The following is a 51,007-nucleotide window of genomic DNA, read 5'->3' as shown; positions in this document are numbered from 1 at the left end:
TATGAAAAAGTTTTTGAGTGATTTGAAATGGACTAGTGGTAATTGATTGTTGAAAATAATTGGGAAATAAGGGTTTAGTGGAGTTTATGGTTATTAGGATTTATAAGTAAAGTTTATAATATAAATAATTATAAAAAAATCAAAATCCTATTTAAAGTTGTTTTAAATAGCTTTATTTTTAGTATTACAATTAGAAAAATAATTTAATTTTAAAGAATTTGAATTTGAAATTTAAATTTTAAATCTAGCAATATCTAAGATTTATTTTAAACTCCTGTTTTAAATTCTTTAAGTACAAACAATAATAGCACCTCGTTTTAACAAGATTTTATTATCATTTTTCAACTCTTTTAAAACCCTTGAAATACTTTCTCTTGAGCTACCTACTACTCTTGCTAATTCTTCGTGAGTAATTTTTAATTCATTATTACTTGCATTATCTTTTATATATTTTAAAACACGATTTGAAAGCGGCATAAAAGCAAAATCTTCTAAAAATTGCATAATTTCGCTAAGTCTTTTAGAAATAATGTCTAATTTTAGCTGTTTAAATTCTAAATATTTTTCGCTTAATTCTTCTAAATCTTTGCTAGGAATTACCCAAACATTAGTGTTTTTTACAAACTCAATATTAACATCAAAACTAATATTATTTAGCACGCAAGAAGCTGATAATAAGCAATATTCATCATTTGATAAATTAAAAATATCAATCTTTCTAATGCCATTATCAATAAATATCTTAATACTTCCATCAATTATAAATATAAGCCCTTGACAATCCCATAAATCATCACCTTTTTTATAAGTCTTAAAAAGACCTGTTTCTAAACATTTTTTAATTAGCTCATTATTTGTAAATATAGAATTTAAAAAATCTTCAATCTTTTTCATTGTAACTTTATCACATACATAATTTTTAAAAACTCTTATACTTTATCAAAAAAAGGAATATTATGAGTTTAGATAGAAGAAATTTTTTAAAAATCGCAGGAATTGCTAGTGTAAGCAAGGTTTTTGCAAATGCTAATCAAGAAAAAATGGCAAAACTAATTGATTTAAGCCTTTGCGATGGCTGTGCTAATTTAGCAACACCTTTATGCGTAAGTGCTTGTAAAGTAAAAAATAAAGATGTTTTTCCTAAACCAATTAGCGAAATACCAAATTATTATCCACAAAAATTTTATGAAGATTATCAAGACAAAAAAGATGAGATTAATAGGCTAAATCCTTATAATTTCATCTATGTTGAAAAATTAAACATAGATAATAAAAATATAAATATCCCAAGACATTGTATGCATTGTGATGACCCAACTTGCCTTAAAATATGTCCTTTTGGAGCAATTAGCAAAGATAATTCAGCGGTTAAAATCAATCCTAATGTTTGTTTTGGTGGAGCAAAATGTAAAGATGTTTGCCCTTGGCACATACCACAACGACAAGCAGGAGTTGGAGTTTATCTTAAAATAGCACCTAAATTAGCAGGTGGTGGAGTTATGTATAAATGCGATTTATGTGCTGATATTAGCATTCCTGCTTGTGTGAGTGCTTGTCCTAAAAACGCAATGATATATGCAAATAAGGAAAAAATAAAATTACTAGCCCTAAAAAAGGCACAAGAATATAAAGATTTAGCCAAAGATGATGGCACATATATTTACGGAGATAAACAAAACGGCGGAACTGCGACTTTTTATGTATCACCGATTTCGTTTGAAAAAATTCAAGAAGCAATAAGCAAAAAACACGCAAACAACACTCAAGGAATAGCACATATAAAAGTAGATATAAATAACAAAATAACCAATAATGACAAAATTATTAAAAGTGTTTTATTAAGCCCGATTGCAGGTGTTTTAGCAGGTGTTTTACTAAGGAAAAAAAATGAAAATTAAAAGACAAAGTATATTTAATCAAATAACTCATTTAGGAATAATGATTAGTGTTTTTGCGTTGATTTTTAGTGGTATTTTACAAATGCCTGTCGCAAAAAGATATATGATTTATAAATTACCTTTAATGTCTTGGAGTGTGGATTATTATATTAGTTTAATGGTTCATTATATTTTTAGTATTAGCTTGATATTTTTTGTATTTTTACATATTACATATTATATTTTACGCAAAGATTTTTCAATGCTTCCAAAAAAAGGTGATATTAAAAAAAGCATAAAATTAATCTATGCAATAATTTTTAACAAAGAAGAAGAACCTTGCGAAAAATACCTACCAGAACAACGCCTTGCATATTTAGGACTTGTAATTATTATGGTTATTTTGATTATTACAGGGCTTATTAAAACTTATAAAAATTTAGCAGGAATTTCAATTAGTGAAAACTCTATATTTTTAGCAGCATTACTACATAATATTGGAATGTTTTTAATGATTTTTTGGATATTTATACATTTATTTGCCTTTGTTTTTAAGACTAATAGAGCACTTTTAGGTGCTATGTTTGGTGGAAAAATTGATGCTAAATATGTATTAAAAAGACATAAATTATGGCATGAAGGCGTAAAAGCCGCTAAAAAGGTCTTAAATATGTTATGAGCTTTACTAGAACTAAATTATAAATTTGATTATTTGTTTAGTTGAAATTGATACCGATGAAATATACTTAAGAAAATAAATTTTAATAATATAAAAATAAGAAAAATTAGTAAAAACAAAGGACAAATTTAAGCAACTTTGCAAGTATTAAACAAAGCCAAAAATTATTACTAACTTTACTAAAAAAGGCATAAATCATACAATCAAATAAAAATATTATATTTATTTTGTAATACCAAAATATAGTTTTAAGAACTACTAATATTTTAAGATTAAATTAAATATTTTCAGTTAGATAACAGGTATAAAAAAGTTTGTCTATTGTATTATTTCGTAGTTATTACTATTATTAAATCTTTAAAAGAAAACTTTAAACAAACATTGATAAATTAAAGCTTGTGATGATTTATAAGAATTTAAATTTGCTTAAAATATAGTCTATTATTGTTTTACTTTTAGCTTTGATTTTACTCAAATCTTCAACCAAGAAAAACTTAGAAAATATAAATATATTCAAATAACGCTCAATAATAGAAAAAATAGCGATAGATATTGAAAAAATCGCAAATAATATAAAGATAAAAAATACAAAATTTTCATTAGCTAAATTCTTATTTGAAGTGGCAAAAATTATTGTAATAATAGCGCTAATAAAACCAAAAATAATACTCAAAGCATTGCTAAAAGAAAAGCCATTAATCTTGCTTTTTAAAATATAAAAAGCATTGCAATTAGGACATTTTAGACTAATAAATCCTAAATCTTTTTTATAAGTTAATTTTGAGATTTTACAAGAACAAATATCACACTTTTTATTGATAATTTCCACTTTAATTTCCTTGTAACAAAATGTTTTATTTTATATCAGATAATACTTGTGATTTTATCACTAATTTAAATTCTTTTAGCAATTCAACTTTTAAGCTATGTTCTATTATTTTACATAAAAATTTATAAATATTTTAAGAAATGGCAAAGCGCCATTTCTTGCTACAAACCATATCCGTTTGAGACTTTTTTCTTAATTTTCTCTTCTTTTTTAATTCTACAAATATCTCCTTTTTTTATATTACCGCTTGATATATTTGCATAACTTTGTTTTTCGTTGTTTCTAATAATCTCTACAACTCCTGAAAAATCTTCTGTATAGCTCTTCTCTTTTGTTCTGCTATCAATAATTACCTTGCCTTTTGCAAAACAATCTAAGGTAGTTCCAATGGATATTTTTTGAGTAAAAATAGCAAGATTATTGCTAATATTTTCTACCACTGGCGGATAAATACCTGAATGAAAATTCTCAACCAACTCTTTTGCAATTTTATTTATAAAATTATCAATTTCTACATTATTTAACTCTTTAAATTCATATTGTATTGTGCTTGTATTTGAATATTTTATCTCTTGAGTAGCCATTAAAATAACTTGATAATTTATAGTTGCACTAAGGTTTGATTTGCCTATGCTATTTGTATAGCTTGAATGCTTACCAAGAATATATTTAAATGATGCTACATCAAACAAAAATACATAATCAGCCCCTAAAGTATGGCCTAATCTTAATGCTTCATCTTTACTAGCATTATTTTTAATAAATCTTGCTTCATTTTCGGTTATGTTTTGATTATCTCTATCTAATAAATTAAATTTTCTAGCCTTATAAATCTCATTTTGTATGGCTGTTTTTAATATATTTAAAAACACCAACTCTTCATAACCAATACTCATCATATTTAATTCACTAATTCTAGGAACTACAATCAAATTATGCTTATTTGTATTTTGACCTGGGATTTTATAGTATTTGCTAGAGCTAATTTTTTTAATCTGAACTACTACCTTATAACCATCAGCAGTCTGCATTTTGCTAATTACATCAAATGAATTAAATCTACCTTGTGTTGCACGAGATATCTTTTTATTATAAGTTTCTTGATAATTTATATCGCCGTTATTATTACTTGCTTGAACTTTATTTTGATGTGTACTTTTTATATAAGCACCATTTAATTTCCCAATGGCTTCTGCAAGAGCATTATCAACTGCTTGTTCATACGTTAGACCATATCCTTCACCAGTAGCAGTTTTTACGCTAGTTTTAGTAGCAACAGCAGCATTTAGGCTTATTACTAAGCCTAAAATCATAATTAATAACTTTTTCATACAAGCTCCTAAAAATCATCTGTTACTTGATTGCTATAAATTAGCATTGATTTTTGCACTTTAACAGGTTTTACATCTTTGCTTGTTGCAGTTTTTTGACCAGTTTTTACTGCACTAATTTGTTCATTCTTTTTATCAATTTGTTTAATATTACTTAAAGAATAAGAAACCATAGAACCAACAACTCCAACATCGCCTAAATCTTGATACCATTGTTCTATTGTCTTCATTCCTTTAGTATTTACTTTACTATGAGTTTTTACTATTTTAGAAAAAGAACTTGATATAGTATTTTCAACACTACCTTCTTCATATACTCCATCATTAATAGCGCCTTCAATTATAGTAAACATAGCATTTTGAATAGTTTTCATTTCGGCAGTATAATTTTTTTGTAAATCTACATAAGAACCTAAAAATTGTGCTAAATTATCTTGAGCTACCATTTCTGATTTTTCTGTATTTGTTTCTTGTAATTGATATTTTAAAGCAGGTTTTTGCTTGTATGATTTTAAAGAAAATGATAATAATGCGGGTCTACAATTCTCATCCCAATAAAACATTGTTCCTACCCTGCCTAATCTTTCTTCATCGCTCATAGCTTTTATAATATCTGTTACTTTTTTGCAAATTGCTTTATTTTCTGGTTCTGGAATTTCAATACCCTTAGTAAGGCTATTATAAAGCTGAATTGACCTATCAGATACATAAGCAATCACCCCAAGTCTTGAATTACCATCTTTATCTGTATCAATTACGCTCATATAAGTTACCAAACCTTGTACTATACCCGAACCACTTTGACTTATATTAGAAGCAAATGTATCTGAAAATATTGCACTTTTTGCTATTGCTTTTGCTTGTTCTTTTTGGGCTTGTGAGTAATCTTGCATATCTAAATTGGGGTCTATTATAGTTTTTATTCTATTTAAAACACCATCCACAATTTCTTCATAGCTTTGTTCTCTTTTCATAGCTTTTAATTCAGCTTTAGCTTCATTTTCAAGCTCATTTTTTAGCTTTTGTGTATCTTCTGTCTTATCAGTTATAGCCAAAATAGCGCTACTTATATGCCTTAAACCATTCTCAGCTATTGCTTTACTTTTAATTTCTAGCATAGCCTTTTGAAAAGCTGTATCTACATAACTATAAAAATTTGCCCCACTCTTATTTTGTGCTAAAGGGACAATTTTTGCCCCTACAAATAAAATCTCATCTTTGTTTTGTAATTCATTTTTTATACAAGCTATATATTTATCAAACTTACCTTTTTCACCTTCACAAACTTTTATTGGACTTTCACTTGCAAATGTTATTTGACTCATTAATAATGTAGCTATAAAACTCAAAAGTGTTTTCTTTAACATTTTTACCCCTTAAAATTTCTTATTAATGATTTCTCTGCCTTTCCACTCTACCACGCCTGTTGCTAATCTATTAATAGATACATCTAGATAATACGCAACTTCACCTGTTTCTAAATTAGTTTGTTGAGTGATAACACCCCTTAAAGAATGAGTAGGACCTACTAAATGTCCTGATTGAACAATTTTATCTTGGTCAAAATCTTCATTTCCTTCAAGAGATTTAGCTATCGCATAAGAATTACTCGTGCTACCATCACCCGATACACTATCAATATAATTTGCTAATTGATAATCATTGATAGCATTTACTAATTCTTCTTTTATAATTTTAGGGCTAAAGTTTTGTCTTGTATTGTTTTTAATTCTTTCTACCATTAAATTGCACGGGTAATCTCCGCAATTTAAAAACTTATCACTTCTAACTTTTGCGTAATACATTTGTTTTACAAGTTTATCGGTTGTTAAAGAAAAATCATTTGAGCCAATTTTTGAATGCTTACTATCATATAAAGCACCTTTAGGTATTTCACTAATTCCGGTAATCAATACTTTATAATTTACAGAATCATCGGTTGGAGCTAAATATAATAAATTTTTTGTATCATGATTTGATACTTCTAAATAATCAGTAGTTAATCTTTCGCTAAACGCATCTGTTGTCATACCATTTGTATCTTCCCAAGTAATTTTTACCTTATAAGCCTTTTGGCTTTTAGTTTGACTTGTTAGTTTTAAATTCACAACTTCACGATTACCTTTTTTACTCTTTACTAACTCACAACCTAAATATTTTAAGTCTTTAGCATTTGCATAAGTTACATTAGGGCATTTATCTAATGCTCCTATAGTATTATTTGTATTTGCAGGAGAATTTTGATTACTTACACAAGCACTAAATAATAATCCAGCTAATAAAATTGAATATTTTTTCATTATTAATTCTCCCCTACATTTACTTGTGTTACTTTTTTACCTTCAATTACTTTTATATAATTTGTGCCTATTTTTGGAGATTTAACATAAATTAAGTAGTTTTTATCTTTATCTAAATTAGATTTTGAAAATATTTCATTTCCTTTATTATCTGTGATTTTAATATCTCCTGTATTATCAAGTATTGTTAATTGATAATCTTTTGGAAGTCCCACAACGCGTCTTAAATCACTATGATTAACAGCTTCAGTGGCTTTATTTGCTGCAAATCCTAATAATGGACTTTTATTAGCTGCACTAGCATTTAAAGAAGTTTTAACAGTTGCATCAAAAATAGCTTTTATCATTGTAACAGTTAAATTACTATTGTAATCTTTAGTAATTATTTTATCCATATCGGCTAATTGTTTTGTATTTTCTTTATTTTTATTGTTACTTACTTCTAAATACTCATAAGATGATTTGCTATCAGTTAATTTTGGAAATACCCCACGAGCATCGGTAAGCCCACCAATAGCTTTGATAATATCATCATCTAATTTTGTATTAATATTTAAAGCCGCATAAGTAACTGCTAATTTAACAGCATTATCTTTTAAATGGTTTAAGTCAGCTGGAATAGGAAAACTGATTTCATAATCTTCTAAACCTTTTGATTCCCCGTTTTCATATACTACAAATACATTATTTGTATCAGATTTGTTATCACCATAAATTTTATCAAAAACACTTGCTAATACTTTATTATCAACATTTTTCTCTTTGATTTTTAATAATTTATTTCTAACTTCATCAACTTCTTCGCCACCTTCTAAAATTCCACCTACAAATTCCATAAATTCAACATAAGTATTAATAAATCCTTGCTCTGCTTGAAGAATTTTGCAATCATCATCTATAAAACTATCTTCTGATTTTTTATCGTTTTTGCAATTCATACCCATTAATTCACTTGTATTGTCCTTAATAGCACTATTTGCTAAATTTTGAATAATTTTAAATAAAAAACTATCTTCGCCGCCCATATCTTTTGCTGCTTTTACGATTTCTTTTTTATATTTTTCTTCAATTTTTTCTTGTTCATCACCAGCTAATCTAAACAATCTATTAGCTGATTCAAAAATAGGATTATTACTACCTTCTACTGCTTCTTTATCAAATAAAACACTTGTTGATAATAATTGGTCTATTCCTTGATAAGTTCTTAAAATTGGTAATTCATAAAATAAACCTTTATAATCACCCAAGCTAGAATTGCCAAAACTATTTACTGCAACATCAAAAGATTTAAAAGAATTTGTATAATCACCACAATATAATAATTTAATACCTTCTGCACTTCCGTTATATATAGGGTCTTTTGTAACTTCGTTGTATTTGCAAACGCTATCTTTGTTTGCTTGAATATTGTATAGATTGCTAAGTTTTGAATCTAAATCGCCTTGTCCTCCTGTAGAAAAAGAGCAAGCACTAAATGTTAATACCCCCCCCCAACAACACCGATGTAAGTAGTGAAATTTTAATTTTCATTGTTTCTCCTTGAGTTAAAATTAGGTTATTATTATATAAAAAATAAAAAAAATATCAATATAAAATATAATATTTTGTGGTTATTGGTTAAAAATAATAAAAAATATTATCAAACTAATATTTATAAAACTTTATTAATTTTATTTTTAACTTATAATTAATATAAAAATATTTTGTTTAATATATTTAATTATGAAAAATAATTCAAATAATTATATTAAAAATAAAAATGTGTATTCTAAACCACAACTCATTTTAATTCTCCTTTTAATTTATTTAAATAATTTGTATAAACATCATTAGAGCAATCACTTATATAATTGTCTAAACTAAGATAATAATTATCAACAAACATCCTAGCAAAAGAATCATAAATTCTATCAAAATCAGGATGCTCTGGGATTTTTAGCTCTCTAAAAGACATATATGATTTTGCATAGTTACAAGGCACAAAATAACCATAAATATCATAATTTATTAATTTATCTTTGCTAAGTCTAGTTGGTAATTTTGAAGCTTCTTCTTCAAAGCGTTTTTCATATTTTTTATAATCTTCATATATTTGCACTTCTTTATCAACTATCAATTTTACACTTTTAAAAAACTTACCATCTATCGTATAGTTTTGCTTTTTAATTGTGCTTAATAATAAGGTATTTGGTTTTTTAAGTTCTGTTACTTCGTGTTTTGGACTTTGCTGTAAATTAAAATGACTTATGAATAATATTCCGTGAAAAGCAATCATTAAAAATGAGAAAAAATAAAAGATAACTTTAATAAATTTTTGATTTTGTTTCATTATTAACTTATAAAACCACCAAATTAATAGTGAAAATATAATTGGTAGCAATAGTTGTAAAACTACAAATCCCCCACCGATATCTCTATCAATAAGCCCAACTCTTATAACCAAATAAAAAAATAAAATATATAAAGCTATTATAAATCTAGGATAAAGGTTCATTCCTATAAAAAATGTAAGGGCAAAAAGCGTAGGATAGGTAATAAAAAATGGCACATAATCTATAGGAATTAAAATACTAATAATTCCACTAGCTAAACCATGTAAATTATCTAAAAAATATGTTAGATATATTAAAAACTCATTCATATCTTACCTTTAAAATAAAGTTAATTTAGTAATAATACATTCTTTATTACACTAAATCAAACCAAAAATCTTAAGCAAAACAATAACTAATCTAATAACAAAATAAACACAAGCTAACTGCAAACCAAATATAACAACTTTCATAAAAGGATTGTAGTATTTGTTAAAAAATCTAAAAGCTTTATCATAGTATTTATAAAAAAATCTAAAAATATTAAAACCGCGCACGCCGTATTTTTTATATATTGACAATTGTTTTAGAAGTAGTTCTGTTTCTTTTACATGTTCTTTGAAAAATTCCTTCTCGCGTCTAAAAGCATCAAGCAAATCCTCATAATACCATGCACAATCATGATAAAACTTCTTTGGTATATCATTTATCATAGTTATATTTTCATTTTTCATAATCTCTTTACAAGTAGCATGAACAAAACTATGACTAGGATTATCGCTTACTATCACACGCACTGCACCTGATGTCTCTCGTGCAAAACGCTTTAAAAGAGTCTCATACATAATTTCAAATTCCACATAAGCTTTGTATTCTTTTGTATAATGTAATTCTTTGTTTAAGCGAGAGCTAAATATATTATAAATATCAACACACTTAAACATATCGCTTTTTAAGGTTTTTAACAAGCTTTGCTCGTCTATATCAAAAACCCTTATAAAAGCGTTTTTCAAGCTTGTATTTGTATCAATATCCAAAAACTTTAAAGCAATAGTTTTATCAATACTTCTTGTATCTTTTATATCATTTACCCCTTCGCAAAAAACGGTGTATTTATTAAAAACTCCAAGATATCTTAAATCTAAATGCTTTGCTATATAATCAAAATATCCTGTATCATCAGCAATATCCAAAATCTCGTTTGCCTCATTTAATGATAGTTTTGTTTGTTCTAACTTTTGTTTAGTTATCTCATCTAAAACATATACTTTTCCTCCGTAGCCTTTACAAGCTAACAAAGCATCTTTTACTACGCTAAAGATTTCATCTTTGCTAAGTGGTGATTTATCTTTAATGTCTAAAACTCTACATATATAATCATACCCTATTACATTAAAGCCTTCTTTGTTATCTTTAATAGTAGAATCAAGCACTTTTATATCTAAAATCTCATAGATATAATCATACATCTCGTTTCCAATCATCTCGTGCAAATTATAATCTATCACAAGCTCTATAAAGGTATTTTGATACCACATAATATACACAGCCTTGCTAAGATAAGCATGATCAAACTCTGGGTCTTCATAATGATAGCATTCAAGCAAAAAACACTCTTTATCACTATCAAATAAAAACTTTTTTCTTTCTGGAATAGTTTTATACCTTCTATTGTAAATGTTAAAGATTTTAGATAATTTATATTTTTCATCAAGTTCTTTTGTGATTACTACATTTTCAAAAGCCATTTTTACCCCACTTTTTATAATATTTTAAAATAATACTATTTTTATATTTTAAAATCATTGTATTTTTTAAATACCTTTAAATTAAAATATAAAATATGAAAAATATCAATAAAAAATATCTAAAGCATTTATTTAAATTCTACTAATTTTAAAGAATTTAAAACAAGATTTGAAAGCTAAAAAATGTAGTTAAAAATTATAGCTATTTAAAATATTCATATTTATTTAAATATTGTAATTAGAAAATGTATTGTGATATTAATAATAAATAAGGGGATTATATCCCCTTACAATTAGTCGTTTTTATGAATTTGTAATTTTGCTCTTGAATAAAGTCCCGTTCCAACAGGTATCATTCTACCTAAAACAACGTTTTCTTTTAAGTCTTCTAAATAATCTACTTTACCAGTTACACTAGCTTCAGTTAATACCTTAGTAGTTTCTTGGAACGAAGCAGCCGAGATAATACTATCACTGCTAACTGACGCACGAGTAACACCCGTTAAGCGTGGTTCTGCAATAGCTGGACTTCCACCAAATTTCATAACAGCTTCGTTTTCTTCAGCAAATCTACGCTTACTTACTACATCGCCTACTATAAACTTAGTATCTCCACTATCTATAATGGTTACTTGTCTTAACATTTGTGAAATAATAATTTCTATATGTTTATCACTAATTGCAACGCCTTGTCCGCTATAAACTTGCTGAATTTCGCTAATTAAATAATGGTGTAATGCTTTCTCGCCTAATATTCTTAAAATATCATTACTTGTAATTGTTCCATCAGTTAAACGCTCACCTGCATGAACCATCTCACCATCTCTTACTTGGATTTGGCTATGGCGGTCAATTGTATGCTCAACTAAATTGCCATCAGCACCTTCTATAGTAATAACTTGACGCATACGGCTAGCTTGACCTAGTCTTACAATTCCATCAATCTCAGCTAATGTAGCAGGGTTTTTAACCTTTCTTACTTCAAATAATTCAGTAACTCTTGGAAGACCACCCGTAATATCCTTAGACTTAGTTGCTGCCTTTGGAGTTTTAGCTAGAATTTGAGCTACTTTTACCTTTTCATTATTATTTACATAAATAACGGTTTTTGATTCTAGTTGATATCTGATTGTGCTTCCATCATCTTTTGTAATCACAATAGCAGGTTTCATACTAGCAGGTAAATATTCATTAACTACTAAAGAGCTATTTCCTGTTAATTCATCAGTTTGCTCTTCAACACTAAAGCCTGGTTCAATATCTACAAAGCTTACAACACCATCACTCTCAGCTATTATAGGGTTATTATATGGGTCCCATTGAGCTATTATATGGCTTTCATTACTTGCATCTGTAACTATTAAATCATTAGCGTTTTTAATTATTTCATTACTTCCAAATTCTATTTTAGATTTTCTTGGAACATAATGGCGAATAGCTTCTCTATCATTTCCATCTGAAATAATTACAAATAAACCTTTTTCATTAACTATATGACCTTTTTTAAGCTCAATTTTTTCTAAACCATCGCTTTTTTGAATGTAATAGTTTAATTTACCAACCGCATTTGCTCTAATATCTTGAGCTACTGGTGCTCCATCTTCTATTAATAATTCTGATGCGTAAGGAATACGTCTTGGAATGTTATAGTCTTCTTTAATAACTTCAACTATACTTTCATTTTCAACAACTTTATCACCTTCTTTATAAGGTAAATAAAGCTTTCCTAATAAGTTTCCGCTAACACCAGCTAATTCGTTGATTTTTGCAACATCGTGTTTTCTTAAAATATATTTTTGCTCTTTTTTACCTGATTTTACAACTATAGTTATATCATCGTGCGCATTAATATATGAAATACTTCCATCAAATGGAGCTTTAATCTTAGGCTCAACTAAAAGGATATTTGCATTTCTACGATTTGCGATAATTTGTTTGCCTTCATTATTTTTATAAGTTTGAACATTATAAAATCTTATGAAACCTTCTTTTTTAACTTCTACTTGTCTATCTTGCATATCAGTTGTAGCAGTTCCCCCGCTGTGGAAAGTTCTAAGTGTTAGCTGAGTTCCTGGCTCACCGATTGATTGAGCTGAAATAATACCAACAGCTTCACCAGTTTTAACTAACTTACTTTCAGCAAGGCTAATTCCGTAGCACTTAGCACAAATTCCTTTTTTAGCTTTACAAGTAATTGGAGTTCTAATTGTAACTGATTTGATATTGCTTTGAACAATACTTTTTGCTTTTACTTCATCAATTAATGTGCCTTCATTAAATAATACTTCATTGCTAATTGGATCAATAACATCATCAGCTAAAACCCTACCTATAATTCTATCGTGTAAGTTTTCAACTACAACACCATCAGCAGTAATTTCACTAACTTCTATACCTTCGTGAGTTCCACAATCATTCATAGTAATTTTCACATTTTGAGCAACATCAATTAGCTTTCTTGTTAAGTGTCCTGCACTTGCAGTCTTTAACGCAGTATCGGCAAGACCTTTTCTAGCTCCGTGAGTTGAGATAAAGTATTCAAGAACATTTAGCCCTTCTCTAAAGTTTGAAGTAATTGGTGTTTCAATAATAGAACCATCAGGTTTAGCCATAAGACCACGCATAGCTGCTAACTGAGAAATTTGAGCCGTTGAACCCCTAGCACCTGAATCAGCCATCATATAAATTGAGTTAAATCCTGCTTTATCGTTTTTCATTAAATTAATCATATTTTTTGATAATTCATTATTAGTATTTTTCCAAATATCAATAATTTTATTGTAACGCTCACTAGCAGTGATTAGACCTTGGTTAAATGAGTTTTGGATTTCTCTTACTTTTGCTTTTGCATTTTCTATATTATCACTCTTTTCATCAGGAACAATAATATCAGCAATAGAAATTGAAATACCAGCTTTTGTAGCGTATTCAAAACCTAAATTCTTAAGATTATCAAGGAAACTTGCACTAATTTCTAAGCCACCATTTTTATAAACATAATCAACTAATGCTCCGATATCCTTTTTCTTTAAAACCTTATTCCATAACTCTTCAGGAACAAAATCAGGTAAAATTGATTTGATAATTAAACGACCCGCGGTAGTTTTAATACTCTTACCATTTACAACTGATTTAATTGTAGCATGAATATCAAGTGAGCCTGTTTGCATAGCCATTAATACTTCATCAACACCAGTGCAAATCTTATTAGCACCTTTTGCATCTGTTTTTTCAAGCGATAGATAATAAATACCTAAAACCATATCTTGTGATGGAACTGTTATAGCTTTACCACTTGCAGGTAATAAAATATTCATTGAGCTTAGCATTAATATCTTACATTCTGCTATTGCTTCTTGGCTAAGTGGAACATGCACAGCCATTTGGTCGCCGTCAAAGTCAGCGTTAAATGCAGCACAAACTAAAGGGTGTAACTGAATAGCTTTACCTTCAACTAGCACCGGATGGAAAGCTTGAATTGAAAGCTTGTGTAGAGTTGGTGCACGGTTTAGCATTACAGGATGATCTTTTACTACTTCTTCTAAACATTCCCATACTTCGTTAGTCTTTTCGCCTATCATCTTATGAGCTTGTTTAACCGTAGTTGCATAACCTTTTTCTTCAAGTTTAGCTAATAAATGTGGTTTAAATAATTCTAAAGCCATTTGTTTAGGTAAGCCACATTGATCCATTCTAAGTTTTGGACCAACAACAATTACGCTACGACCTGAAAAGTCAACACGCTTTCCAAGTAGGTTTTGTCTAAAGCGTCCTTGCTTACCTTTGATGATTTCAGTAAGTGATTTTAGAGTTCTTTTATTTGCACCTTTAGCTGCTCCTGTTTGTTTTCTAGCGTTATCAAACAATGAATCAACAGCTTCTTGAAGCATTCTTTTTTCGTTTCTAATAATAATTTCAGGTGCATCAAGTTCAATTAATCTTTTTAAACGAGAGTTTCTGTTAATTACACGGCGATATAAATCATTCACATCAGAAACAGCAAATTTTCCACCATCTAAAGACACTAATGGGCGTAAATCAGGTGGTAAAACAGGTAAGCAAGTAATCATCATCCATTCAGGGCGATTTCCTTCTCCACTTTGAGAACTTGCTAAAAAGCTTTCTACAATTTTTAATTTTTTAATAATTGCAGGTTTTTTTGATTTTGGAGCTAGTTCGCAAGCTTCTTTTAATTCTCTTACCATATCTACTAAATCAAGTTCAGCTAATAAATCATGAATTACTTCTCCACCCATTCTAGCTTTAAAGCCAGTATCTTCATATCTTTCATTTAAAGCTTGGAATTGTTCTTCGCTGATTACGCTATATTTTGTAACTTTTTTATTATCATCATAAGTTGCAGTATGCGCATCTCCAACAGCTTCTACAATATATGCTTCATAGTATAAAACACGGCTTAAATCTTTTGTAGAAATATCTAAAAGTGTTGAAATTCTTGCAGGTATTGCATTTGAATACCAAGTATGAGCCACTGGAGTAACTAATTCAATATGACCCATTCTAGTGCGACGAACTTTACTTGTAGTTACTTCAACTCCACATTTTTCACATTTAACGCCTTTAAAACGCATTTTTTTATATTTTCCGCAAAGGCACTCATAATCTCTAATTGGCCCAAAAATCTTAGCACAAAATAAGCCATCTCTTTCAGGCTTAAGTGTGCGATAGTTTATAGTTTCTGGTTTTTTTACTTCACCAAATGACCATGAACGAATAGCCTCAGGGCTAGCTATTTTAAACCCTATGGCATCAAATTGACTTGGTTTTTCTTCTTCGTTAAGTTGGATTTTTTTATATTTCTTATTCATCATCATTATCCTCTTTATAAATCTCAACATCTAAAGCTAAAGATTTTAGCTCGTTTGTAAGAACAAAAAATGTCTCAGGAATTCCTGCTGAAGTTACATTTTCTCCTTTTGCAAGTGCTTTATACGCTGCAAATCTTCCATCAATATCATCAGATTTAATAGTTAGCATTTCTCTTAAGGTATGTGCTGCACCATAAGCTTCTAATGCCCAAACTTCCATCTCTCCAAATCTTTGACCTCCGAATAATGCTTTACCACCAACAGGTTGTTGTGTAACAAGGCTATATGGACCTGTACTTCTTGCGTGAACTTTCTCATCTACTAAGTGGTGAAGTTTAAGCATATACATAACGCCCACATTTACACGCTCTTTCATCTTTTCGCCTGTGCGACCATCGTATAGCTCACTTTTGCCATCCATATCTATTCTAGCCATTTCAAATAGCTTTTTAAATTCTTCTGCAGTTACACCTTCAAATACAGGAGCTCCAAATTTAACGCCCTTACTCCAATCTCTTGCGTGGCGAATAAACTCATCATCACTCATATCTTTAAGATAAACTTTAGCATCCATTAATCTTGAAATATCGCAAATATCAATCATTTTTTGGCGTAATTCTTTAATAAAATCAGCTCTTTTTGCATCAAATATTTCTTGAATTTGTTCTCCTAGTCTAAGTCCTACTAAACCTAAATGGCTTTCTAGAATTTGACCTATATTCATACGGCTTGGAACACCTAGTGGATTTAAAACAATATCAACAGGTCTTCCATCAGGTAAATAAGGCATATCAACTTCAGGAACTATGCAAGAAACTATACCTTTATTTCCGTGACGACCTGCCATTTTATCCCCAACTTTTAACTTACGCTTAGTTGCTATATAAACTTTTACAAGTTTTACTATACCATTTTGTAAAATATCATCTTTTTCTAATATTTCTAATTTTTCATCATGCTCTTGTTTTAAAGCTTTTTTCTCATTTTGGAAATGATTTTTTAAATTCTCATAATAAGCTTGCACATCTTTAGGATAAGCTTTAATAATACTTCCAATAGCAAAACGATTTAAATTAGATAAATCATCTTCTTTTACGATTTCACCTTTTTTATAAGATGTTCCGCCTATAGTTTCAGCTTTTTCTAAAGGAGTTTCTTTTAATAATTTAGCAATCTTTAGATTTTCTTCTCTATCCATCATTAATAATCTATCATGATAGTCTTTTTCTAATACTAAGCGTTCAGCATCTTGAGCTGCTTTTGCACGAGCATCTTTTTCATGACCTTTTTTTGTAAATACTTTTACATCAATTACAACGCCTTCAACACTAGCACCTGCGTATAAAGATTTATTAACTACATGACCTGCTTTTTCTCCGAAAATCGCTCTTAATAATCTCTCTTCAGGAGTTGGTTTTACTTCACCTTTAGGAGAAACTTTACCTACTAAAATCATACCAGGTTTTACATGTGTTCCGATTCTTACAATACCGCTCTCATCTAAATGTGCTATATCTTCATCTTTTACATTCGGAATATCACGAGTAATTTCTTCAACGCCATCTTTTAATTCACGAGCTTCTATTTCTTTTTCATAAACATGAACACTAGTAAATGCGTCTTCACGAATCATTTTTTCGCTCATTACAATAGCATCTTCGTAGTTGTAACCATTCCAAGGCATAAATGCAATTAAAGCATTTTTACCAATAGCAAGCTCTCCTTGATCCATAGAAGGGCCATCTGCAATTACTTGTCCTACTTTTACTATATCGCCTTTTCTTACAATTGGTTTTTGAGAAAATGTTGTATTTTGGTTTGTTCTTAAGTTTTTTTCTAGTTTGTAATGGTCTATATATAAACCATTATCATCTTCGCCTAATATAAATATATTATTACTATCAACTTTTTCTACTTTACCTGAACGCTTAGCTTTGATTGCTTCCCACGCATCTCTTGCTACTACTCTTTCCATACCTGTTCCAACTATTGGAGCAGTAGCAGTAAGCAATGGAACTGCTTGACGCTGCATGTTTGAACCCATTAGTGCACGGTTTGCATCATTGTGTTCTAGGAAAGGAATTAACGAAGCTGCAAGCCCAACGATAGCTCCTGAAGTAAGGTCAATAAGTCCTACATCTTCGCGTTTTGCTAGTATCGTTTCTCCATCTATTCTAGCTTCAATTAAATCATCAACAATATTTCCATTTTCATCTACTTTAGTAGAAGCTGGTGCAATACAAATTCCTTCTTCTTGAGTAGCTGTTAAATACACGATTTCATCGCTTATTTTACCATCTACAACTTTTCTATAAGGAGCTTCAACAAAACCTAAATCATTAACTTTTGCATAAGTTGAAAGCGAGTTAATAAGACCGATATTTTGACCTTCTGGAGTTTCAACAGGACAAATTCTTCCATAATGAGTTGTGTGAACATCACGAGCTTCAAAACTTGCTCTTTCTTTTACTAAACCACCCTCACCTAAAGCCGATAATCTTCTTTTATGTGTAACTTCACTAAGTGGATTTGTTTGATCCATAAATTGTGATAATTGACCGCCCGTAAAGAAATCAAGTAGTGTAGAAGTAATCATTTTTGAATTCACTAAATCACTTGGCATTAATTCTTCAATAGGAGTAGTAATTGAGCTTAATTTATCTTTAATACCTTTTTGAATTTTTGCAAAACCTATGTGTAATTCATTAGTTAATAACTCACCAATAGCTCTAATTCTTCTATTTCCTAAATGGTCTCTATCATCTAAATATCCACGACCTGATTTAATTCTGTAAAGATATTGAATAGTTTTTACTATATCTTCTCTAGTTAAAACGGTTACATATTCAGGAACATCAAGTCCTAATTTGTGGTTCATTTTCATACGACCAACTCTTGTTATATCGTATCTTTCAGGGTTAAATAACATATCTAAAATATAAGTTTTTGCTGCTTCTAAAACAACAGGATCACCTGGTCTTAATACTCTAAATATTTTAGCTATTGCAAATTCTTCTTCATTTTCATAATTTTCTGAACGCTTAAATGATTTAAACATATCTAAATCATTTTGAAGAGTTTTTAACATTGAATCATCAATTCCTGAACCAACATCATTAGCTATTTTAAAATCACTACCATTATGAACTAAAGCAATTAGCTTATCTTCATCAAGCATTGTAAGAGTATCAAATAATAATTCCCCAGTATTTTTATCATATACAGGCTCTGCTAATTGACGATTAGCTAAAATATCAACAGGGTATTCTATTAATTTTAAACCTGATTCTTCAAGCTCTTTAATTTTTCTTTTAGTTAATTTCTTACCTGCTTCATGAACAACTTCACCTTTTTCATTAATCAAATCAAATTCAACTCTATCGCCTATAGCATTAATATCAAATTTTGTATAGAATTTATGTTTTTTTAGTGTTATTGTTTGAATTGGATAAAATAATTGAATAATATCTTCTTTGCTATATCCTAATACTCTTAGTAAAAGTGTTGCTTGGAATTTTCTTCTTTTATTAATTCTTGCATATAAAATATTTTTTGAATCAAATTCAAAATAAATCCAAGCTCCTCTATCAGGTATAATTTGGCTAGAATAAAGTAATTTATTACCTTCTTCGCTTTCTTTAAAAATAACACCTGGACTTCTATGAAGCTGATTTACAACTACTCTTTCAACCCCATTGATAACGAAAGAAACTCTATCTGTCATTAAAGGTATATCACGAATAGTAATATCTTGTTCTTTTATATCTTTAATTCCAATTTTTTCACCAGTTTTTTCATCTCTATCATATAACGTCAAGCGAATTTTTGCACGCAAGTTAGCTGCATACGTAAGACCTCTTTCCATACACTCTCTTACTGTGTATTTAGGCTTTACAAATTCACAAGATACGTAATCTAAACTTAATCTATTTTGAGAATCACTAACAGGAAAAAAAGATTTAAAAACTTTTTCTATACCACTTTCCCTGTCTTCATTACCAATATTTAAAAAATAATCAAAGCTTTTTTGCTGTAATTGTAATAGATTTGGAATCTCAATTTGCTGTGGAACGTTTGAAAAATCCACCCTTAATCTGTTTCCTGAATGTAAGCTATTTAACATATATGTACCTCTTGGTAAGTTTTGAAAGAATAGTTTTGTTGTAAAAACAACACAATACAAAAATAGCCCTAAAAATAGGGCTAAATAAATTATTTAAGTTCAACCTTAGCGCCAGCTTCTTCAAGTTGTTTTTTAGCTTCTTCAGCATCTGCTTTGCTAACACCTTCTTTTAATGTTGATGGAGTACCTTCAACAGCATCTTTAGCTTCTTTTAAGCCTAATCCTGTTAATGCACGTACTACTTTAATAACATTAATTTTGTTAGCACCTGAATCTACTAACACAACGTTAAATTCTGTTTTTTCTTCTTCAGCAGCAGCTGCAGCACCACCTACAGCACCAGCAACCATTACAGGAGCTGCACTAACACCAAATTTTTCTTCAAATTCTTTAACTAATTCAGATAGTTCTAAAACACTTAGATTTGAGATATATTCTAATACATCTTGTTTTGTAATTGCCATTTTTTATCCTTTATAAAATTATTCTTGTTCTTTTTTTTCTTTAAGTGCATTTAAACCGATTGTGAAATTTTGAATCGGCGCATTCCAAACTTGCAATAACATAGCAAGTAACTCTTCACGAGATGGCATTTTAGATAATGCAGTAATTTTATTAGCATCTGCAACTTCACCATCTATGTGACCAAACTTAACTTCAAACGCATTATTTTTTTCAGCAAATTTAGCTGCTACTTTTGTAACTGCTAACGCATCTTCTCCCCAAAGATAAATATTTGTATCTTTAAGTGTTAAACCATTTTTGCCTGATTTTTCTAAAGCAATACTAGCTAAAGTATTTTTAATAACTTCTACTTTAACATTAGCAACTCTTGCAGAATCACGTAATACTTCTAATTGCTTAGTAATAATACCTTTATAATTACAAACAACAACAGCATTGTTTGTTGTAAATTCATCAGAAAGTCTAGCTATTAGTTCTTCTTTTTGGTTTCTTGTCATCGTTTCTCCTTTCCGATTTATGATTTAAGCAGAGAGACAAAAGTCAATTAAGTAATAAACCTCGGCTGTCACAAATCAAATTTTTATTTAAATTCTTTACGCAAAAAAACTAAAATAAAAATTTGAAAAAGAATAGCTATATTTTTAACATAAAAAGTTTAAAAAATAGCTATTCATAGAAAAAATTATTTTAAATCTAATAATTCTTGAGTTTCAAGTTTTAAACCTGGACTCATTGTTAAAGATAGAGTTGCACTCTTAATATATCTACCTTTTGCAGTTGCAGGTTTGTGTTTATTAATTGCTTTTACAAAAGCACTAACGTTATTTAATAATTTTTCTTCAGAAAAACTAACTTTACCTAAACCAGCATGAATATTTCCTTGTTTATCTACACGGAAATTAACTTGTCCTGATTTAGCATTTTTAACAGCTTGAGCTACATCCATAGTAACTGTTCCTGTTTTAGGATTTGGCATTAAACCTTTAGGTCCTAAAATACGGCCAACTTTACCAACTAGCCCCATTAAATTTGGAGTTGCTATTAATACATCAAAATTAATATTACCTTTTTGAATTTCTTCTACTAAATCATCATCACCAACAATATCAGCTCCTGCTGCTTTTGCTTCATCAGCTTTAATATCTTTTGCAATTACAGCTACACGAACCTTTTTGCCAGTTCCTTCTGGTAATACTACTGAACCTCTTACCATTTGATCAGCATGTCTTGGATCAACATTTAATTTCATTGCTATTTCAACAGTTTCATCAAATTTAGCTGATGATAAAGTTTTAATAACTTTAATACCATCATTTAGTGAATATTCTTTTGTTAAATCAACTTTTTTTAATAATTCTTGAATTCTTTTTGCTTTTTTTGCCATATTTTTCTCCGCATTTTTTAAAGTGCTTCCGCCTTAACCCGGCGGTTAGGTTCTTATTAATCTACTACTTCAACACCCATTGATCTAGCAGAACCTGCAATAATCTTAGCAGCTTGCTCACGATCTTTTGTGTTTAAGTCAGCAATTTTTCTATCAACAATTTCAAGTATTTGAGCTTTAGTTAGCTTACCTACTTTATTTTTTAAAGGATTATCAGTTCCTTTTGAAATACCTGCAGCTTTTTTAATTAAATCTGTAGCAGGTGGTTGTTTTGTTATAAATGTAAAACTTTTATCAGCATATACTGTTATAACTACTGGAATATTATATCCCGCCATATCTTTTGTACGCTCATTGAAAGCCTTACAAAATTCCATAATATTAACACCTTGTTGTCCTAAAGCAGGTCCTACTGGTGGTGATGGATTTGCCTTTGTTGCAGCTATTTGTAATTTAATTTCCCCAACAACTTTTTTAGCCATAATGACTCCTTAATTTATTAAATAATTTTTTCTACTTGTGAATATAGTATTTCAACTGGCGTACTTCTTCCAAAAATTGAAACATTAAGTTTTAAAGTACCCCTAACCATATCGTATTCTTCTACAATACCTGTAAAATTCGCAAACGAGCCTTCAGTAATCCTAACACTTTCTCCATTTTCAAAGAAAATTTTAGGTCTTGGAGCTTTTTTATTATTAGCTTTTTCTAAAATCAAATTAACATCCTTCTCACTTAAAGGAGTAGGTTTTTTAGATTCTCCAATAAATCTTCCAACTTTAGGCAATTTTTGAATTTTATGCCATAACTCTATATCTAAATCAATGTTTGCAAAAACATAGCTAGAATATAAACATTTTGCTGTAATTTTCTGTTTTCCATTCTTACCTGTTTCAATAACATCTTCTGTAGGAACTAAAACTTCTTTTAATCTATCAGAAATTCCATTTTCATAACATAATTTCTCAATAGCTCTTTTTACAGCCATTTCGCTACCTGCGTAAGTCTGAATTGCATACCATTTAAAATTCATCTCGCGCCCTTATAAAATACTCTTTAATGAAAAAGACATAATAAAATCAACAAAAGCTAAAAATAAAGAAATAACGGTAACTACAACAACTACCGTAATAAAAGCATTTTTTACTTGTCCTTTAGTTGGAAAAAATACTTTTGCTAACTCAGCTTTTGATAACTTAAAATAATTTATTAATTTTTCCATTTTAAAACCTTTAATTGGCAGGGCAAGAGGGATTCGAACCCCCAACCATCGGATTTGGAATCCGGCGCTCTACCGTTGGAGCTATTGCCCTAAAATTAGCTTTTTAACTTAACTTCTTTATGAACTGTATGTTTTCTTAATCTTGGGCAATACTTTTTAAGTTCTAACTTTTCAGTAGTATTCTTTGAATTTTTAAACGTACTATAATTAATATCGCCTGTTTCTTCGCATTTTAAACCAATTTTAATTCTCATAACATTTCCTTTTAGTTTTTAGAGTAGGTATAAAACCTACTCATTTAAATTACTTAATAATTTTTGATACAACACCTGAACCAACTGTTCTACCACCTTCACGGATAGCAAAACGAGTACCTTCTTCAAGTGCAACTGGTTGAATTAATGATACAGTAATTCTTACGTTATCACCAGGCATAACCATTTCTGTGCCTTCTGCTAACTGAATAGAACCTGTAACGTCAGTTGTTCTTACATAGAACTGTGGTCTATAGTTATTAAAGAATGGAGTATGTCTACCACCTTCTTCTTTAGTTAAGATATAAACTTCAGCTTCAAAGTCTGTATGTGGAGTAATAGTTTTTGGTTTAGCAAGAACCATACCACGAATAACATCTTCTTTTTTTGTTCCGCGTAGTAATACACCTACGTTATCACCAGCTTCACCTTGCTCCATTTCTTTTCTAAACATTTCAACACCAGTAACTGTTGTTGTTTGAGTATCTCTAATACCAACGATTTCGATAGTATCTCCAACTTTAACGATACCTTTTTCAATACGTCCTGTTACAACTGTACCACGACCTGAAATTGAGAATACGTCTTCAATTGGCATTAAGAAATCTTTGTCAGTATCACGAACTGGAGTTGGGATATAGCTATCTACTTGAGCCATTAGCTCTAAAATTTTAGCTGACCATTCGCCATCTTTACCAGCTTTTGCTTCTTCTAAAGCTTGTAAAGCTGAACCAGATACGATTGGAGTGTCATCGCCTGGGAAATCATATGAACTTAATAATTCTCTAATTTCCATTTCAACTAGCTCTAATAATTCAGCATCATCAACCATATCAGCTTTGTTCATAAATACTACGATATATGGAACACCAACTTGGCGTGATAATAGAATGTGCTCTCTAGTTTGTGGCATTGGGCCGTCTGCTGCTGAAACAACAAGAATAGCGCCATCCATTTGTGCAGCACCTGTAATCATGTTTTTAACATAGTCTGCGTGGCCTGGGCAGTCTACGTGAGCGTAGTGACGATTTTCAGTCTCATACTCAATATGAGAAGTAGCAATTGTAATACCTCTTTCTTTTTCTTCTGGAGCATTATCAATATTATCATAATCTTTAAGCTCTGCAAGACCTTTTCTTGATAAAACAGCTGAAATAGCAGCAGTTAAAGTAGTTTTACCGTGGTCAACGTGACCAATTGTTCCGATATTCACGTGTGGTTTATTACGTGAGAATTTTTCCTTTGCCATAATACTTCCTCCGTATTAATAAAATTAATTACTAGTCTAAAATTATTACCTTTTTGAATAAATGGAGCTCATAGTGGGACTTGAACCCACGACCTCTCCCTTACCAAGGGAGTGCTCTACCTCTGAGCCATACGAGCGCTCAGAAAAATTATAACTTTAGACAACAAATACACTAAAACTTAAACTATTTTTGGAAAAACTTGTGAAGCGATAAAAATTACAGCTCCCAGTTCTTGCAAAAAAGTTGGAGCGGGAAACGAGACTCGAACTCGCGACCCTCAGCTTGGAAGGCTGATGCTCTAGCCAACTGAGCTATTCCCGCATCTATAATGGTGGTGAGTCGTGGATTCGAACCACGGAAGGCAAAGCCAGCAGATTTACAGTCTGCCCTCGTTGGCCACTTGAGTAACTCACCTTTATTTATAAAAATAAAGCCTTTTTTGTTCTGGTCAAACACTGCTAAAAATAAAATGGAGCTGGTTAAGGGACTTGAACCCCCGACCTGCTGCTTACAAGGCAGCTGCTCTACCAACTGAGCTAAACCAGCATAAATCAAAAATGAAAGACGGCATTATATGTAAAAATTTTTCATTTGTCAAGAGTAAGTTATAATTTTTTTAAAAAAAGGAGCAATATGAAAATTTTGTTTTCACCAAGTGAAGAAAAAATAAATAGCTTAAATGCTTGTAATATAGATGAATTAAAGATATTTTTTACTAATTTAAATTTAGACAATCTCTCAATAAAATCTCAATTTAGAAAATCATATATAAAGGAATATATAAATCATTTTGATAATTTAGAATTAATTTTTGGTGTTAAAAATACTCAAAATATATTAAATAATTTCTCTAATAAACTATATAAAGCAATAATTTTATACCAAGGAGTTAGTTATAAAGAATTAGATTACAATAGCTTAAATAATGAAGAAAAAACATATATTGATGGTAATGTAATTATATTTTCCAACCTTTTTGGACCTATTCTTGCAAATGATGAGATACCATTTTATAAACTCAAACAAGGGGTGAAATTAAACAAAATCAACCAAGCTAAAGAATATTTAAAAGATACAACAAATAATCTAAATGAAATAATAAAAGAATTTGCAATTGACCTTAGAGCTGATATTTATAAAGACTATTATAAAATTCAAATTCCGCACGCAACTTTTATTTTTATGAAAAATAATAAGCAATTATCTCATAGTTCAAAAGTCTATCGTGGCAGGGTTCTAAGGCTATTAGCACAAAATAATATTACTAATATTAAAGAATTATCTAATATGATTTATACCAATTTTTCTGTAATAAATATAGAAAATATAGAAAATAAAACAATATTTTATATTGATATAAAGGATTAAAATGGGAAGCTTGTATTTACTAGTTATACTAATCGTATTTTTACTGATAGCATTTTTAATTACACAATATTTCAACGCAAGAATAAATCTATTAAAACAAAAAATATCAGTAATTGATGATAAATTAAACGAAGCAATGAAGCTAATAGAAAGAAATAGATTATTAATAGAAGATAATAAAGAAAATATATTAGCTCAAAAAAAAGCTAGAAAGGACGAAGAATGAATTATTTGCACTTATTAAAAACTCGTTTTGCTTGTAAAGAATTTAATAACGAAAAAGTTTCTCAAGCAAAAATTAATACTATTTTAGAAGCTGGAGTTTTAAGCCCTAGCTCATTAGGGCTTGAGCCTTGGACTTTTTATGTTTTACAAAATCCTGAAAACATTGAAAAATTAAAACAATTTTGTAATTCTAAAAGACAATTTGAAACTTGTGCTTTTGCTGTAATTGTAGCTGCAAAAAATAATTTTAACCCAAAGGGTAGCGTAGTTCAAAATGCGCTTAAAAGAAGAGAAGATTTTGATAAAGTTTATGAATTATATTCGCCTTATCTAAAGCGTTTAGAAACTAGAAACGCTCACGAATATGGAGCTTTACAATGCTATATAGCAGCGACAAATATGGTAAATTGCGCTCATACTTTAGGCGTTGATTCTTGCATTATCGGAGGATACGACGAAGCACCGATTAATGAAGAATTTTTACCAAAAGATGAGTTTTGCGCTTTGGTTTTAACTTTTGGTTATAGAGCAAACGGACAACCAAAACATAAAAAAATGAGATTTTCATTTAACGAAAAAGTAAAATTTATATAAGCATTCTATCTTCAAAATAAATTACATTTTATACACTAGCCTTTTTAGGCTAGTAAATCCAAAATTATTTTTTATTATTTGGATTTAATTGAGCACCACGATTTCCATGAACTTTTGCGTGAGCTGGGTTTTGACCTGAAGTGCCTTTATTAGCATTAGCTTGATTTGCTTTATGGTTTGCATTAGCGTTATTCATAATATCTCCTTTCATAAAATAATTTATTATACCCCCCCCCCATTCTTAATTTTTACTTAAAAAAATATAAATTTAAAATTCATATATTTAAAACTTGTTATATATTTAAGCATAAATTAAGAATGGGGGGGGGTATTATCTCGTTTTTATTTTATTTTAAAAGGATTAAAAATGAATGCGACGATTTTATTCTCTCAAATTCAAGACAAGTTACCTAAGAAAATAGGTGGATTTAAAAAATCTCTTACAGCAAATCAAAATTACTCAAAACCAATTATGAGTAATGAAGAATTATTAAAAAAACTAGAAAGTTTAAGTGAGACCGAGCTTAACGAAGTTGCTACAATACTTGAAAAAGACGAGCTTGATAGTCCTAGTGTATGTTTTTGGTTGCACAATTTCGTATTAGGATCTTTCGGTGTTTCAAGATTTAAGGTAGGGCATTTTAAAATAGGTATTATAAAATTATTAATTCTTATAATTTATCAAATAAGTTATATTGCAACGCTTTTAATTAGATTTGATCCACAAATTACTTTTATATTTTATTTATTAGTTTGTGCATTTTGGTTTATAGATTTATTTAGCATAGGTGTATTTTTAAGAAATAAAAACCTAGAAAAGGTTAATAATATCATAGACTTAGTAAAGGCAAGAAATGCAAATTAAGATACTTTGTATTTTTAATGAAAGAACATTCTCTCATTTTTAAATTTCAATAAAGGAATACCAATGAATAATCAATTGCAATATGAACTTTTAAGCTGCATCAATAGTTATCCTAAAGATACTTTAGCAGTCACTTGTGACAATATAAGCGATTTTAATTTAAATAGTAATTTGCAAGATATTACTATTAATAGTAATGTTAAAATTATAAAACTAATACCTAAAAATTCGCAATATAATTATGAATTATTCAATAATGAATCAGGGTTAGAATTAGCAAGTATTATTGATAAGAATATTAAACTAAATAATGACAATATTGCTACTACGCAAATGCCAAATATAACACCTACTAATAATTACAACAATGATTATAAAACTACTCAAGAAGTGCCTAATTATAATCATAATGAACCTAAAAATTCAATAGTATTTGAATATTTACCTGAATTTATATTTGGATGTTTAGTAGCAGCATTAATAACAACATTAGTAACTGTAATTTGTAAATTATTTCATAAAACTAATATTACAGTATATAGAGATTATTGTGATGCTATGTGCAGTTTATTAAATTACATAATAATATTTATTTTAATGTTATTAGCATTATTACATTTGGATAATAAAATAGGAATCTTTCCTATAATATCTTGTTTATTTGCATTAATGCTAAGTCTATTTTACAACCTATTATGTTCAATTAGAACCAATAATGGTATATTTCGAATTGCAGTATCATTTATTACTAAAATAATATTAGGTATAGTTACCTTATTCTATATACATTCATTCTTTTGTAAACCTAGAAGGTCTGATGATGAAACTACTTATGAATACCATAAAAGATGTAGGGATTATAGTAAAGATAGTCTTATAAAATCAACAATCTTGCTAACTATTATGTACAACATTATTGAATATAGAGTATTTATTTATGATCCTAATAATATGGTTGAAGAAGAAGAGTATGATGAAGAATACTATGAAGAAGAAGAGTATGATGAATACGAAGAAGTTGATAATAAAAAATATTTAAAATAAGGATGAATAAATGAATAATTTAAACAACGAAGTTAAAAAGCCTTTTATTGATAGTAAAAACTATCCTTTCAAACTAATTTATAAAGATAAATATTTTGAAGTAGTAGTCGGTGAAGCACAGACAAATAAGGGTGAATTATCAATAGGCATAAGGACAAATCATTTTCCTAAAGATAATTTTCACAATGATTGTTATTTTATTTTCCCATCGCATTTTGGCGTTGAATTTTTAAAATTATTTATATTAGACAATAACCCAAATAATGAAAATATCTCTCAAGCTATTGCAAAAATATTTGAAGATAATAGGAGTAACAATGAAAAAAATAATAATTAGTTTATTTTTAAGCACATATTTAAGTGCTTTTAATTTTTCTTTTTTTGATAATACACCAAAATGCAATGATGAAGTAGCGCTTGAAGCCTTAGAAGAGCTTATAAGAGAAAATGCTCCTGAAGTAATATTTAAATATGGCGTTATTAAAGCATTTCAAGATGAAGTAGAAAATACGATAATTAAAGTGCGAGAGTTTAAAGATTATGATTATTCATATAATGGTAATTTTGCTGAAAGCTACACAGTAAATGCTTATAAACCCGTAATTGATTTATTGAATCAAATAATAAAATATGTAAGCACTAATGTTAAGATGGATTTTTCTAGCTTTGTAACACTAAAAAACGAAGATGATAGAGCAAGATATTGTAATGCTAATTTGAAATTTGTTTATCCAACTATGCCAAATGAATTAAGCAGTAAAATAACAGATGGTAAGATAAAAGGCATAGTTGTGAATGGTGGAGAAAACGAAACTACAATAAAATATAAAACTTATTACACAGATGATAAAGAGCAAGTTTATGTAGAGCTAATTGGTTATTAAAATATTTTTACTCAAACCTTTAAAGGCTTGAGTAAATTTTAAAATTTATAGCTTAATGCAAGTCCTATGCTACCGCCTTTGCTAATATCATTAACATAACCAAATCTTACTCCTGCATAAATATTATTCGCAAATGTATAGCCTAAAGATATATCAAATTCTGCATTCAAATCTTTTTCTTTTATAGTGTCAAAATAATATTTAAGATACACACCGCCACTCATTGTAAAATTATTCTCAAATTGCTTTCTAGCAGCAACACCAGTCTTTAAAAACATTGAATTTGCACTAACATTAATATCATTTGTATCAATATTATAAAACTTAGTTTCAAAACTTCTACTAGCATAACCTAGACCGCCTAACAACGATAAAGACATATCATTACCAACTAAAATTCCATAACCACCAAGTGCTGAAAAACTATTAAAGCTATCTTTGATTTTACCTTTAACATTATATGAATTTACAAAATCACTATTAATTTCAGCATGAGTAAATCTAATATCATATACAAAATGATTTTCTTCATTTGTGTAAAATCTATTTGCATACAAATCAGCTCTACCAACAAAATTATCTTCTAAACTAACTCCATTTTCTTCAACCAAACTAGTTCCATAAATATCCAAACCAACAAAATTGCTTGCAAAAGCATTTACACAAATTAACGAAAAAACTAATTTTTTCATAATATCTCCTAAAATAATTTTAAAAATATAATAATACCCCCCCCCACTCTTAATAAAAGCTTAAAAATAAAATTATTAAAACCAATTTTTAAGGAATTTAATTCTTTATTATTTTATAATCACAAAAATTTTTTAAGCAAAATAAGGAGCTAAAAACACTAAAAAATATGGGACAAAATTTGCCAAAAAGCACGAAATAATAAATAATTTCAAAGCTTGTTATGACTTATTGGACGCTTATTATGAATTAATAAAAAAAGATAAAACAAATTACTCTTATCAAAACTTAGTATCAGCAATACAAAAAGCTAAAAATTAATTCAAGAACTTGAAAGAGATTTTAATGAAGTTATATCTAAAGAAAATCTTGACTTAGAAAAATATAATTTATATAACAAAAAGAAAAATTGTTTTATTCTCTGCTTTAAAAGATATGAAAAGTATTGTATTTGATAATCAATTGTTAGATTATTGATTTAACTTTAACTACTAATTTTAAATTCTTTAAAACTAAAGAATTTAAAATCAAAATCTAATGTTTTGCTCTATATCTAAAAGATAAAGCTATTTTTATATCTTTTTCGTTTATTTTTAATCTCTCTTCAAAATCAGCCAAAGACCTAGCAACCTTTAAAACCTTATTAGCAGCCCTAGCACTTAAATGATAATTATTAATAGCTTTGTTAAAAATATCTCTTGCACTATCTTCTAAAATGCAGTATTTTTTAATATCTTCATCGCTTAATTTACCATTAAACTCATCTTGCTTTCTTATCTCTTTTTGAAAGATAAAAGCCTTTAAAATCTCATCAGCTAAATCCTTGCTACTAACACTTGCTTTTGCGTTCATATCAACCTCATCAACTGCCACATATAAATCAATCCTATCATAAATCGGCTCTGAAATCTTACTTTTATACCTTATAATATCACGCTCAAGGCATTTGCAATTTTGCTCTTTTTTAAAGAGATTTCCACAAGGGCAAGGATTTAAGGCTGATATGAATAAGAATTTAGTTTTATAAGATATTTTTGAATTAACCCTTGAGATATTAATTAGATTATCTTCTAAAGGCTCTCTTAGGCTTTCTATAATTTGCTTATTAAAATAAGTAAATTCATCAAAAAACAAAACCCCATTATTTGCCAAAGCAATTTCGCCTATCCTAGCATTTTTAGTCCCACCACCTAAAATTGAGCTAATAGTTGAGCTTCTATGCGGACTTCTAAAACTTCTAATAGACGAAAAATCAAGCTTCTCGCCATTTAAACTCCTATAAGCATTATTTTCTAAAATCTCATCAACGCTAAGTGGCGGCATTATATAAACTAGCCTTTTAGCGCACATACTTTTACCACTTCCAGGTGAGCCTTCTAACATAATATTGTGCATTCCTAAAGCTGCTATTTTACAAGCTAATTTTGCTTGTTCTTGACCCCTAATATCTATAAAATCTAGTGGGTAATTTGTATTTTTTATATAACTTTTATTATTGATTTTTATTAAAGAATTAAAAATATTTTCATTATAATTTATTCTAAATTTTTCCTTATCTTCGCTAGTAAAAAACTCAAAAGCTTCAAGTAAATTCCCGACAGCAAAACACTGCAAATTATAAATCAAACTAACTTCACTTGCTAAGTCTTTAGGCACTAAAACCTTAGAATTTGGCTTAAATCTAGCTAAAAATAATAAAATAGAAAAAAGCCCCGAAGTGCTTTTAATATCTCCATTTAACCCAAGCTCTCCGAATACATAATAATCATTATCTAAATCTTTTTCATAAAAATATACTAAAAGTGCAATTGCTAAATCAAAATAACTACCATTTTTAGGAATATCTGATGGGCTTAAATTTATTACGATTTTTTTGCAAGGCATTGTAAAATCATCAAGATTAGCAAAAGCTGATTTTATCCTATCTACACTTTCTTTGATACTAGTGCTTGCTAATCCTACTATATTAAAGGCAGGTAAGCCCTTTGACATCATTGCTTCAATATTTATTATATTTAGTTCGTTTGTATAAATTGCTGATTTTATATTTTTCATATTTTTACCTTTTCTTTAGAATACTTTAAGTTTATTAATACAAACATGCAATTTATTTGATAATGTTCAAAATACAATTAAAATACATTCATTCTCTAATATCTAATTTTAAAGCTTCTTTATAAGCTTTAAGGTCATAATCTTCTACTTTTTTAATAAATTTATTAAATTCTTTTTCCATATTATCAATAGTAATGATATTTGTGCCTTCATTGATGGCTTTATTAATACGAGAATTTATATGTTTTTTATAATGTTGTTTATCATTTTGCCAATTATTAATATTATCACTAAATCTTTCATTACCAAAGAAATATATTTTTACATTTTTATATTTTGATAATTTTTCTATACTTAATTTATACAATTTTAAATATTTATCCAAATCTTTTTTATAAGATAATATATGATATGGTGGTATTACTATATGAAAATTTGTTTTTGGATTTTGCTCTATATACTTAACTAAATATTTATCTAATATCCTAGATTCATTGGTAATGGTATAAAGATTTTTTTGATAAACAAAATCTACCTCATCTAAAATATAATCAGGCCTAAAGAATTCTAATTGTAAATTATAATAATTATGCTCTCTTCCTATACAATAATCTTTTTTAGAAAAAAATAAAAAACATTTATAAGGAATTAAACCATTAAAATATGCTTTTATTTTATCTTTAAAATCAATATTAGTATCATATAAATAAGAAAATTGTTTTTTATAATAACTTGTATCTTGAATAACACCATCAAGGGTATAAATAATATTCTTAATATTTTTGGTTTTAAATAAATATTCTAACAAATACGCTCTTTCTTCACTAATAGAACCATCTAAAGTAATATTAATATATTTTCCATTATTTAATTCTTTTGGCTCACTCATTAAAAGCATAGAACTACCTAATAAAACACTATCAAATTCATAATTATCAATTACTCTTTTTGCCGCTATTCTAGTATCTGCTAAATATTTATTAGGATATTTCTCGTTAAAAAGCTGCAATGGGTCGTAAAAATAAACAAGACTAACAATATATAAAAACCCTATCAAAGGAATTATAAAAGCTCCTATAATTATTCTTTTTAAATATCTATTCATAAATATTCCTAAAAGTTAAAATATATAAATTTTGTATAAGCGGTAATATTAAGCTTTAAAATACACCAAATCAGCATAATCCCTATTAATATAAAATATCTATCTTTAAAAATAAACTTTTTATATATATTTAAATGTGAAGACCTAAATAACAAAACAAAAGCTATCATTAAAAGCACAGCATTTAACATAGCACTTTGTCCTATAGTAAAATGCTCTCCCCATTTACCAAATGCAAATAAAGGATTATCTTGAAATAATCTTTGCATATTAGGACTTAGCACAATTTGTCCGTGTATTAAAAACATACTCTTAATAACACTTAAAGCATCATTTATACTAGTAGCTCTAAAAAACACCCAAGTAATATTAATAAACTCAAATGTAATAATCCACATTATTACTTTATAAAACTTACTATTTAATCTATTCTTAAACCAAGTAACATTAGCAAACACACTCATATATACTTTATGAATACATATTGCAATTCCATGTAAGCTTCCCCATATTATAAATCCCCATCCAGCTCCGTGCCAAATTCCACTTATTAAAAAGACTATAAATAAATTTATGTATTGTCTAGATTTGCCAACCCTACTACCACCAAGTGGAATATAAATATAATCTTTTAAAAATTTTCCTAATGTCATATGCCATCTTTGCCAAAACTCTGAAATACTTAAAGACTTATAAGGAGAATTAAAGTTATATAGAAGTTTTATATTAAAAAACAATGCTAAGCCTATCGCCATATCAGAGTATCCACTAAAATCAAAATAAAGCTCAAATGTATAAGCATGGGTTAATACCCAACTTTCAATTAGATTTAATACCCCTCCGCTTTCAACAAAAGCGTAAGCACTATCAACACTAGGTGCTAGATAATCAGCTAAAGCTACTTTTTTAAATAAGCCAATTGTAAAAAACAATAATCCTAAAGCTATGTTTTTATATCTTAATATGAAGTTATTTGGATTTTTAAATTGCGGCATCATATCTTTATAATGCACAATAGGTCCAGCAATTAATTGTGGAAAAAAGCTTACAAATAAACTAAAGTTTATAAATCCTAAAATACCCCCCCCCACGAGAGTTTTTATATCACGCTGATACTTATAACAATCACTTAAAAATGCGATTTGCTGAAAGGTAATAAATGAAATTCCAAGTGGAAGCAGTATGGTTGGATTAATAATATCAAGATTAAAGATATTATTTATATTATCTATAACAAAATATTTATATTTAAAATATCCTAATATTGCTAAGTTTAGCCCTATCCCAAGACTTAGCAAAAGCTTACTTTTATATCGCATTAGTAAATGATAAAAAATATAGTTTATTAGAATATAAGCTATTAATATAAATACAAGCGAATATTTAAAATAAGCATAAAAAACAAAACTAGCAAATATCATAAAAACCTTTGCTAGATTTATTTGCCTATAGTAATTTAGTGTGTGATATAAAATAAATATTATTGGTAAAAATATGAATATGAATAGATTGGAGTTAAAAAGCATTAATCTCTCCTTACTTTTATAGCTCTAAAGCAACACGACTTAAATATCTATCTAATCCTTGTATAAAGTAGTTTTTAATTTTTAGCCTATCATCATCATTTAACTCTTTATAATCACATAATGGAATTTGTAATTGCTTACATAACAAAATATAATTTTGTTTCACATACTTATATGCACTATTTTCACTATGGACAATTATATTTCTTACAGCATATAAGTATTTCATAAAATCATCATTATCTTTATTGACTTGTTTTGGAAAAGTTTTATTTTTTGCCATATTTTCATAAAATAATTTATACATTTCATTGATAAAATCTGTTATATTATCGGTCTTATATAAATTTTTAATATCTATTTTTGAAATTTTATTTAATATAATTTTATTGTTTTTATAGCAAATCATTTCACATAATCTATGAATATTGATAACCCATTTTTCTTTCTCTTGTTTTTGTTCTTCTTCTTCAGTTTTCATGGCAAAATATGCACCTATACCACAAGCAGTAGTTACTGCAGCTGCTATACCTAGTCTTATCCAATTAGTAGGCAACATTCTTTACAATCCTTAAAAATTCATCATAATCTCTAATATATTCATTCTCATCATAATGAGTACTTGCTAAAACCATAAGCTTACATCCATAAGAAAAATTCTTCATCTCACGCCACATATTTTTACCTATATAAAGCCCTATATCTGGACGATTTAGCACCACTTCTTCACGATTTTTTCCATCATCAAGCACAAAAGTGCAAGCCCCATCCATAGCAACTATAACCTGCTCAAGTTCTTTATGTGCGTGCATTCCCCTATCTTGTTCTGGTAAAGTATCATAAATATAATAAACTCTTTTTATCTCAAAAGGTATATTCTTACCACCTTCAAGCGATACCAACTTGCCACGCTCATCACCAAAAACATTCATTTTTATTAATTTATAATTCACTTAATATTTTCCTTTCACAGTTACATTATCAGGAATATTTTTTGTTACTATAGCACCTGCTCCGACAACAGCATTCTTGCCTATCGTAACTCCTGGCAAAATAGTTGCATTCGCACCTATACTTGCTCCTTGTTTTACTATAATTTTTTCTAACTTAAAATCCTTATTCTTTGATTTTGGATATTTATCATTACAAAACGTAGCATTTGGACCTATAAAAACATCGTTCTCTATAATAATTCCATCGTATAAAAATACACCATTTTTAATTGTTACATTATCACCTATAAAAACATCGTTCTCTATAAAACAATGAGAGCAAATATTACAATTTTTACCTATTTTTGCATCCTTTAAAACAACACAAAATTGCCAAATATTTGTTCCAATACCTATATTTTCACTCTGAACATCGGCTAATTTATGTATCATTCTAACCCCTATATTTTTTTATATACCACTTTATGGTTTTTACTATACCGCTATCAAATGTCTCATCAGCTCTCCAACCAAGCTCATTTTCAATCTTACTTGCATCTATTGCGTAGCGTCTATCGTGTCCTGCCCTATCTTCTACAAATGTTAGTAAGTTTTTATAGCTTTCATTTTTTGGTAAAAGCTCATCTAAAATCTCGCATATCTTAGCAACTATCTCAAGGTTTGTGCGTTCGTTTTTACCACCTATGTTATAAGTCTGTCCTGCTTTGCCCTTATGATATGCTATATCAATACCTTTGCAATGATCTAGCACATATAACCAATCACGAATATTTTTACCATCGCCGTATATTGGAATAGGCTTATTTGCAAGAGCATTTCTAATGATAGTTGGGATTAACTTTTCATCGTGTTGTTTTGGTCCGTAGTTATTAGAACAATTTGTAATAATCGTATTTAATCCATAAGTTTCATGATAAGCACGAACTATCATATCAGAACTTGCCTTGCTTGATGAATAAGGAGAATTAGGTGCATATGGAGTGGTTTCGCTAAATAGCCCAGTCTCTCCTAAAGTGCCATAAACTTCATCTGTGCTTATATGATGAAATCTAGCGTTTTTATACTCATCTTTATAGGCAAATGGCTTATTCATCCAGTATTTATAAGCTACATCTAAAAGAGTAAAAGTTCCATTTACATTTGTTTTTATGAAAGCTTCTGGGTTTTTGATAGAATTATCCACATGACTTTCAGCTGCAAAATGAATAACCCCGCTTATATCAAATTCTTTAAATATAAACTCCACTAGCTCTCGGTTACAAATATCACCCTTTATAAATTTAAAGCGTGGATTTTTCTCACATTCTTTTAAGTTTTCAAGATTTCCTGCATATGTTAAAAGGTCAAGATTTATAAGATTATATTCGCTATATTTATCTAAAAAATACGGAACAAAGTTTGAACCTATAAATCCAGCTGTGCCTGTTAATAATATATTTTTCATTTAAGTTCTCCTAGTCTTTTTAAACAATCTTTCACACCTTCGTTCCAGTATGAAATTCCTATTTCAAATTCTTTTTTGATTTTATCTTTATCTAGCACACTATAGCTTGGGCGAGTGGCTTTTGTGGGATATTCGCTAGTTTTTATGGGATTTATTTTGCACTTATTACCGCTTAACTCATTTATGAAATATGCAAAATCATACCAGCTACAAACCCCTTCGTTTGAGTAATGATAAATATTTACGCCACTTTTAAATTTCGTATGTTTGCTAAGTATAAAATCAGCTAAATCTTTAGCATATGTAGGACTTCCGATTTGATCACTTACTATATCCAAACTATCTTTAGTCTTAAAAAGATTTAACATAGTTTTTAAAAAATTCTTACCATAAAAGCTATAAACCCAAGAAGTGCGAATTATGCTAGCGTTTAGGTTCGGTGTATTTAAGATAGCTTGTTCTGCTAATTCTTTTGAATGCCCATATACTCCTAAAGGATTTGTTTTGCTATCTGGCTTATATGGAGTATGATTGGTACCATCAAATACATAATCAGTTGATATGTGGATTAAATAAACATTATGTTTAGCACATATTTTAGCCATTTCTTCAACGCTTTTATGATTTATTAGATAGGCTAAGTCTTTTTCATCTTCGGCTTTATCTACTGCTGTATAGGCTGCTGTGTTGATAATGGTGCTAATTTTATTATGAGTTATAAAATATTTTAAAATAGATGAGTTGCTAATATCAAGCTCATTTTTATTAGTGAAATAAAAATTATCATTATAATTACACGAAAGTTCTTTTAATTCACTTCCAAGTTGTCCATTTGCACCTGTGATTAAAATATTAGCCATAGTAATTTACCCCATATTCAAATAACTCTTTACATTCGCTAAGCATTGGTTGGACTTTATCTTTATCTGATAAAACCATATCATTTGGATAAGCAAAATCTATACTTTTATAGCTAATCCCCCTATCGCATTCGCGTGAGTAGAAATTATCTACTTTGTATGTAAAAATCGCTTCATCACTAAGCACTAAAAATCCATGAGCAAAGCCCCTTGGGATAAATAGTTGTTTTTTGTTTTCGCTACTTAGTTCAACTGCTACATACTCGCCAAATGTAGGGCTACCCACCCTAATATCTACGGCAAAATCTAATACCTTACCACTTATAACCCTTACAAGCTTGCTTTGTGCAAATGGTGGTAACTGATAATGAAGCCCACGAAAGACATTTTTAGAAGATTTGCTTTCATTGTCTTGACAAAAATTAATTCTAAATCCTAAAAAATCATCAATCAAATCTTGCCTAAAAGTCTCGCAAAAATACCCCCTATCATCACTAAAAACCTTTGGCTCTATAATGATTACTCCATCTAATTTCGTTTGTTTGAAGTTCATCTTATTTCTTTTTTGCTTTGATTTGCTTTATCTATTAGATATTTACCATATTGATTTTTGCTTAATGGCTCAGCTAATTTTAAAAGCTGCTCACGGCTAATATACCCCATATCATAGGCTATTTCTTCAAGACAAGCAATTTTAAGAGATTGGCGTTTTTCAATTGTCATCACATAATTGCTTGCCTCTAAAAGCGATTCGTGAGTACCTGTATCAAGCCAAGCAAAACCACGACCCATAAGCTCAACTTTTAATCTATCTTCTTCTAAATACATTTGATTTATGCTTGTGATTTCTAGCTCACCACGATTTGAAGGTTTAACCATTTTTGCTTTTTTTATAACATCATTTGGATAAAAATAAAGCCCTGTTACAGCATAATTGCTCTTAGGCTCTTTTGGCTTTTCTTCTATACTAATTACTTTGCCGTTTTTATCAAATTCTGCTACGCCATAACGCTCAGGGTCTGCTACATAGTAGCCAAAAACAGTAGCTTTGCTTTCTTTTGCATTAACAACGCTTTGTTTTAACATATTTATAAGTCCATGACCATAAAAGATATTATCACCTAAAATTAAGCACACATCATCATCTTGAATAAACTCTTCACCTAACAAAAACGCTTGAGCTAAGCCATCTGGACTTGGCTGCTCTACATAAGAAAACTTAATACCTAAATCACTTCCATCACCTAAAAGTTTTTTGTAACTTGGTAAATCATCAGGTGTTGAGATGATTAAAATATCTTTAATCCCCGAAAGCATTAAAACTGATAACGGATAATATACCATTGGCTTATCGTATATTGCTAAAAGCTGCTTACTTGTTCCTTTTGTGATAGGGTAAAGTCTAGTCCCACTACCCCCTGCTAAAATTATTCCTTTCATTTAGAGTTCCTTGTTAAAGATTAAAAATTTAATACCAAAAATTTTAATATAATATTTGATTTTCAAAATATTGTAGTATTTATATAACTTAATAAAAATCAAATCAAATATTTTTACTTTATCTAAAGGCGCATATTTTTTATAAACATTAAATAGCTCAATATTGTCTTTAATTATAAAATATTCATAACTTATAGTGTCAAAAAAATATTTTTTCATAATATCAACATTTTTTATTGTATTATTATCATGCCATCTATAAGAGAATAATACTTCATCAATAAACTTATATTTTCCAAATTTTACAAGCTGTAAATGCAAATAAAAATCTTCAAGTGGGGCTTCTTTTGTAAAGCAAAATTTATTAAAACATTCTTTTCTAATCAAATATCCATTTGGAACATAATTACCTTTAATTAAGCGTATATAATCAACAAAATTATCATAATCAATATTTTTAACATGAGAGATATTATTTTTATAAAAACTCCAAAATGTATTATGTTTTTTACCAAATTCGACAATTTGTTGTTTGTCATCCCAAGACACTCTTTTAGAGTTGCTATCTATAATTTCACTATCTCCAAGACAAACTACATACTCATTATTATTATCTAAAAAATCTACAAATTTTAATATCGCATCGCTTTTTACCATATCATCAGATGCTATTATATAAATATATTTACCACTTGATAATGAAATAAGTTCATTAAATGTGTCACAAGTTCCTTTATTTTCTCTAGTTTTACAAGTAAATTTTATAAACCTTTTTATACACTCATCTTTTTTTGATTGAATTAAATCCCAAGTTTTATCTTTAGAACCATCATCGATTATTACTAATTCTATATTCTGATAAGTTTGTTTAATAATAGAATCTATAGTTTCTAAAATATATTTTTCATGATTATATGCTGGTATTAAAACAGAAACTAAATTACCACTCATTATCACCCCATTTATTCACTGCTTCCACTACAGATTTAAATTCCGTTTCGCTCATCACAGGAGATATTGGCAAGCTTATCACCTCATTGTGAATTTGTTCTGTTATTGGAAATGATAAATGATTTAGTTCTTTATATGCTTCTTGTTTATGCGGTGGAGTTGGGTAATGGATTATCGTTTCTATACCATTTTCCTTTAAATATTCTTGAAACTTATCTCTATTTTTTACACGCACAACAAATACATGCCATACATGAGATTTATTATCAGTGTATTTTGGTAAAGTTATAAGTTTATTATTTATATTATCTATATAATATTTTGCTATTTCTACTCTTTTTGCATTATCACTATCTAGATATTTTAATTTTACATCAAGCACAGCAGCTTGTATCTCATCTAGTCTTGAGTTAAGCCCCTTATAAATATTACAATATTTTTTATGTGAGCCATAATTTGCCAAAGCTTTTACTTTTTCATAAAGTTCTTTATCATTTGTGGTAATAGCTCCGCCATCCCCAAAACAACCTAAATTCTTTCCAGGATAAAATGAAAATGCAGAAGCATCACCTAGATTTCCAGCTCTTTTACCTTTATAATATACTCCGTGAGCTTGAGCTGAGTCTTCTATAACTTTTAGATTATGCTTTTTTGCAATAGCATTTATCTTATCCATATCACAAACTTGTCCATATAAATGAACTACCATTATAGCTTTTGTTTTAGGTGTTATTTTTTGCTCTATCAAATCAGGATTTATACAATATGTATTAATATCAGGCTCTACAAGAACAGGAGTGCAACCATTATCGCTAATCGCTAAAATACTTGCTATATAAGTATTTGCAGGAACTATTATCTCATCACCATTACTAAAACCATAAGCGTTGATGATAAGTCTTAAAGCATCAAGTCCATTTGCTACACCCAACGCATACTTTGTGCCACAATAATTTGAATAATTTTTACAAAACTCTTCGTTATATTTGCCTTGCAAATACCAACCATTATCTAAAATATCACTTGTTTTAGTCTCTATTTCAGCTCTAAAACGATTATTTATCTTTGCTAAATCTAAAAATTTTATCATAGCTACTCACATTTAGTCATTAAAAATACATACTATTATATTAACATAAAAAATTTTATGTTAATATAATAGTATGGTTTGAAATGATAGAAAAATATTTCAACACATCATTCACGAACATTTGAACATGCAAAAATAAGAGGAGTTAATCATGAAAGCTATAGATGCAGCAAATTATATAATCAATGAAGCTATAGAACAAGGTAAGCCTGTTACAAATCTTAAATTACAAAAAATGCTTTTTCAAGCACAATTAGAAGCTGCTAAAAATGATTGCAAATTAATAGATTCTGACTTTGAAGCTTGGCAATACGGACCGGTATCAAGAGAAGTTTACTCAGAATTTGCAATTTACAGCTCAAACGATATTGATAAAAAACAAGAACAGGTTGAAATCAAAGATGATAAAAAAAAGATTATAGACGCTGTAATAGCAAGTAATATCGATAAAAATACATGGGATTTGGTTGAAGAAAGTCATGTGGAAAATGGTGCATGGGATATAACAATTAAAAATAAAGGTTTAAAAAAAACTATAGATTTTAAAGATATACAAAAAGAAGCAAAAAAAGATAGTAAAAAATGAATAAATCTAATAGTCAATTACAACAATATATTACAAAACTTTTAGTTAAGATTTGTAGAGATGGAAGCAAAATAGATAGCATTATAAACGAAAAAAATATAAAAAAAATTAATGACTTAGCAAATCAACAAGAAAAATATAGTGCTACAGAATTATCAAGTATCATCAAACACGATTCCATTGGTTATGATCCAAAAGATAAAGACAATTACATGTATATCTTAATGCTCATAATAGAATTTTTAAATGCCCTAATTGCACATAAACAACTAAATGAAAATTCTAGAATTTACATGATTTCATTTTTATTCAAAACACAAATGGAGATTATAAACGAAACTAGAGGATTGAACGACAGTCATACAACTAATTTTATGATTGATATTAACAGCCAAATAGGAAATTTAGATAAAAAAATAAAAACATTAAAAGCTAAACAAAAAAACATCGCCAAAGATTACATTGCTATACTCGGTATATTTGCGGCGATTTTTATGGCGTTTGATAGTGGGCTTAAAATAGAGCTTGAAATACTGAGTCAAGTAAATGACTATGCCAAAGGTGTATTAATTATCTTTATAGCTCTATTTACATACATACTATTAAAATCTTTTTATCAATTTATAATAAATGTGTATACCGATAAAGTATTAGAAAAAACAACCAATATATCACTAAAACAAGGCATATTATACTTTATACTTGTGATAGTACTAGCTGGCATTTATTGCTATTTAATTTACCATATAGATGAACAATACGAGCAAAAAATTAAACCTATCGTAAAAGAAGAAATGTTAAAATTACAACAAAAAGAAGAAAAAGAAAGAATAATTATCCATAACAACACAAGTTCAACACAAAATCAAGAGAATGGCTTAGTTCAACAGCAAAAAACAAACAATAAACAAATTAAAACTAATAAAAATAGTGATATATGTAAACCTATTCAAAAATAATATTATCAATACATATTTTTTTGTATTGATAATATTAAGATATTAAAAAAATTTTTTAAATATCCATCTTTTTTATAGTATTTTATAGCAAAAGAACATTCATCTTTCTTAAGTCTTGCAAGGTATTTTTTAACAAAATCATCATCAAAATTATATTTTTTTGATGAATTTTTGATAAGTAAAGCTATATTTTGATAATCACTCATACTTTTTTCAAATCCAGCTTTACTAAGATTTTTAGTTACCGAAGTATCTTGCAAATAATACTTATAAAAACATTTATTTAGCATTTTAACATTTTTAGCCACATTTAAAACATGATAAAATACAAGAACATCTTCGGTAATATTTGTTTGCACCTTATCATCCACACTATCTATACACTCAAGTGCTTTTAAATACATATCTTTTTTATATATTTTAAGCCATAAAACCCATTTACTCTTATTATCTATAAAAAACTTTCTAAATTCATTTATATTATAAGTCTTGCTCTCATCAATAGTTTTAACCAAAATATCTTGTCTATCATCTTCATAAATAATGCCGTTAAAATATATAAAATCTACATTATACCTTTCTATCTCATCACATAGTATTTCACAAGCATTAAGCTCTAGCTCATCATCAGGGTCTAAAAACATTAAGTATTTTCCACTAGCATTTAAAGCTCCAGCTCTTTTTGCTCTAAAAATGCCTTGATTTGTTATGTTATCAACAAGCTTTATTCTGTTATCTTTTTGCATATATTCTTGTATGATTTTTACGCTATCATCTTGTCCCTTATCATCTACAAAAACTATTTCTATATCTTTTAAACTTTGATTTAAACAACACTCAATTGCTCTTTTTAAATATGCACTAGAATTATAAACAGGGATTATTATTGATATTTTTGGCATTATTCACCTCTTGCTTTATTCATTAAATTATTAAACAAATACTGTATATATCCAACATTAATTACATTATAGTTATTTCTAAAATATATTATTATATAACGGGTTGAAAGGATTTTTTTAGTGTATTTATAATCTTAGCAAAATATAAAAACTCTTCTATTTTCCTTTAATAATAACATCATCTAAAATACTCTTGCTTAAATATTATTTAATATATCTTATTACCAATTATATATTCTCTTTATATCTTATAATGCTTCATTAAATTAGAAAATTAAGCACTAACAAAAAAACTTAAATTACCATAATATATCAAAACAAAACCACCAACAAAAATATCTATCATTTTGCAGTAATATCTCATATTAGTAGTATTTTAAAAACATATATTAAATTATAATCATTTATTTATTTTTACTAGTCCACAATTAATTTTATTCCACAACATATAAAGACACCTTAGTGTTGCCAAATCTCAAAATCAATACTATAATTAGCCATACTATAACCACTTATTAATCACTTATATGAATATTTTTTATCTCACCACTTCTACGCACCTTTACAATCTCAAATTCCAAACAAAAATACGCTAGTAACCATCGCATAATTAAAATGTAAAATTCTCATCAAAAGCTACGCAAAATTCTTACTCACACAAAATTAACTAAATATTCTTTAGTATTATTTATATCAGCCAAGCATAAACACCTACAAACTTCATAAAATTTATTTTTACCAATTAGCTTTGCAAAGTATATTTTTACAAATAATCGCTGAAATTACATAAGATTTCTCTATATCAAAATTATCATTATTATCATAAAAATTTGTTGGTATTATAAAGGTAAAATTTGTAGTATACTTGATATTATAAGATTAAAATATCATAAATAATATTGTTATTTTTTGCCATAACACAAAATCCGTTTATATACTCAAGCTGCTATCTAATCAAGATTTCTTTTATAAACTGTTTTACATTTTTTAGATAAATACAACTTAAGCCTAAAAATAAAAGCTTTTTAAATTCATTCAAATACAAACTATGGATTATATTATTTTGAATTCACAAATTTTCATCTACAAAATCATCTCCATAGATATTATTTACTATAATACTACGGACTTTGACAACTACTAAAATTGCATAGCATATCTTTTACTCAATTAAGTATTTGTTTTACTTTTACTTGAGTTTTTAAATCTAATTCATCACAACCAAACTAAAAAGCGCTTTATATCCTATCATATAATTCTTGTATATTTTCGAATTTTATACCTACTATCTTGCTAATATTTATATTTTTATATTGATAAATTTACTTCAAAAGACTTAAATATCTTAAGAAAACACAATTTCATTACACCTCCGCCTATAAATCACTAAAAATTGTTAATGTTTATTGAATATTATAAAAGTTCTTTCGCATAGTTTTGTATTTCACTCAAGCGTTAATAAAAATAAAGACTTATTATCAAAAATCCTAAGAAATTGTTTAGGCATAAGACTTCTACTAAGTGGCCAAAGCCTAGTCCCACTCCCCCCACATAAAATTATATTAACCATAACTTTTCCAATCTTGAATATAAATAGGGTATTATTGCTAAAATTTTTTAATATTTACGAAAGAGATTTGAAATGATAAATTATCAAGAGTATTTTGAAAAAACTTCGCAAGAAAACATAAGCCTTTATCTAAAAAGAATGAATGAAGAAAGACAAAGTGGCGAAGTTGGGTTTTATGATTTGCCTTTAGAATTTGATTTAGGAATTTCAAAACTTCAAAAAGTAAAAGAAAAATTTGCTAACAAAAGTCATTTTATAGTTATTGGAATGGGTGGAAGTAGTGTTGGCACTAGGGCGATTACTAGTTTTTTGGGGATAAAAAATATTGATTATTTAGACAATATTTCAAGCACTCTTTTTAATGAAATATTAGAAAAAATTGACCTTGAAAAAACGCTTTTCATATTAGTATCAAAATCTGGAAATACAATTGAATGTATAAGTTATTTTAGGATTTTGCTTGATGTTTTAGGTTTAAATGTAGATGATTTAAAGCATCACTTAATAGGAATTTGTATGCAAAATACCAAATTTTATGAGTTTTTAAAGACAAATGAAATAACGCATTTTGATATAGAAGAAAATGTTAGCGGTAGATTTTCAGTGCTTAGTAATGTTGGACTTGTGCCGTTATTTTTAGCAGGGGCTAATGTTGATGAGCTTATCAAAGGCGCTAAAGATTGTATGAACGAGCAAAAAACAAAAGAACATATACTTAATCTAGCCTACACGCTAAGCACAAAAATGATAAATAAAAATTATGTTTTATTCACTTATTGTGAAGAATTACGCCATTTTAACGAATGGTTCGTTCAACTTGTAGCCGAAAGTCTTGGGAAATTTAAAGAATACAAACGCGTAGGACTTACACCAATTAGTCTAATAGGACCAAAAGACCAGCATTCGTTTTTACAACTCATAATTGAAGGGCCAAAAGATAAATTCGTAGAATTTATCCGTATAAAACCAAATCCAAATAGCCCCAAAATAAAGCACATAAAAGGACTTGAAAATCTTGAAAATCAAAGCGTAGGACATAGTTTAGATGAGCTACTTTACGCTCAAAGCAAATCGTGTCTTGATGCGATAAAAGCTGAAGGAATAGAAACAAGTCTAATTGAGCTTGATGGCAAAAGTGCTTACAATATCGGATATTTAATATATTATTATGAGTTATTAGTTGGTGCTTGTGGGCTTATGATAGGCATTAGTACTTACGATCAACCTGGTGTTGAAAGTGCAAAAAAACTTCTAAAAATATTATTAACTACAAAATAATCATAAAATAAAATTAGGAATTTCAAATTCCTAATTTTTAACTATCTTATAAAGTCTTAATGTATTTAGCTAAAGCTTTAAAATCTTCATCATTTAGATTTTTTACTTGTAATTGCATAGTTTTTTGAGATTTACCACCAAAGGTTCCCGCCTTATATCCACTTAAAGCTTCATAAATTTCGCTCTCGCTTAAAGTATTTATTACAACTTCAGCCCCAGGAGCTAATTTTTCTGCATTTTTTCCATGACAGGCAATACATTTTTTAAATAAAGTCGCCGCATCAGTTTTTAAAACATTTTCAACACTACTACTAACCTTATCAATGCCATCAGTAATTGCTTTAGCTGCACTATCTGTGCTTTCTTTTATTGTATTTGCAACTTCATTGGTGCTTTCTTTTAAATTGTTAGCAACGCTTTTTGTAGTATCACTAATGCTATCTACTGCAGAATTTATCATAGGTTCAACTTGATTTGCAGCAGTATTTATATGTTCATCAACCTTTGTTGCCACATTATCTACAATTGTATCTATTTTCTTAGCCACTTCTTCAGTGCTTGATTTTACATTTTGACTAAGCTCTTGAGCTGGTTTTTGCTCTTCTTTTTTATCGTTACAACCTGTTTGAATTATTAAAGCACTAATTGCTGCTAAACTTAAAAATATTTTTTTCATATTTTCTCCTTAAATAAATTAAAAGGCAAAATACTAGCATTTTTTAATAATTGTAATATTAAAATAAAAAATTAATTTATTATATATTATTTTATATAATAAGCTTTTAAATTCAGTTTTATTAAAGATTTTTTAATATATAATTTTTTATATTTTAAAGGAGTAAGTATGAAAAAAGCATTATTATTTTTAAGTTTAAGTTCTTTTGCATTAGCAAATACTTTAAATATCGCAGCAGCTGCAAACATAAGCTATCCACTAAACGAATTAAAGCAAAAATTTGAAAAACTACACCCAGATATAAAACTTAATGTCAATACAGGCGCTAGTGGTAGCTTTAACGCACAAATTAAAAATGGAGCAAATTATGATGTATTCTTATCTGCAAATATGGAATTTGCTAAAGATTTAGAAGAATTAACTAAAAATCAAGCAATCACTTATGCAAAAGGAAAGCTAATATTATTTTCAGCTAAAAAAAAGCCTAATTTAGATGATTTAAAAACCGCATCTTGTATAGCTATAGCAAACCCAAACACAGCTCCTTATGGAAAAGCAGCTAAAGAAGTATTAAATCAAATTCCAAATAGTTCAAACATAATAACGGCTACAAATATTTCAGCAACATTACTACAAGCTACAAAAGCTTGTGATTATGCTTTTGTAGCAGCGTCTAGCGTAGAGCAAATTAAAGAATTAGGTTTTAGTGATGAAAACATATTAAAAATTGATGATAAATTATACGAACCAATTTTACAAGGTATGATAATTACAAGTAAAGAAAAAAATGCTAAAGTGTTTTATGATTTTATATTAAGCCCTGATGCAAAGGAAATTTTTAATAAATATGGCTATGAATGAGCTGGATTTAAAACACGATTTTAAAGACTTTAAAATAAATGCTAGATTAAGCTTTGATGATGGAGAAATTATCGCGTTGTTTGGTGATAGCGGAAGTGGTAAAAGCACTATTTTAAAATTAATAGCTGGGCTTATTAATAAGCCCTTGCTAAAAGATATTGCTTTTTTATTTCAAGATTGCACATTATTTGATAATTTTAATGTATATGAAAATCTAGTTTTTACAAATACTAAAACTCTTTTAGATGATTTAAAATATATTTTTGGTAAAAAATTAGATAAAAATACAAGTAATTTTTACGATGAATTATTAAAACTAGCTAATTTAGAAGAGCACAAAACTAAAAAAATCAGCACTCTAAGCGGAGGACAAAAACAAAGACTAGCATTAATTTGTGCCTTAAGCAAAAATGCAAAATATATATTATTAGACGAGCCTTTAAGTGCACTTGATGATAGTAACAAAATAGCACTTATAAAACTAATCAAAAAAATAAATCAAGACTACAAAAGAACAATTATTTTTGTATCTCATTCGTGTTTTGAAATAAATGCCCTTGCTGATAAAATATATTTTGTAAAAAATGGTAGTTTTGAAAAATGTCTTAATAAAGAAGAATTTTTTATAGAAAAAATCCAAAATAATGAGTTTTTATGCAAGAATTAACACCAATTTTCTTATCACTTAAGTTATCTTTCGTAACTACTATAATATTATTTTTTATTTGCTTATATCCTGCATTTTATCTAAGCCAAAAAGAGTTTTTTGGTAAAAAAATACTATTAAGCATAATTTCATTGCCACTTGTGCTACCCCCTACCGTTTTAGGCTTTTATTTATTGGTGCTATTAAGTCCTAATAATTATTTAGGGCAATTTTTAGCTAAATTTGATATTAAACTTGTTTTTAATTTTAAGGCTTTATTGATTGCTTCAATAATTTATTCTATGCCTTTTATGTTTAATCCTATTTATAGTGCGTTTAATGCTTTGCCTAAAAATCTTTTTGATAGAGCTAAATTACTTGAAAAATCTCAAGCTAACATAATATTTCGCCTTTGTTTGCCGCTAACAATCCCTAGTATAATAAGTGCTAGTGTTATGAGTTTTGCTCATACTATGGGAGAATTTGGTGTAGTAATGATGGTAGGCGGTAGCGTAGCAGGAGAGACAAAAGTCGCTTCTATTGCCGTATTTGAAGCATTAGAAACACTAGATTTAAATAAAGCAAATGAGCTTAGTATAATATTATTAGCCATTTCTTTTATTATTTTATTTGCCTTACAATTTATAAAACAAAATAAATATAAATCCTAATTCAAATTCTTTAAACTAAAGAATAAATAATGATAAAAATTGAGAGTATAGAGAATATAATAATAGATTAAAAGCTGTAGGGTAAAACTTAAAGAAGAGCCTATTTTCAAAATAAAATAAATAATATAGGAAAATATTATACAAAACAACAATGAGCCTATTTTGTGATGAATAGAAAAAAATCTTTTTTCGTATCTCTTTATTATATATTTGTTTTCATATGGGATTTAGCAACTTTACTGATTGGAATATGTTTTATAGATTTAGATAATTTTTTAGCAAATATTATTGGTTTTATTATAGTTGCTATTATACCTTATCATTTTTTTTGTGCAATTGATATTAAAACGGTTATTTGTTATGAAGATTTTTTCATAATTAAGAGAAAGTTTTGCACTCAAAAGGTTTGCTATAGAAAATTTAAAGATTATTGGTTTTTTACTTCTATTACTAATAATAATATAGTAGTTAGGTTTAAGAAATTTCAATTTCCGATACATATAAATCAAAATATGTTTACACAAGATGAAATTAAAAATTTTATTGAAATTTTAGAAAAAAATAATATAAAGCGTTATAGGTGGTTTGATTAATTAAGTATTATAAATACTACTGAAAGGATTTTATGAAACTAGTATTTCTTGCTATGATAGTTGTAGGATTTGCATTCTTATGTGAAGCTTACCCGTATAAAAAATTTAATGCTAAACTTTTCTTTAAATGTGTATTTTGCTTTCGTTATTTTAAAGTAATTTCAAAAGAATATAAACCAAAAGATAAAAACCACATATATTATAATTTTATAGAAAATTTTCTTTATTATTTTAAATTTGTAATATTAGTTCTTTCATATACGCTTTTTTATTCTGGAATACTATTATTATGCCTTAATCTAACCCTTTAGATTAAAAAATTTATAAGCTATTTTTTATTACACTAAAAAATACTACCACAATCATTTCCTAAATCATCTTATAAAGCATTTTAGAAATAACTCTTATCAAACTACATTAAAAATATTTAAGATAAATTCCTATATTAAATAAAATAAAAATTTATCTATCAATTTGTATTAAACCCACTACTCAACATCATTATATCTATATTATCCACAGCTTATTTATTTAATTAAAAAAGCTTTTAAAAACATTATTTATCCTA

General features: G+C 28.1%; 51 protein-coding genes, 5 tRNA genes and 1 pseudogene. 17 read left to right on the top strand and 40 right to left on the bottom strand.

The window, feature by feature from the left end; genetic code table 11:
• Positions 1–288: 288 nt before the first annotated feature.
• A complete protein-coding gene (locus AVBRAN9331_RS07095) occupies positions 289–894 on the bottom strand; it encodes a Crp/Fnr family transcriptional regulator (protein WP_336612702.1) in 606 nt (201 codons plus the stop codon).
• A 62-nt stretch (positions 895–956) separates the two neighbouring features.
• Here AVBRAN9331_RS07095 and AVBRAN9331_RS07090 point away from each other — a divergent pair, with 62 nt between their 5' ends.
• Together AVBRAN9331_RS07090 and AVBRAN9331_RS07085 are read left to right on the top strand one after the other, a co-directional pair.
• Positions 957–1,898 (top strand): 4Fe-4S dicluster domain-containing protein, encoded by a 942-nt coding sequence (locus AVBRAN9331_RS07090; RefSeq protein WP_336612701.1) that lies wholly within the window; start codon positions 957–959, stop codon positions 1,896–1,898.
• Positions 1,888–2,556 (top strand): cytochrome b/b6 domain-containing protein, encoded by a 669-nt coding sequence (locus AVBRAN9331_RS07085; protein WP_336612700.1) that lies wholly within the window; start codon positions 1,888–1,890, stop codon positions 2,554–2,556. Before AVBRAN9331_RS07090 ends, AVBRAN9331_RS07085 begins: the two co-directional genes overlap by 11 nt.
• 406 nt (positions 2,557–2,962) lie before the next feature.
• Here AVBRAN9331_RS07085 and AVBRAN9331_RS07080 read toward each other — a convergent pair whose 3' ends face one another.
• From AVBRAN9331_RS07080 to AVBRAN9331_RS06975, 22 genes are all read right to left on the bottom strand, one after another.
• Positions 2,963–3,385, bottom strand: a complete 423-nt coding sequence (locus tag AVBRAN9331_RS07080) for a hypothetical protein (protein WP_336612699.1) — start codon at positions 3,383–3,385, stop codon at positions 2,963–2,965.
• A 161-nt stretch (positions 3,386–3,546) separates the two neighbouring features.
• Positions 3,547–4,716 (bottom strand): hypothetical protein, encoded by a 1,170-nt coding sequence (locus tag AVBRAN9331_RS07075; protein WP_336612698.1) that lies wholly within the window; start codon positions 4,714–4,716, stop codon positions 3,547–3,549.
• Between the two features lie 8 nt (positions 4,717–4,724).
• Positions 4,725–6,083 carry a hypothetical protein gene (locus AVBRAN9331_RS07070; RefSeq protein ID WP_336612697.1) on the bottom strand — a complete coding sequence of 453 codons (1,359 nt, stop codon included), beginning with the start codon at positions 6,081–6,083 and terminating at the stop codon, positions 4,725–4,727.
• Positions 6,084–6,092: 9 nt separating this feature from the next.
• A complete protein-coding gene (locus AVBRAN9331_RS07065; protein ID WP_239803259.1) occupies positions 6,093–7,016 on the bottom strand; it encodes a penicillin-binding protein activator LpoB in 924 nt (307 codons plus the stop codon).
• Between the two features lie 2 nt (positions 7,017–7,018).
• A complete protein-coding gene (locus AVBRAN9331_RS07060) occupies positions 7,019–8,263 on the bottom strand; it encodes a hypothetical protein (RefSeq protein WP_336612696.1) in 1,245 nt (414 codons plus the stop codon).
• A 533-nt stretch (positions 8,264–8,796) separates the two neighbouring features.
• A complete protein-coding gene (locus tag AVBRAN9331_RS07055) occupies positions 8,797–9,657 on the bottom strand; it encodes a hypothetical protein (protein ID WP_336612695.1) in 861 nt (286 codons plus the stop codon).
• Positions 9,658–9,708: 51 nt separating this feature from the next.
• On the bottom strand, positions 9,709–11,076 hold the full coding sequence (locus AVBRAN9331_RS07050; protein ID WP_336612694.1) for a hypothetical protein: 1,368 nt from the start codon (positions 11,074–11,076) through the stop codon (positions 9,709–9,711).
• Positions 11,077–11,369: 293 nt separating this feature from the next.
• On the bottom strand, positions 11,370–15,908 hold the full coding sequence (gene rpoC / locus AVBRAN9331_RS07045) for a DNA-directed RNA polymerase subunit beta' (RefSeq protein WP_442862233.1): 4,539 nt from the start codon (positions 15,906–15,908) through the stop codon (positions 11,370–11,372).
• Positions 15,898–20,028, bottom strand: coding sequence for a DNA-directed RNA polymerase subunit beta (rpoB, locus tag AVBRAN9331_RS07040; RefSeq protein WP_214119982.1), 4,131 nt, complete (start codon positions 20,026–20,028; stop codon positions 15,898–15,900). Before rpoB ends, rpoC begins: the two co-directional genes overlap by 11 nt.
• Before the next feature lie 89 nt (positions 20,029–20,117).
• On the bottom strand, positions 20,118–20,492 hold the full coding sequence (gene rplL, locus AVBRAN9331_RS07035) for a 50S ribosomal protein L7/L12 (protein ID WP_214118192.1): 375 nt from the start codon (positions 20,490–20,492) through the stop codon (positions 20,118–20,120).
• An 18-nt stretch (positions 20,493–20,510) separates the two neighbouring features.
• Positions 20,511–20,990, bottom strand: a complete 480-nt coding sequence (gene rplJ / locus AVBRAN9331_RS07030) for a 50S ribosomal protein L10 (RefSeq protein ID WP_214118194.1) — start codon at positions 20,988–20,990, stop codon at positions 20,511–20,513.
• A gap of 185 nt (positions 20,991–21,175) precedes the next feature.
• On the bottom strand, positions 21,176–21,877 hold the full coding sequence (gene rplA / locus AVBRAN9331_RS07025) for a 50S ribosomal protein L1 (RefSeq protein WP_214118196.1): 702 nt from the start codon (positions 21,875–21,877) through the stop codon (positions 21,176–21,178).
• 56 nt (positions 21,878–21,933) lie between these two features.
• On the bottom strand, positions 21,934–22,359 hold the full coding sequence (gene rplK, locus AVBRAN9331_RS07020; RefSeq protein ID WP_214118198.1) for a 50S ribosomal protein L11: 426 nt from the start codon (positions 22,357–22,359) through the stop codon (positions 21,934–21,936).
• 17 nt (positions 22,360–22,376) lie between these two features.
• Positions 22,377–22,910: a transcription termination/antitermination protein NusG gene (gene nusG, locus AVBRAN9331_RS07015; protein WP_214118200.1), complete on the bottom strand. Its 534-nt coding sequence runs from the start codon at positions 22,908–22,910 to the stop codon at positions 22,377–22,379.
• A 9-nt stretch (positions 22,911–22,919) separates the two neighbouring features.
• Complete coding sequence (gene secE / locus AVBRAN9331_RS07010; protein WP_214118201.1) at positions 22,920–23,099, bottom strand: preprotein translocase subunit SecE; 180 nt, start codon at positions 23,097–23,099, stop codon at positions 22,920–22,922.
• 15 nt (positions 23,100–23,114) lie between these two features.
• Positions 23,115–23,190: transfer RNA gene (locus AVBRAN9331_RS07005), tRNA-Trp, on the bottom strand.
• Between the two features lie 4 nt (positions 23,191–23,194).
• The gene (gene rpmG, locus AVBRAN9331_RS07000; RefSeq protein WP_214118203.1) at positions 23,195–23,353 is read right to left on the bottom strand and encodes a 50S ribosomal protein L33; all 159 of its coding nucleotides are present in this window, start codon (positions 23,351–23,353) and stop codon (positions 23,195–23,197) included.
• A 49-nt stretch (positions 23,354–23,402) separates the two neighbouring features.
• Positions 23,403–24,602, bottom strand: a complete 1,200-nt coding sequence (gene tuf / locus AVBRAN9331_RS06995; RefSeq protein ID WP_214118205.1) for an elongation factor Tu — start codon at positions 24,600–24,602, stop codon at positions 23,403–23,405.
• A gap of 62 nt (positions 24,603–24,664) precedes the next feature.
• A tRNA-Thr gene (locus AVBRAN9331_RS06990) sits at positions 24,665–24,739 on the bottom strand.
• 108 nt (positions 24,740–24,847) lie between these two features.
• Positions 24,848–24,924: transfer RNA gene (locus AVBRAN9331_RS06985), tRNA-Gly, on the bottom strand.
• Between the two features lie 8 nt (positions 24,925–24,932).
• Positions 24,933–25,017: transfer RNA gene (locus AVBRAN9331_RS06980), tRNA-Tyr, on the bottom strand.
• Between the two features lie 56 nt (positions 25,018–25,073).
• Positions 25,074–25,149: transfer RNA gene (locus AVBRAN9331_RS06975), tRNA-Thr, on the bottom strand.
• An 87-nt stretch (positions 25,150–25,236) separates the two neighbouring features.
• Here AVBRAN9331_RS06975 and yaaA point away from each other — a divergent pair.
• The 3 genes from yaaA to AVBRAN9331_RS06960 are packed head-to-tail and all read left to right on the top strand — an operon-like array spanning position 25,237 to position 26,790.
• Positions 25,237–25,971 carry a peroxide stress protein YaaA gene (yaaA, locus tag AVBRAN9331_RS06970; RefSeq protein ID WP_336608944.1) on the top strand — a complete coding sequence of 245 codons (735 nt, stop codon included), beginning with the start codon at positions 25,237–25,239 and terminating at the stop codon, positions 25,969–25,971.
• 1 nt (position 25,972) lies between these two features.
• Positions 25,973–26,197, top strand: a complete 225-nt coding sequence (locus tag AVBRAN9331_RS06965) for a hypothetical protein (protein WP_214118209.1) — start codon at positions 25,973–25,975, stop codon at positions 26,195–26,197.
• On the top strand, positions 26,194–26,790 hold the full coding sequence (locus AVBRAN9331_RS06960) for an NAD(P)H-dependent oxidoreductase (RefSeq protein WP_336612693.1): 597 nt from the start codon (positions 26,194–26,196) through the stop codon (positions 26,788–26,790). The genes AVBRAN9331_RS06965 and AVBRAN9331_RS06960 overlap by 4 nt, the downstream gene beginning before the upstream one ends.
• Before the next feature lie 64 nt (positions 26,791–26,854).
• Here the strand turns inward: AVBRAN9331_RS06960 and AVBRAN9331_RS06955 are convergent, their stop codons facing one another.
• Positions 26,855–26,986, bottom strand: coding sequence for an alpha-amylase (locus tag AVBRAN9331_RS06955; RefSeq protein WP_214118213.1), 132 nt, complete (start codon positions 26,984–26,986; stop codon positions 26,855–26,857).
• Between the two features lie 171 nt (positions 26,987–27,157).
• On the opposite strand from AVBRAN9331_RS06955, the gene AVBRAN9331_RS06950 reads away from it, so the two are divergent.
• The 4 genes from AVBRAN9331_RS06950 to AVBRAN9331_RS06935 all read left to right on the top strand — a co-directional run bounded on the left by AVBRAN9331_RS06950 (position 27,158) and on the right by AVBRAN9331_RS06935 (position 29,583).
• Positions 27,158–27,655 (top strand): hypothetical protein, encoded by a 498-nt coding sequence (locus tag AVBRAN9331_RS06950; RefSeq protein ID WP_336612692.1) that lies wholly within the window; start codon positions 27,158–27,160, stop codon positions 27,653–27,655.
• Between the two features lie 63 nt (positions 27,656–27,718).
• Positions 27,719–28,699: a hypothetical protein gene (locus AVBRAN9331_RS06945; protein WP_336612691.1), complete on the top strand. Its 981-nt coding sequence runs from the start codon at positions 27,719–27,721 to the stop codon at positions 28,697–28,699.
• A gap of 10 nt (positions 28,700–28,709) precedes the next feature.
• Complete coding sequence (locus AVBRAN9331_RS06940) at positions 28,710–29,036, top strand: hypothetical protein (RefSeq protein ID WP_336608949.1); 327 nt, start codon at positions 28,710–28,712, stop codon at positions 29,034–29,036.
• Entirely contained in the window at positions 29,017–29,583 is a 567-nt protein-coding gene (locus AVBRAN9331_RS06935; RefSeq protein WP_336612690.1) for a hypothetical protein, read from the top strand. The genes AVBRAN9331_RS06940 and AVBRAN9331_RS06935 overlap by 20 nt, the downstream gene beginning before the upstream one ends.
• A 38-nt stretch (positions 29,584–29,621) precedes the next feature.
• Here the strand turns inward: AVBRAN9331_RS06935 and AVBRAN9331_RS06930 are convergent, their stop codons facing one another.
• From AVBRAN9331_RS06930 to AVBRAN9331_RS06870, 13 genes are all read right to left on the bottom strand, one after another.
• Positions 29,622–30,275 carry a hypothetical protein gene (locus AVBRAN9331_RS06930; RefSeq protein WP_336609660.1) on the bottom strand — a complete coding sequence of 218 codons (654 nt, stop codon included), beginning with the start codon at positions 30,273–30,275 and terminating at the stop codon, positions 29,622–29,624.
• A gap of 532 nt (positions 30,276–30,807) precedes the next feature.
• The gene (locus tag AVBRAN9331_RS06925) at positions 30,808–32,328 is read right to left on the bottom strand and encodes a YifB family Mg chelatase-like AAA ATPase (protein WP_336612689.1); all 1,521 of its coding nucleotides are present in this window, start codon (positions 32,326–32,328) and stop codon (positions 30,808–30,810) included.
• A gap of 88 nt (positions 32,329–32,416) precedes the next feature.
• Positions 32,417–33,433, bottom strand: a complete 1,017-nt coding sequence (locus AVBRAN9331_RS06920; RefSeq protein WP_336612688.1) for a hypothetical protein — start codon at positions 33,431–33,433, stop codon at positions 32,417–32,419.
• Between the two features lie 8 nt (positions 33,434–33,441).
• Positions 33,442–34,959: an MBOAT family O-acyltransferase gene (locus tag AVBRAN9331_RS06915; protein ID WP_336612687.1), complete on the bottom strand. Its 1,518-nt coding sequence runs from the start codon at positions 34,957–34,959 to the stop codon at positions 33,442–33,444.
• Between the two features lie 16 nt (positions 34,960–34,975).
• Positions 34,976–35,518 (bottom strand): hypothetical protein, encoded by a 543-nt coding sequence (locus AVBRAN9331_RS06910; RefSeq protein ID WP_336612686.1) that lies wholly within the window; start codon positions 35,516–35,518, stop codon positions 34,976–34,978.
• The gene (locus AVBRAN9331_RS06905; protein ID WP_336612685.1) at positions 35,505–35,912 is read right to left on the bottom strand and encodes a sugar 3,4-ketoisomerase; all 408 of its coding nucleotides are present in this window, start codon (positions 35,910–35,912) and stop codon (positions 35,505–35,507) included. Before AVBRAN9331_RS06905 ends, AVBRAN9331_RS06910 begins: the two co-directional genes overlap by 14 nt.
• Positions 35,913–36,344 (bottom strand): acyltransferase, encoded by a 432-nt coding sequence (locus tag AVBRAN9331_RS06900; protein WP_336612684.1) that lies wholly within the window; start codon positions 36,342–36,344, stop codon positions 35,913–35,915.
• Position 36,345: 1 nt separating this feature from the next.
• Complete coding sequence (gene rfbB / locus AVBRAN9331_RS06895) at positions 36,346–37,356, bottom strand: dTDP-glucose 4,6-dehydratase (RefSeq protein WP_336612683.1); 1,011 nt, start codon at positions 37,354–37,356, stop codon at positions 36,346–36,348.
• Positions 37,353–38,216: a dTDP-4-dehydrorhamnose reductase gene (gene rfbD, locus AVBRAN9331_RS06890; RefSeq protein WP_336612682.1), complete on the bottom strand. Its 864-nt coding sequence runs from the start codon at positions 38,214–38,216 to the stop codon at positions 37,353–37,355. Before rfbD ends, rfbB begins: the two co-directional genes overlap by 4 nt.
• Positions 38,209–38,769 carry a dTDP-4-dehydrorhamnose 3,5-epimerase gene (rfbC, locus tag AVBRAN9331_RS06885; protein ID WP_336612681.1) on the bottom strand — a complete coding sequence of 187 codons (561 nt, stop codon included), beginning with the start codon at positions 38,767–38,769 and terminating at the stop codon, positions 38,209–38,211. The genes rfbD and rfbC overlap by 8 nt, the downstream gene beginning before the upstream one ends.
• A complete protein-coding gene (rfbA, locus tag AVBRAN9331_RS06880) occupies positions 38,766–39,656 on the bottom strand; it encodes a glucose-1-phosphate thymidylyltransferase RfbA (RefSeq protein WP_336612680.1) in 891 nt (296 codons plus the stop codon). Before rfbA ends, rfbC begins: the two co-directional genes overlap by 4 nt.
• Entirely contained in the window at positions 39,657–40,607 is a 951-nt protein-coding gene (locus AVBRAN9331_RS06875) for a glycosyltransferase family 2 protein (RefSeq protein ID WP_336612679.1), read from the bottom strand.
• Complete coding sequence (locus AVBRAN9331_RS06870; protein ID WP_336612678.1) at positions 40,597–41,697, bottom strand: DegT/DnrJ/EryC1/StrS family aminotransferase; 1,101 nt, start codon at positions 41,695–41,697, stop codon at positions 40,597–40,599. The genes AVBRAN9331_RS06875 and AVBRAN9331_RS06870 overlap by 11 nt, the downstream gene beginning before the upstream one ends.
• A 151-nt stretch (positions 41,698–41,848) precedes the next feature.
• Between AVBRAN9331_RS06870 and AVBRAN9331_RS06865 the strand changes: the two genes are divergently transcribed.
• The gene (locus AVBRAN9331_RS06865) at positions 41,849–42,283 is read left to right on the top strand and encodes a Panacea domain-containing protein (RefSeq protein WP_336612677.1); all 435 of its coding nucleotides are present in this window, start codon (positions 41,849–41,851) and stop codon (positions 42,281–42,283) included.
• Entirely contained in the window at positions 42,280–43,242 is a 963-nt protein-coding gene (locus AVBRAN9331_RS06860; protein WP_336612676.1) for a hypothetical protein, read from the top strand. Before AVBRAN9331_RS06865 ends, AVBRAN9331_RS06860 begins: the two co-directional genes overlap by 4 nt.
• 5 nt (positions 43,243–43,247) lie before the next feature.
• Here the strand turns inward: AVBRAN9331_RS06860 and AVBRAN9331_RS06855 are convergent, their stop codons facing one another.
• Together AVBRAN9331_RS06855 and AVBRAN9331_RS06850 are read right to left on the bottom strand one after the other, a co-directional pair.
• Complete coding sequence (locus AVBRAN9331_RS06855; RefSeq protein WP_336612675.1) at positions 43,248–44,144, bottom strand: glycosyltransferase family 2 protein; 897 nt, start codon at positions 44,142–44,144, stop codon at positions 43,248–43,250.
• Between the two features lie 1,447 nt (positions 44,145–45,591).
• Positions 45,592–45,714 (bottom strand): annotated as a pseudogene (locus AVBRAN9331_RS06850) (sugar phosphate nucleotidyltransferase); the annotation flags it as partial.
• Positions 45,715–45,786: 72 nt separating this feature from the next.
• Between AVBRAN9331_RS06850 and AVBRAN9331_RS06845 the strand changes: the two are divergent.
• Positions 45,787–46,992, top strand: a complete 1,206-nt coding sequence (locus AVBRAN9331_RS06845; RefSeq protein WP_336612674.1) for a glucose-6-phosphate isomerase — start codon at positions 45,787–45,789, stop codon at positions 46,990–46,992.
• 46 nt (positions 46,993–47,038) lie between these two features.
• Here the strand turns inward: AVBRAN9331_RS06845 and AVBRAN9331_RS06840 are convergent, their stop codons facing one another.
• Positions 47,039–47,668, bottom strand: coding sequence for a c-type cytochrome (locus AVBRAN9331_RS06840; protein WP_250325654.1), 630 nt, complete (start codon positions 47,666–47,668; stop codon positions 47,039–47,041).
• 168 nt (positions 47,669–47,836) lie between these two features.
• Between AVBRAN9331_RS06840 and modA the strand changes: the two genes are divergently transcribed.
• The 5 genes from modA (at position 47,837) to AVBRAN9331_RS06815 (ending at position 50,750) form a co-directional block, all read left to right on the top strand.
• A complete protein-coding gene (gene modA / locus AVBRAN9331_RS06835; protein WP_214118250.1) occupies positions 47,837–48,529 on the top strand; it encodes a molybdate ABC transporter substrate-binding protein in 693 nt (230 codons plus the stop codon).
• A complete protein-coding gene (locus AVBRAN9331_RS06830) occupies positions 48,492–49,196 on the top strand; it encodes an ATP-binding cassette domain-containing protein (protein WP_239803243.1) in 705 nt (234 codons plus the stop codon). The genes modA and AVBRAN9331_RS06830 overlap by 38 nt, the downstream gene beginning before the upstream one ends.
• Positions 49,184–49,846, top strand: a complete 663-nt coding sequence (gene modB / locus AVBRAN9331_RS06825) for a molybdate ABC transporter permease subunit (protein ID WP_336612673.1) — start codon at positions 49,184–49,186, stop codon at positions 49,844–49,846. Before AVBRAN9331_RS06830 ends, modB begins: the two co-directional genes overlap by 13 nt.
• Before the next feature lie 167 nt (positions 49,847–50,013).
• Positions 50,014–50,439, top strand: a complete 426-nt coding sequence (locus tag AVBRAN9331_RS06820) for a hypothetical protein (protein ID WP_336612672.1) — start codon at positions 50,014–50,016, stop codon at positions 50,437–50,439.
• 32 nt (positions 50,440–50,471) lie between these two features.
• Positions 50,472–50,750, top strand: a complete 279-nt coding sequence (locus AVBRAN9331_RS06815) for a hypothetical protein (protein WP_336612671.1) — start codon at positions 50,472–50,474, stop codon at positions 50,748–50,750.
• Positions 50,751–51,007 lie beyond the last annotated feature (257 nt).

Source organism: Campylobacter sp. RM9331 (assembly GCF_020137685.1).
GTDB lineage: Bacteria > Campylobacterota > Campylobacteria > Campylobacterales > Campylobacteraceae > Campylobacter_E.
The sequence above is the reverse complement of the archived record's forward strand: the minus strand, read 5'-3'. Positions and strand labels throughout refer to the sequence as shown.

What these genes read in the sequence shown, in the direction of transcription:
- AVBRAN9331_RS07095 (WP_336612702.1), bottom strand. Translation starts at nt 894, where the DNA reads ATGAAAAAGATTGAAGATTTTTTAAATTCTATATTTACAAATAATGAG.
- AVBRAN9331_RS07090 (WP_336612701.1), top strand. Translation starts at nt 957, where the DNA reads ATGAGTTTAGATAGAAGAAATTTTTTAAAAATCGCAGGAATTGCTAGT.
- AVBRAN9331_RS07085 (WP_336612700.1), top strand. Translation starts at nt 1,888, where the DNA reads ATGAAAATTAAAAGACAAAGTATATTTAATCAAATAACTCATTTAGGA.
- AVBRAN9331_RS07075 (WP_336612698.1), bottom strand. Translation starts at nt 4,716, where the DNA reads ATGAAAAAGTTATTAATTATGATTTTAGGCTTAGTAATAAGCCTAAAT.
- AVBRAN9331_RS07070 (WP_336612697.1), bottom strand. Translation starts at nt 6,083, where the DNA reads ATGTTAAAGAAAACACTTTTGAGTTTTATAGCTACATTATTAATGAGT.
- AVBRAN9331_RS07065 (WP_239803259.1), bottom strand. Translation starts at nt 7,016, where the DNA reads ATGAAAAAATATTCAATTTTATTAGCTGGATTATTATTTAGTGCTTGT.
- AVBRAN9331_RS07055 (WP_336612695.1), bottom strand. Translation starts at nt 9,657, where the DNA reads ATGAATGAGTTTTTAATATATCTAACATATTTTTTAGATAATTTACAT.
- AVBRAN9331_RS07050 (WP_336612694.1), bottom strand. Translation starts at nt 11,076, where the DNA reads ATGGCTTTTGAAAATGTAGTAATCACAAAAGAACTTGATGAAAAATAT.
- rpoC (WP_442862233.1), bottom strand. Translation starts at nt 15,908, where the DNA reads ATGATGAATAAGAAATATAAAAAAATCCAACTTAACGAAGAAGAAAAA.
- rpoB (WP_214119982.1), bottom strand. Translation starts at nt 20,028, where the DNA reads ATGTTAAATAGCTTACATTCAGGAAACAGATTAAGGGTGGATTTTTCA.
- rplL (WP_214118192.1), bottom strand. Translation starts at nt 20,492, where the DNA reads ATGGCAATTACAAAACAAGATGTATTAGAATATATCTCAAATCTAAGT.
- rplJ (WP_214118194.1), bottom strand. Translation starts at nt 20,990, where the DNA reads ATGACAAGAAACCAAAAAGAAGAACTAATAGCTAGACTTTCTGATGAA.
- rplA (WP_214118196.1), bottom strand. Translation starts at nt 21,877, where the DNA reads ATGGCAAAAAAAGCAAAAAGAATTCAAGAATTATTAAAAAAAGTTGAT.
- rplK (WP_214118198.1), bottom strand. Translation starts at nt 22,359, where the DNA reads ATGGCTAAAAAAGTTGTTGGGGAAATTAAATTACAAATAGCTGCAACA.
- nusG (WP_214118200.1), bottom strand. Translation starts at nt 22,910, where the DNA reads ATGAATTTTAAATGGTATGCAATTCAGACTTACGCAGGTAGCGAAATG.
- secE (WP_214118201.1), bottom strand. Translation starts at nt 23,099, where the DNA reads ATGGAAAAATTAATAAATTATTTTAAGTTATCAAAAGCTGAGTTAGCA.
- rpmG (WP_214118203.1), bottom strand. Translation starts at nt 23,353, where the DNA reads ATGAGAATTAAAATTGGTTTAAAATGCGAAGAAACAGGCGATATTAAT.
- tuf (WP_214118205.1), bottom strand. Translation starts at nt 24,602, where the DNA reads ATGGCAAAGGAAAAATTCTCACGTAATAAACCACACGTGAATATCGGA.
- yaaA (WP_336608944.1), top strand. Translation starts at nt 25,237, where the DNA reads ATGAAAATTTTGTTTTCACCAAGTGAAGAAAAAATAAATAGCTTAAAT.
- AVBRAN9331_RS06965 (WP_214118209.1), top strand. Translation starts at nt 25,973, where the DNA reads ATGGGAAGCTTGTATTTACTAGTTATACTAATCGTATTTTTACTGATA.
- AVBRAN9331_RS06960 (WP_336612693.1), top strand. Translation starts at nt 26,194, where the DNA reads ATGAATTATTTGCACTTATTAAAAACTCGTTTTGCTTGTAAAGAATTT.
- AVBRAN9331_RS06955 (WP_214118213.1), bottom strand. Translation starts at nt 26,986, where the DNA reads ATGAATAACGCTAATGCAAACCATAAAGCAAATCAAGCTAATGCTAAT.
- AVBRAN9331_RS06950 (WP_336612692.1), top strand. Translation starts at nt 27,158, where the DNA reads ATGAATGCGACGATTTTATTCTCTCAAATTCAAGACAAGTTACCTAAG.
- AVBRAN9331_RS06945 (WP_336612691.1), top strand. Translation starts at nt 27,719, where the DNA reads ATGAATAATCAATTGCAATATGAACTTTTAAGCTGCATCAATAGTTAT.
- AVBRAN9331_RS06940 (WP_336608949.1), top strand. Translation starts at nt 28,710, where the DNA reads ATGAATAATTTAAACAACGAAGTTAAAAAGCCTTTTATTGATAGTAAA.
- AVBRAN9331_RS06935 (WP_336612690.1), top strand. Translation starts at nt 29,017, where the DNA reads ATGAAAAAAATAATAATTAGTTTATTTTTAAGCACATATTTAAGTGCT.
- AVBRAN9331_RS06930 (WP_336609660.1), bottom strand. Translation starts at nt 30,275, where the DNA reads ATGAAAAAATTAGTTTTTTCGTTAATTTGTGTAAATGCTTTTGCAAGC.
- AVBRAN9331_RS06925 (WP_336612689.1), bottom strand. Translation starts at nt 32,328, where the DNA reads ATGAAAAATATAAAATCAGCAATTTATACAAACGAACTAAATATAATA.
- AVBRAN9331_RS06920 (WP_336612688.1), bottom strand. Translation starts at nt 33,433, where the DNA reads ATGAATAGATATTTAAAAAGAATAATTATAGGAGCTTTTATAATTCCT.
- AVBRAN9331_RS06915 (WP_336612687.1), bottom strand. Translation starts at nt 34,959, where the DNA reads ATGCTTTTTAACTCCAATCTATTCATATTCATATTTTTACCAATAATA.
- AVBRAN9331_RS06910 (WP_336612686.1), bottom strand. Translation starts at nt 35,518, where the DNA reads ATGTTGCCTACTAATTGGATAAGACTAGGTATAGCAGCTGCAGTAACT.
- AVBRAN9331_RS06900 (WP_336612684.1), bottom strand. Translation starts at nt 36,344, where the DNA reads ATGATACATAAATTAGCCGATGTTCAGAGTGAAAATATAGGTATTGGA.
- rfbB (WP_336612683.1), bottom strand. Translation starts at nt 37,356, where the DNA reads ATGAAAAATATATTATTAACAGGCACAGCTGGATTTATAGGTTCAAAC.
- rfbD (WP_336612682.1), bottom strand. Translation starts at nt 38,216, where the DNA reads ATGGCTAATATTTTAATCACAGGTGCAAATGGACAACTTGGAAGTGAA.
- rfbC (WP_336612681.1), bottom strand. Translation starts at nt 38,769, where the DNA reads ATGAACTTCAAACAAACGAAATTAGATGGAGTAATCATTATAGAGCCA.
- rfbA (WP_336612680.1), bottom strand. Translation starts at nt 39,656, where the DNA reads ATGAAAGGAATAATTTTAGCAGGGGGTAGTGGGACTAGACTTTACCCT.
- AVBRAN9331_RS06875 (WP_336612679.1), bottom strand. Translation starts at nt 40,607, where the DNA reads ATGAGTGGTAATTTAGTTTCTGTTTTAATACCAGCATATAATCATGAA.
- AVBRAN9331_RS06870 (WP_336612678.1), bottom strand. Translation starts at nt 41,697, where the DNA reads ATGATAAAATTTTTAGATTTAGCAAAGATAAATAATCGTTTTAGAGCT.
- AVBRAN9331_RS06865 (WP_336612677.1), top strand. Translation starts at nt 41,849, where the DNA reads ATGAAAGCTATAGATGCAGCAAATTATATAATCAATGAAGCTATAGAA.
- AVBRAN9331_RS06860 (WP_336612676.1), top strand. Translation starts at nt 42,280, where the DNA reads ATGAATAAATCTAATAGTCAATTACAACAATATATTACAAAACTTTTA.
- AVBRAN9331_RS06855 (WP_336612675.1), bottom strand. Translation starts at nt 44,144, where the DNA reads ATGCCAAAAATATCAATAATAATCCCTGTTTATAATTCTAGTGCATAT.
- AVBRAN9331_RS06845 (WP_336612674.1), top strand. Translation starts at nt 45,787, where the DNA reads ATGATAAATTATCAAGAGTATTTTGAAAAAACTTCGCAAGAAAACATA.
- AVBRAN9331_RS06840 (WP_250325654.1), bottom strand. Translation starts at nt 47,668, where the DNA reads ATGAAAAAAATATTTTTAAGTTTAGCAGCAATTAGTGCTTTAATAATT.
- modA (WP_214118250.1), top strand. Translation starts at nt 47,837, where the DNA reads ATGAAAAAAGCATTATTATTTTTAAGTTTAAGTTCTTTTGCATTAGCA.
- AVBRAN9331_RS06830 (WP_239803243.1), top strand. Translation starts at nt 48,492, where the DNA reads ATGCAAAGGAAATTTTTAATAAATATGGCTATGAATGAGCTGGATTTA.
- modB (WP_336612673.1), top strand. Translation starts at nt 49,184, where the DNA reads ATGCAAGAATTAACACCAATTTTCTTATCACTTAAGTTATCTTTCGTA.
- AVBRAN9331_RS06820 (WP_336612672.1), top strand. Translation starts at nt 50,014, where the DNA reads ATGAATAGAAAAAAATCTTTTTTCGTATCTCTTTATTATATATTTGTT.
- AVBRAN9331_RS06815 (WP_336612671.1), top strand. Translation starts at nt 50,472, where the DNA reads ATGAAACTAGTATTTCTTGCTATGATAGTTGTAGGATTTGCATTCTTA.